We start from the raw sequence: 57,533 nt of genomic DNA on the forward strand, positions 1-57,533 counted from the left end.
CGCCGCGCCCGCCCCCGCGGCGAGCGCCCCGTCGCCCGCCGCCGCGCCGCGGCAGGTGCCGCGGCCCGCTGCGGGTGCCCCCGAGCCGGGCACCACCGTGAAGATGCCGCGGCTGCGGCAGCTCATCGCGCAGCGGATGACGGAGTCGCTGCGGGTCTCGGCGCAGCTCACCACCGTGCAGGAGGTCGACGTCACGCGGATCGCCGCGCTGCGGGCCCGCGCCAAGGCCGAGTTCGAGCGGCGCGAGGGCGTCAAGCTCACCTTCCTGCCGTTCTTCGCGAAGGCCACGGTAGAGGCGCTGAAGGCGTTCCCTCAGGTCAACGCCTCGATCAACGAGGAGACGAAGGAGGTGACCTACCACGGGGCCGTGCACCTGGCCGTCGCGGTGGACACCCCGCGCGGCCTGCTCGTGCCGGTGATCAAGAACGCTGAGGATCTGAACATCGCCGGGCTCGCCCGGCGCATCGCCGACGTGGCCCAGCGCACCCGGGACAACAAGATCGGTCCCGACGAGCTGTCCGGCGGCACGTTCACGATCACCAACATCGGCAGCGCCGGTGCGCTCTTCGACACACCGATCATCAACCAGCCGCAGGTCGCGATCCTCGGCACGGGCAAGATCACGAAGCAGCCCACGGTCGTCACCGGCCCGGACGGCGACGACTCCATCGCCATCCGGTCGGTCTGCTACCTGCCGCTGACCTACGACCACCGCATCGTCGACGGCGCCGACGCCGGCCGGTTCGTCAGCGCGATCAAGGCGCGTCTCGAGGAAGGTGCCTTCGAGGCCGACCTGGGTCTCTGACCGCTCGTTCCACGCGGCCCGCCCGATTCGGCACCTGCCCGAGTCGCGCGGGCCGTCGTGTTCCGGGAGGATCATCGGGTGCGCGTCCTCGTCGCCGGATCGTCCGGCATGATCGGAACGGCGCTCGTCGCCCACCTGCGGCACGCGGGCAACGAGGTGCTGCGGCTCGTCCGACGGGCGCCTGCAGCCCCGGACGAGCGGGGCTGGGACCCACCCGCCGGCCGGATCGACGCCGGCACCTTCGACGGGGTCGACGCTGTGATCAATCTCAACGGCGCGGGCATCGGTGACCGGCCGTGGAGCGGAGCGCGGAAGCAACTGCTGCGCGACAGCCGCAACGTCCCCACCGAGGTGCTCGCCACGGCCGTCGCCGAGCACGGGGTCGGCACCATGCTCAGCGCGTCGGGCATCAACTACTACGGCGACACCGGCTCCCAGGTCGTCGACGAGTCGGCGCCGGCGGGCGCGGGGTTCCTCGCCGAGGTCTGCCGCGACTGGGAGGCCGCCACGGCTCCGGCGGCGGCCGCGGGTGCCCGAGTCGTGCTGATGCGGTCGTCGCTGGTGCTATCCCCCGCAGGCGGCCTGCTCGGCCGCCTGCGCCCGCTCTTCCGACTCATGCTCGGTGGGCGTCTCGGCACGGGGAGGCAGGCGTTCCCGTGGATCTCCCTGGACGACGAGGTGGGCGCGATGCGGTTCCTGCTGGAACGCCAAGAGGTGTCCGGACCGGTCAACTTCGCAGGTCCGGAGCCCGCCACCAACGCCGATTTCACCGCCGCGCTCGCCGAGGTGCTGGGCCGCCCGGCCCCGTTCGTCGTGCCGGGCTTCGTCCTGACCGCCGCGCTCGGGCAGATGGCAGAGGAACTCGTGCTCACGGGGCCGCTCGCGGTGCCCGCGGTGCTGCAGAAGCACGGCTACCAGTTCCGGCACCAGAGCATCCGGGAAGCGCTCCAGGCCGCGGTCGAACGCTGAGCGCAGGGCGTAGCGTGCAGACCATGGGGAACCAGGCCTGCCGCCGCAGCACCGAACCGCTCCGGATCGACAGCCTCGGGCTCGTGGACTACGTCACGGCGTGGGACCTCCAGCGCGCCAACGCCGACGCCCGCCGCGACGGCACCGGGCCGGACGTGCTGATGCTTCTCGAACACCCCCCGGTCTTCACGGCGGGCAAGCGCACCCAGCCGGAGGACCGCCCCACCGACGGCACCCCGGTCGTCGACGTGGACCGCGGCGGCCGGATCACCTGGCACGGGCCCGGTCAGCTCGTCGGCTACCCGATCGTCGGGCTGGCCGAGCCGCTCGACGTCGTCGACTTCGTGCGGCGGCTGGAGGAGGCGCTCATCCGCGTCGCGCACGACCTCGGCGTCACCGCCGCCGGCCGCATCGAGGGCCGCAGCGGCGTGTGGCTCCCGGCCGACGACCGCCGCCCGGAGCGCAAGATCGGCGCGATCGGCATCCGCGTACAGGGCGGAGTGACGCTGCACGGCTTCGCCCTGAACTGTGACAACGACCTCGACGCCTACAACCGGATCGTCCCCTGCGGGATCGCCGACGCCGGCGTCAGCACGCTGAGCGCCGAGCTCGGCCGTCCGGTGCCGGTGGCCGAGGTGCTCGACGCGACGGCCGGCGCCGTCACCGCGGCGCTGGCAGGCCACCTTCCCGTCACCGAGCACGTGGTGCCGCGGGCCGCCGCGCCGGCCGGGCTCGACCTGCAGCTGCACCCCGCGCTGCACTGAGCCGGTAGCGAGGGCTCACTCACGCCCTTGTGTTCCTCCGCGCCCGCGCCGCCGTGACACGACCGCGCGCGAGCTCGACATGGCGATGCCGAGCACCAGGCCGATGGGTATGCCCATTGCCAAGTTGTCCATCACGAGCCCGATCGGCAGCCCCAGCACAGTCCCGATGACGACACCCGTCATCAGGCTGGGCTTGTGCGTGCGCTCGCTGTCCTCGTCCGCCATCCCCGGCTCCTCTCGCTGCAACGTTTCCTGCGCTGCTATCGTACTCCGTAATTCCGCTATTACGGAGGATTGGAGGACCGTGAGCCGTCGCCGACTCCTCGGCGCCACCGCCCTGCTCGCGCTCGGCACGGCGTGCGCCCCGGCGCTACCACCACCCACGTCCCCGCCACCCACGTCCCCGCCACCGGCGCCGCCCCGGCCGATCGACGGCGCCGACGCCCTGGTCGACTGGATCGCCGCGCATCCCGAGGCCGCCTCCGTGCTGGTGGACGACGGGCGCGGCCGGCTCATCACGCACCTGGCCGACCGGTCCCGGCCGCTGGCGTCGGCGGGCAAGGTCGTGCACCTCACCGCTTACGCACAGGCGGTGGTGGCCGGGCGGCTCAACCCGGACACCCGGGTGCCCGTGGCCGAGTGGGAGCGCTGGTACGTGCCGGGCACCGACGGCTTCGCGCACCGGCAGGCGCTGCAGGCGCTGGGCGTCGGCGCGGACGATGCCGTGCGCTGGGACGACCTGGCCGCGGTGATGATCGCGGTGAGCGACAGCGCGGCACCCGACCTGCTCCGCGAGACCCTCGGCGATAATGCCCTCGTCGCGGCCGCGGCGGCGGGCGGCTGGACCGCCCCGGACCTGCCGAGCTTCGGCGGGGAGGGCCTGCTCGCCCCCGGTGTCTTCACCACCGACCCGCCGCCGGATCCGGCGAACCGGCGGGCCGCGACGGTCGCGTCGCTGCGCCGCTTCGCGGGCGATCCCGGCTGGCGGGCCGCCGTGGCGCAGCAGGCCGCAGCCTTCGAGGCCGCAGCGCAGGGCGCCGCGACCCAAGACCCGGCGACCCAAGACCCGGCGACCCAAGACCCGGCGACCCAAGACCCGGCGACCCAGCACCCGGCGGTGGACCGACTCATCGAGTGGAGCGACGGAGGGCCCGCAGGCACGGTCACGCAGCTCGCCGGCATGCACCGCGCGGCGGCGACGGACGGGTTCGGGCCGGAGACATCCGCGATCGTGCGCGCGCACCTGGAGCGCCCGCTCGCGGACCGGCTCCCGCCGGGCGTGCTGGGCGCAGGACAGAAGGGCGGGAGCCTGCCGGGGATCCTCACCAACGCGGTGACGCTCCGCCGCGCCGACGGCACCCTCGGCGTGGCCGTGGTCGCGCTGTCAGGGATGCCGATGCCCGCCTACCTCGAGGCGCTCACCTCCGGTGCGCCGGTGCTGCTGACCCAGCAGGCGCTGCTCGACGACGACCTGCTGGGACGTCTGGGCGCGGCCGTCGGAGTCCGGTGACCGGCAGCGGGCATGCTGACCGGGTGGACGTGGACGACGACCTCCCGCAGCGGCTCGCAGACCTGGAACAACGGGTGGCGGCGCTCGAGGCACGCGGGGACGCCGCCCCGACAGCGGAGGAGCAGGCACCGAGCGGGGCAGGTGTCGTCCGCTACTCGGGAGAGGTGCACCTCCACGGAGACATCACGTGGGAGATCGCGCTCGACGCCCGCGCGGTGCTCGACCTCGACGACGATCTGCGCGTCGCGGTGCTCGCGGCGCTCGGGCACCCGGCGCGCGCCCGGATCGTCCGGAGCCTGCTCACCGACGGCCCGCTCGGCACGGCGGCGCTCCAGGAGGCCGCCGGTCTCGCGTCGACCGGGCAGCTCTACCACCACCTGCGGTCACTCACCCACTGCGGCCTCGTCGAACAGGACGGACGGGGCTCCTACCGGGTGGCGACCCGGGCGGTGGTGCCGGCGCTGGTGCTACTGACAGCGGCAGCGGACATAGCGGGCCAATTCCGGTAAGACCCCGCCCGCGCACGAACGCCTGGAAAGCCACATCAGGGCAGTAGCCGACTGCAATGTGGCTTCCCAGGCATTCGGGGTGAGCGCTCAGTCGAGCTGCGGGGCCACCTCGGCGGCGATGAGCTCGACCTGGTCGAGATCTGCCATGTCGAGCAGCTGCAGGTAGGCGCGCGTGATCCCGGTCTTCTCGCGCCACTCCCCCAGCTTGTCGACCACCTGGGCCGGCGTGCCGAAGAGCGGGTTCTGGCGCATCTCCGCCACGTCCCTGCCGATCGTGACGGCGCGGCGCTCGGCCTCGGCGTCGTCGCGGCCGACGGCGATCGTGTGCGCGACCGAGCGCACGATCCCCTCCGGGTCGCGCCCGATCGCCCTGCAGGCGGCGTCGACGCGCTCGAACTGCGCCGCCACCGCATCGATCGGCGAGAACGCGACGTTGAACTCGGTGGCGTAGCGGGCCGCCAGCTCGGGCGTGCGCTTCTTGCCGTTGCCGCCGATGATCACCGGCGGGTGCGGCTGCTGCACAGGCTTGGGCAGCGCGGGCGAGTCCGTCAGGGTGTAGTGCTCGCCGCTGAAGGAGTAGCGCTCACCCGGCAGCGTGCGCCACAGCCCGGTGACGATCTCCAGCTGCTCGGCGAGCCGGTCGAACCGCTCGCGCACCGGATGGAACGGGATGCCGTAGGCGGCGTGCTCGGCGTCGAACCACCCGGCGCCCAGGCCCAGCTCGACGCGCCCGCCCGACATCTGGTCGACCTGGGCCACGCTGATCGCGAGCGGCCCCGGCAGCCGGAACGTCGCCGAGTTCACCAGAGTGCCGAGCCGGATCGTCGAGGTCTCCCTGGCGAGCGCCGCCAGGGTCAGCCACGCGTCCGTCGGCCCTGGCTCGCCCGACACCTCGCCCATCGAGAGGTAGTGGTCGGACCGGAAGAAGGCGTCGTAGCCCGCTGCCTCGGCGGTACGGGCGACGGCCAGCTGGTCGTCGTAGGTGGCCCCCTGCTGGGGCTCGGTAAAGATGCGCAGATCCACGGGGAAAACGCTAATCCCCTTCGCGCCCGGCCGTGGGAGTAGGAGGGCGACCGGTGGGAGGGATGTGAAGAGGGTCCCCTTCGTCCACGGAGGTGGCGATCGCGCCGCGGCGTAGTCTGACCTCCGTGACGATCGCACCCGAGGGTCGCAAGCTGCTCCGGCTGGAGGTTCGCAACAGCGAGACCCCCATCGAGCGCAAACCGCCGTGGATCCGCACGAAGGCCCGCACGGGCCCGCAGTACACCGAGCTCAAGTCGCTCGTGCGAAGCGGCGGCCTGCACACGGTGTGCGAGGAGGCGGGCTGCCCCAACATCTACGAGTGCTGGGAAGACCGCGAGGCCACCTTCCTCATCGGCGGCGAGCAGTGCACGCGGCGGTGCGACTTCTGCCAGATCGACACCGGCAAGCCCGCCGACCTGGACCGGGACGAGCCGCGGCGCGTCGCCGAGTCGGTGCGGACGATGGGCCTGCGCTACTCGACCGTCACGGGCGTGGCCCGCGACGACCTCCCGGACGGCGGAGCGTGGCTCTACGCCGAGACGGTCCGTCAGATCCACGCGCTCAACCCTGGCACCGGCGTCGAGCTGCTGATCCCCGACTTCAACTCGCGCGACGACCAGCTCGGCGAGGTGTTCGGCTCCCGGCCCGAGGTGCTGGCACACAACCTGGAGACGGTCCCGCGGATCTTCAAGCGGATCCGGCCGGCGTTCCGCTACGACCGCTCGCTCGAGGTGATCGCCAAGGCCCGCGCCGCCGGACTCGTCACGAAGTCGAACCTCATCCTCGGCATGGGCGAGACGCCGGAGGAGGTCGTCTCCGCACTCCGTGACCTGCACGAGGCCGGCTGCGAGATCATCACGATCACCCAGTACCTGCGCCCCTCGGCCCGCCACCATCCCGTGGAGCGGTGGGTCAAGCCCGAGGAGTTCGTGGAGCACGCGAAAGCCGCGGAGGCGATGGGCTTCGCCGGTGTCATGGCTGGCCCGCTCGTGCGCTCCAGCTACCGCGCGGGCCGGCTGTACGCCCAGACTGTCGCCCACCGCGGCGAGGAGCTCTCTCCCGAGCTCGCGCACCTTGCGGCGGAGGGCGCCGCAGCTCAGGAAGCGCGATCCCTGCTGGCCCGGTAGCCGCGCGTTGCCCGTATCCTGGTCATATGGCCGGTGGGAAGCCCGACAAGGCAGCGACGCAGGAAGCCAAGCGCGCGAAGCGCGCTGAGTCGAGGGCTCGCCGCAAGCAGAACTTCAAGCAGATCTTCGAGGCGTTCAAGATGCAGCGCCGCGACGACAAGGCGCTCGTCCCGCTGATGGTCGGCGCCTTCCTGGTGTCGGTCGGCGTCGTCTTCGGCGTTGGCTGGATCTTCGGGATGCAATGGTTCGCGCTGCCGCTCGGCATCGCGGTAGGCGCCCTCGCCGCCGTCACGATCTTCGGTCGGCGCGTGCAGAGCAGCGTCTACTCGAAGGCCGACGGGCAGGCGGGGGCCGCGGGCTGGGCTCTGGACAACATGCGCGGCCAGTGGCGCGTCACGCCCGGCGTCGCCGGCACCACCCACCTCGACGCCGTGCACCGCGTGATCGGCCGGCCGGGCATCATCCTCGTCGCCGAGGGCGCCCCGCACCGCGTCAAGAACCTGCTCGCGCAGGAGAAGAAGCGCACCGCGCGGGTCGCCGGGTCGATGCCGATCTACGACATCGTCGTCGGCAACGACGAGGGCCAGGTGCCGCTCAAGAAGCTGCAGCGCCACCTCATGAAGCTGCCCCGCAACATCGACAAGAACCAGATGGAGTCGATGGAGGCCCGGCTCGCCGCGCTCGGCACCCGCGCCGCGGCGCTGCCGAAGGGCCCGATTCCCGGCGGGGCGCGGATGCGCGGCAGCATGCAGCGCATGGCCCGGCGCCGCTGAACCCCAGCCGCTGAATACCGGCCGCTGAACCCGGCCGGGGCACCTCAGCTCTGGAGCGCCACGGCCAGCCGCGTCACCAACTCGTCCGGCGCCGCCGTGCCCGGGTCGGTCAGGTAGGTCTCGGTCACGGGCCCGATCACTGCGCGGCCGAGCATGCGCACGTGCTCCAGGAGCGCCGTGTAGGCCAACGGCAGCTCCGCGTACGGGCCGACGTGCAACGTGGTCGCCCACGCGCCGCCCGGCAGCACCGTGCCTCCCGACGCCGCGGGCACGCCCACCGTCACGGAGAACTCGTCCACCAGGTCCAGCGGGAAGACCGCCACGAGCGGCTCCCGCCCCTTGACGGCGCCTGATTCGAGGGCGGCCCGGCAGAGCGCGCCAGTGTCCTCGTCCAGCGCGTCGGCCCGGACGCGGCCGGACACCCCGTCCAGGCGCACGGGCGGCCGCTCCGCCACCGCGACGTCGTACTGCACCCGCTCCGGCGCGAGCAGGAGCGCGTCGAGCGAGCGCAGCACCTGCTCACGCCGGGCCAGCTCGGCGGCCAGGCGCTCCCGCTGACGAGCGAGCGCGGCGGCCACGGCGGCGCCGTCGGTGGCCTCCAGCACCTCGCGCACGACGGGGAGCGGCACGTCGAGGCCGCGCAGCAGCGCGATCGTCGTTGCCGTGCGGACCTGCTCGGCCCGGTAGAACCGGTACCCGGAGTGCGCGTCCACCGATGCCGGGACGAGCAGTCCCTCGGCGTCGTAGTGGCGCACGGCCTTCACCGTGAGCCGCGCCAGGCGGGCGAACTCGCCGATCGGCATCAGCGTCATATGCCCATCCCATCAACGCGGGCCCATCAATGCAGCCCCGCCGGCCAATGCAGCCCCGTCAGCGCACCGGCACCTGCAGCCACGTCCGCAGCTCGGCCGGCGGGGTGGTGGACGGGTCGGTCACGTAGACCTCGGTGTGCGGACCGGCGGCGGTGCGGCCGGCGCTCGCGACGTAGGTGTACAGCGCGTCGAGCGACGGCTGCTCGTCGGCGTAGGGGCCGTGGTGGACGAGCCGCGCCACCTGCTCCTCCGGCTGCCGGACCAGCCGGATGCGGGGGTCGATCCCGGCGGCGGCGACGGTCTCGGCGGTGGCGCCCGCAGGCGCGGGCACGAGGAGCTGCCACCGCCAGCCGTCCGGGTCGTGCAGGTCGAAGCGAAGCGGGTCGCCGTCCTGGTTGTAGGTGCCCTCGAGCGGGACGTCGGCGGCCGCACCGAGCACGCCGCGCAGCGCGAACAGCGCTCCGATGGCAGAGGTGAAGGCGGGAGACTCGGGTGCGCCGGTGCCGTCGACGGCGAGGACGTCGCGTGCGGGCACGGTGACGAGCCGGGGTTCGGTGCACCGGCTGCCGGTGGTTCGGGCGTGGGTGTCTGCGTTCATGCCGGCGACGCTCCGGTCTCCCCCACGGGGAGGGTCAAGCCCGGGTGCGCACGACCACGGTGCGGGCGGCGCGGTCGTGCCAGCCGCGGCCGTCCTCGTCGCGGAAGATCGGCGGGAGCACCAACGCGATCAGCGCGGTGCGCAGCAGCGCCCGCGGCACACCCACCACCGCCGACGAGTCGATCGACGCCACCCGGATGCCCAGCGCCGTCATGCCGGCGGTGGCGCCGAACACCGCGACCGGCACCGCAGTGAGGAGGAACCAGACACCGAGCACGTTCCAGCCGAAGCTCGGGTTGCTCAGCGCATCCGGCCCGGTGAGCAACGCCGCGATCCCGTACGCGAGCAGCCAGTCGACGAGCAGCGCGGCCGCACGGCTACCGAATCGGGCCACCGAGCTGACGCCCTGCGCGGGCAGCCCGAGCCGTTGCCCCGGATGTCCGCCCGTGCTGCCATCGGCCGTCCCACCAGCGGCTCCGGGTATGAAGGACTCGATCCACCGGGCCATGCGCACCAGCGTATGCGACGGAGGATGGAAGCCGCCGGAGCCGGCCCGGGGGTCGGGTGAAAAGCTGTGACGAGGGACAGCCCCGCGCGCGGGTCCGTTAACCTCTGCGAAACGGCCGAGTGACCAACGGGCAACATCGCGGCCATAGCGTCGCGGCCGACGTAAGCAGTCCTACCGGCCAATGTGTCGTTCGAAGGAGTCAGTGGGTGTTCAGCAACTCCGAAGAGGTCTTGAGCTACATCTCGGACGAGAAGGTCGAGTACGTCGACATCAGGTTCTGCGACCTCCCCGGCGTGATGCAGCACCTCACCGTCCCTGCGTCCACCTTCACGCAGGACCTGATCGACGACGGCATCGCCTTCGACGGTTCGTCCGTCCGCGGTTTCCAGGCGATCAACGAGTCCGACATGGCGCTCTTCCCCGACGCCGCCACGGCCCGGCTCGACCCGTTCCGGAAGCACAAGACCCTCAACATCAACTTCTTCGTGCACGACCCGATCACCGGCGAGCCCTACAGCCGCGACCCCCGCAACGTCGCGCGCAAGGCGGAGGAATACCTGCGGGCCACGGGCGTGGCCGACACCGCCTTCTTCGGCGCCGAGGCCGAGTTCTACATCTTCGACTCGGTGCGCTTCGGGTCCGACCCGCACCAGCAGTACCACCACATCGACTCCGTCGAGGGTTGGTGGAACACCGGCCGCGAGGAGGCCGGGGGCAACCAGGGCTACAAGGTCGCCTACAAGGGTGGCTACTTCCCGGTGCCGCCGGTGGACCACTACGCCGACCTGCGCGACGACATCGTCGCCAACATGATCTCGAGCGGCTTCGAGGTGGAGCGGGGCCACCACGAGGTGGGCACCGCCGGCCAGGCCGAGATCAACTACAGGTTCAACACGCTGCTGCATGCCGCCGACGACGTGATGCTGTTCAAGTACCTCGTCAAGAACACCGCGTGGCACGCCGGCAAGACCGCCACCTTCATGCCCAAGCCGCTCTTCGGTGACAACGGCTCGGGCATGCACGCCCACCAGTCGCTGTGGAAGGACGGCCAGCCGCTGTTCCACGACGAGTCCGGCTACGGCGGCCTGTCCGACACCGCCCGCTACTACATCGGCGGCCTCCTGCACCACGCCCCGAGCCTGCTGGCGTTCACCAACCCCACGGTGAACTCCTACCACCGGCTCGTGCCGGGCTTCGAGGCGCCGGTCAACCTGGTCTACTCGGCCCGCAACCGCTCCGCCTGCATCCGCATCCCGCTCACCGGCAACAACCCCAAGGCCAAGCGCCTGGAGTTCCGCTGTCCCGACTCCTCCGGCAACCCGTACCTGGCCTTCTCGGCGATGATGATGGCCGGCATGGACGGCATCAAGAACAAGATCGAGCCAGCCGCGCCGATCGACAAGGACCTCTACGAGCTCCCGCCCGAGGAGGCCAAGGACATCGCGCAGGTGCCGGGCAGCCTGGCCGAGGTGATCGACCGGCTCGAGGCCGACCACGAGTACCTGCTCGAGGGCGGCGTCTTCACACCCGACCTGATCGAGACCTGGATCTCCTACAAGCGGGACAACGAGATCGACCCGCTGCGGCTGCGCCCGCACCCCTACGAGTTCGCCCTGTACTACGACGTCTGATCCGGAGGTCGCACTGACCTGCTAGTCGGCCCCGGAAACGGCGGTTGACCTGCGAGAACGTCTCTCGACGTTTCGCAGCGTCAACCGCCGTTTTTTGTGCTCGTGTGCACCAGATGTGCACCAGGAAGATCAACAGTGGTCCACAATGGACGGCCGAGCGGCACTGTTCCGCCGCTGCGCACCGTCCCCTCACTCGCCGGCGAGACAACGTCACCGCCGTCCGCGGGAATCGCCGACCCTCGAGTACACCGACGCATCGCGTCGAACGAAAGCCACGGCTTGGTCGACTGATTCCCCGGGCGATCTGTTCTCTGCGCGCCGTGGCCCAGGCCACCCGGGCTCGCCCCCAGTGCCGGGTACGGCTAGCGGGGTCGCGCCGCGTCGCGGTCTCATGAATAGTCGTTTTCGCCCTCAGGCGGGTGTAGGCACGGTATGAGCTGTTGCGACCGGTGCGTGGAGGTGTCGGATGGCGGCAGACGGCGTGCTGCCGGGACGAGATCCCCCCATTCGGGCCGAACTACTGCACGAGAGCGAACGCACGCGTGTGACCCGGCTGTTCTTGCCTGGGTGCACAGTCATCCACAAGGAGCCGCTGGGGCCGGACGCGGAACGCCGGCTGCGGCACGAGCTGGCGATGCTGGAGCGACTGCTCGGTGTCGTGGGGGTCGGGCAGCTGGTGGAGGCGCCGCGGTACTCGGGGTCGATCCTGCTGGCCGACGTCCGTGGCACCAGCCTGGCCGAGCTGGCCAAGCCGCTGGCGGTTGATGACCTGATCGGGCTCGGGTTGGAGCTGGCCCGGGCGGTGGCGGGGATGCACCGCCGAGGGGTGATGCACCGGGACATCACCCCGGCGAACATCGTGATCTCCCGCGACGGCGCCCCGTGCCTGGTGGACTTCGCGTTGGCGACCTCGTTCGCCGAGATCCGCCCCGAGTTCACCCACCACACCGAGATCGTAGGGACGCTCGCGTACCTCGCCCCCGAGCAGACCGGACGCACCGGCCGGTCGGTGGATCAGCGAGCCGACCTCTACGCGCTGGGCGCGACGCTGTACGAGCTGGCCACGGGCGGGCCGCCGTTCGGTTCCGGCGACCCGCTGCGGCTCACCCATGATCATTTGGCGCGAGTGCCGGTGCCGCCGGCGCAGGTGAACCCGGCAGTGCCGGCGCCGCTGTCCGAGATCATCATGCATCTGCTGGAGAAGGAACCGGACAACCGGTACCAGACGGCCGAGGGCGTGATCTACGACCTGGAGCGGTTGCGGGACGCCCAGACACGTCCGGCAGCGGCTGCGCTGCGGGTCGGCGAGCGCGATGTGCCGCTGCGGTTGCTGCCGCCGTCGCGGCTGGTGGGCCGCGACGACGAGGTGGCGACGCTGGAGGCGGCGCTGGCGAGCCGGTGTCGTGGGGTGCTGGTCGGCGGGGCGCCGGGGGTGGGCAAGACGGCGTTGGTCGATGAGCTGCGGCCGGTGGTCACGAGCGGGGATGGCTGGTTCGTGGCCGGCAAGTTCGATCAGTACCGGCGGGATCTGGAGTTCGACGCGGTCTATCAGGCGTTTCGCGCGTTGGGTCGGCTGTTGCTGGCCGAGCGGGAGGAGGAGCTGGCGCATGTCCGCGGGCGGATACTGCGGGCGGTCGGGCCGAACGCGGGTCTGCTGACTGCGGTGCTGCCGGAGTTCGCGGCGCTGCTGGCGGTGCCGCCGGATGCGGGAGATCCGTTGACCGCGCAGGTGCGGTTGCAGCGAGCGGGTGTGGCGGGGCTGCGGGCAGTCGCCTCGCGGAAACGGCCGGTGGTGGTGTTCCTCGATGACCTGCAGTGGGCGGGGCGCACACCACTCGGCTTTATCGACCTGGTGCTGGGTGAGGAGCCGGTCGAGGGCCTGCTGCTGGTGGGTGCCTATCGCGAAGGCGACGTGGACGCGGCCCATCCGCTGGCGGCGCCGCTGTCGCGGTGGCGGGACCAGGCCGGCGTGCGGCACCTGCGGCTGGCCAACCTGCCGGTACCCAGCCTGGTCACGATGGTTGCGGAGATGCTGCACGCGGACCCGGCCGCGGCGGCGGGCCTGGTCGAGGTGATCAACCCGCCTACGTCCGGTAACCCGTACGAGACCGTGGAGTTGGTCAAGGCGCTGCGACGCGCCGGCGTGTTGGCGGCGACGGCGGCCGGGTGGCGGTGGGACGCGGCGGCGGTGCGCGCTCACCTGGGCCGGTCCGAGGTGGCCGGGCTGTTGGCGGCGCGGGTTGAGGCGATGCCGGCGCAGTCGCGGCAGCTGGTGGAGGCGATGGCGTGTCTGGGTGGGCGCGCCGAGCTGAGCGTGCTGCAGGCCGCCACCGGCGAGCCGGCGGGCGTGGTGGAGCAACGGCTGGCACCCGCCCTCGACGAGGGCCTTCTGGTGGCGGCACCTGGGGCGCATGAGGCGGTGCGGTTTCGCCACGACCGCAACCGCGAGGTGATCCTGCGCGGGCTGGACCCGCCGCGGCGAGGCGCGCTGCGGCTGGCGATGGCGCGGCGGCTGGCCGGGGTGCCGGAGTTGTTCGCGGTCGCGGCGGAGCAGTACCTGCCGGTGGTCGACGCGGTCGACGACCCCGCCGAGCGACGCCAGGTGGGGGCGCTGCTGCGGCGCGCCGCCGACCAGGCCAGTTTGATCGGGGACTACGTGCTGGTGAACGCGCTGCTGACCGGCGCGCTGCGGCTGATCGACCCGGGCGAGACCGCCACGCTGATCGAGGTGCACACCGGCCGCCACGCCGCCCTGTGCTGCATCGGGCGCCTGGACGAGGCGGACGAGGAGTACCGCACGATCGCCCGGCTGTGCACCACCGCCTTGCAGCGTGCGGACGCGACGGTGGTGCAGGTGAAGAGCCTTACCCACCGGAACCGTTCCGCGGAGGCGATCGGCCTTGGCCTGGAGTCGCTGCGCGAGCTGGGCATCGCCGTCCCGGCGGCGGACCGGCTCCCCGCCGAGCTCGACCGCCAGTTCGACGATCTGTACCGGTGGCTGGACCACACCCAAGCAGCCGACGATCTGGCTCGGCCGGAGATCACCGACCCGACGCTGCTCGCCGCGACCCGTCTGCTCAACGCGATCATGCCGGCGGTCTACTTTGTCCCCGACCACGCCACGTACGGCTGGCTGAGCCTGGAGGCGCTGCGGATCTGGGGCGAGCACGGCCCGGGCCGTACCCTGGTCGGCCCCGCCAGCCAAACTCCCTTCGCCGCTATAGCGCTGCGCGAGGACTACGCCGCCGGGTACCGGGCGGTGCGGCGGATCCTCCCGCTGAGCGAGGCCCGCGGCTACGAGCCCGACACCTCACAGGCACGCTTCCTGTCCGCTCTTCTGAGCTGCTGGTTCGAGCCGATCGAAAACGGTGTCCGAGAAGCTCAGCGGGCCCGGGAGGGGCTGATCGCGGGGGGTGACCTGGCCAACGCCGGATACGCGTACGAGCCGGCGGTGTATCACCTGGTGGACTGCGCGCCATCGCTGGCCAGCTTCGTCGCCGAAGTGGAGGCGGCGCTGGCGTTCGTGCGCCGTACCGGCAGCGAGCAGACTGCCCAGTGGTTCGACCCCTATTGGTGGCTGGCCGGTGTGCTGCGCGGCGACAGCTCCGCCGCGGCCGGTGAGGCGGTCCCCCTCGACCGGTACGCCGACAACCGGATGGCGCTTTTCTTCGCGCATCTCACCCGCGCGATCGCCGCCGCCATCTTCGGTGATCCGGACGAACTGGCGCGGCACACCGCGGCGGCGATGCCGCTGCTACCGGCTGCCCCGGGCCTCTACCCGACCGCCGTGGCCCGCCTGCTGCGCGGGCTGGCCATGGCCGGGCAGGCCCGCGCCGGCCACGGTGACCAGCGCGGCGAGCTTTTGTCCGAGCTGGACGAGGTGACGCGGTGGTTGGCCGCCCGCGCCGCGGACGCGCCGGACAACTTCCGGCACCTGCTGCGGTTGCTCGAGGCCGAGCGGGCCTGGACGGTCGGCGACTTCCGCGCCGCCGCTCTCGCCTTCGACACCGCGCGGCGCGAGGCCGCCCAGCGGCAAAGGCCCTGGCATCGGGCCCTGATCACCGAACGCGCGGCCCGCTTCTTTCTGGCTCACGGCCTCGAGCAAGTCGGCTACGACCTGCTCGCCCAGGCCCGCCAGGACTACGCCGCCTGGGGCGCGACCGCGAAAGTCGCCCAACTGGACTGGGCTTACCCGACCCTGCGACCACACGGCGACCCGACCGCCGTACACAGCCCCGATCAGTCCGGCGGTGTTCCCCATCGACGCTCCACCGTCCCGGCCGGAACGATCGACCTGCTCGGCATCCTGTCCGCGTCCCAGGCGCTCAGCTCGCAGACCAGCATCGAACGGCTGCACTCCCGCGTCGCTCAGGTGCTCAGCGCGATGACCGGCGCCACCGGCGTCCACCTGTTGCTGTGGAGCGACGACCGGCAAGACTGGCTGCTACCCGCACCAGACAGCAGCGGCGCCGTCGCGGTCAGCGGCACCGGCCACAAACACGCGGTGCCGATGTCCGTGCTGCGATACGCCCAACGGATGGGCGAGCCGCTGGTCGTGGGCGACGCCACCCGCGACGACCGCTTCGCCCGCGACCCGTACTTCACCGATGTCGACTGCTGCTCGCTGCTGGCCCTACCCATCCTCAACCGGGGCACGCTGCGGGCGGTGCTGCTGCTCGAGAATCGCCTCATCCGCGGCGCGTTCACCACCGAACGGCTCGACGGTGTCAAGCTCATCGCCGGTCAACTCGCCGTCTCCCTCGACAACGCCCAGCTCTACGCCGAATTTCGCCGGATCGCCGACGAGCAGGCGGCTTTGCGACGGGTGGCGACGCTGGTCGCCCGCGGGGTGCGGCCGGATCTCGTGTTCGCCGCGGTGGCCGAGGAAGTCGGCGCGCTCTTCGGCGCCGACGCCGCGGCGATCGTGCGGTTCGAGCCGGACGGCGAGACGACGGCGATGGGAGGCTACGGGTTCGAGCACCGCGAACCGGGTTCGCGCGGCACGCCCGACCCCCACTTGGCCATGGCGTCGGTCCAGGCGACCGGCCGCGCGGCTCGCCGCGACCTGGACGCCCCGACGTCGGCGAGCCTGCACGAGGCCACCCCCGAGGCAGTCCGCTCCGCGGTCGCTAGCCCGATCGCGGTCGAGGGTCGGCTCTGGGGCGCAATGGTCGTCGGGTCGCGGCGCGACCGGCTCCCCCCGGACACCGAGCAGCGGCTGGCCGAGTTCACGGAGCTCGTCGCGACCGCCATCGCCAACACCGAAAGTCGGGCCGAGCTCACCACGTCGCGCGCGCGGATCGTCGCCGCCGCCGACCAGACGCGCCGGCGGACCGAGCGGGACCTGCACGACGGCGCCCAGCAGCGGCTGGTCTCGCTGGCGCTGCAGCTCCGCGCGGCGCGGGCGGCGGTGCCGCCCGAGCTCGACGCGCTCGCCGCCAAGCTCGACGAGCTCGCCGCCGAGGCGACCGGCGCGCTGGACGAGCTGCGCGAGATCGCCCGCGGCATCCACCCCGCGATCCTGGCCGAGGGCGGCCTCCGCCCCGCCCTCAGGACGCTCGCCCGCCGTTCGCCAATCCCGGTCGACCTCGACATGCGCGCGGAGGGGCGGCTGAACGAGCATGTCGAGGTCAGCGCGTACTACGTCGTCGCCGAGGCGCTGACCAACGCGGCCAAGCACGCGCGCGCCTCGGCCGTCACGGTCACCGTCGAAGCCGACGCCGCAGACGCCGCCCTGCACGTCGTGGTCCGCGACAACGGCGACGGCGGCGCCGACTTCACCCGCGGCACCGGCCTGGTCGGCCTCAAGGACCGCGTTGAGGCGCTCGGCGGCCGAATCCTGCTCGACAGCCCGCGCGGGGCGGGGACCAGCCTGCGCGTGGATCTCCCGCTCACCGCCACGAACGGCGGCGTCACCTCCCGCTAGCCCGAGGCCCGAGACTGCCAAGCCCGGACCCGGGCTAGACGCCCGCCGTGACGACACGGGCGGCCGCGTCTTGGGTTCGCCCAGTGCACCAAACGCGTCGTTCGGTGCACTGAGCGAAGCGTGCTACGGCTCGGCCACGACGGAGTTGGAAAGCGCGCCAAGGCCCTCGACCTCCACCGTGACGGTGTTGCCCGGCTGGACCTGCCGGACCCCTTCCGGCGTTCCGGACAGCACGATGTCGCCCGGCTCCAAGGTCGTGAACCGGGTGATGTAGCCGATGAGGAACGGGATCGAGAAGATCAGGTCCTTCGTGTTGCCGTTCTGGCGGCGCTCGCCGTCGACGGTGCAGGTGACCGTGACGCTGGTGGGATCGAACTCGGTCTCGACCCAGGGCCCGACCGGGCAGAACGTGTCGAAGCCCTTGCCGCGCGTCCACTGGCCGTCGGACTTCTGGATGTCGCGAGCGGTGAAGTCGTTGCCACAGGTGTAGCCGCCGATGTAGTCCCACGCGTCGGCCTCCGCGACATTCCGCGCCTGCCGGCCGATGACCAGCACCAGCTCGGCTTCGGGGTCGAGGCGGCCGGCGATCCTGGGGTAAACGACCTCGGCATGCGGACCGACGATCGATGCCGGTGGCTTGAGGAACAGCAGCGGCTCGTCGGGAACCTTGTTGCCGAACTCCTCGGCGTGCGACCGGTAGTTGCGTCCGACACACATCACGGTACGGGGTGCGATCGGGGCAAGGAGCGTCACGTCGTCCAGGGGGCCGACTGCCTGCCCGGTGTCCCGCAGATCAACGAACGGGGCACCTTCGGCCGACCGCACGATGCCGTCCTCGAGAATTCCCCAGGAGGGCGAGCCATTTGCCTGGTAGCGAACAATCTTCAAGAGAGGTTTCCTTCCCCCGTGCCGTGTTGCGCCTGCTGGTATTACATCTGGTACGGACCAGACCTAGTGCACCACTAGGCGGTCTCCTCGACGCCGGGCTGAAGATGCTCTGCGACTTCGGATCGGGACACGACTTACCTCCCGGCTGTATCGGCAACGAGAAATGTATCTGATATTAAATTGGCCCCCTCGCGGCTCTCGTTTTCGCCGCCGATGACTTCCCGGAGAACGCGCACGAAGTTCCCGCCGAGCAGCTTGCCGATTTCGACCTCGGCGAAACCGCGCCGCATCAACGCGGTGGTCAGCACGCGCAGCTCGTCGATCTCCGAGAACCCGTCGAGCTGCTCCTTGTCACGCGGGAACCGCTGCTCGCGCGCAGGGCGCGGACCGTCGCTGGTCGGGAAGTCGGCGCCGATGCCGACGTGGTCGATCCCGGCCACCTCGACCATGTGCGCGATGTGGTCGACCAGCCGGTCGACGACGGCGTTGTCCGGATCGACGTAGGCGGGCAGGCAGTGCGCGCCGATCACACCCCGGGCCCCGGCTATCGCCCGAAGCTGCCCGTCACTGACGTTGCGAGGGTGATCAAGCACCGCCCGCGCGTTGGCGTGCGTCACCACGAGGGGCGCCCGGGCGACCTCCAGCGCGTGCCAGAAGCCCGCCTCGGCGATGTGAGAGAGGTCGACGAGCATCCCGAGCCGGTTCATCTCCTCGACCACCTCGACGCCGAACCTGCTCAGCCCTCCCCCGGACCGACGTTCGTGCACGCCGTCGCCCAGCTCGTTGCGGACGTTCCAGGTGAGCTGGGCCGAGCGCACCCCGAGGCGGTACAGGGAGCGCAGCGATGACAGGTCCCCTTCCAGCGGGCGCCCGCCCTCCAGGTGCAGGACGAACCGGACGGTGCCGTCCGGCGCTGTGGCCAGGTCCGCAGCGTCGCGCACTATGCCGGCATCGGTACTCGGATCGTCCAGCATCCGCACTAGGGCGTCGATGTTCTGCAGGGTCGCGAACAGCGGCCGGTCGGTCCCGTTGGAGTGGGCAATCGTGTCGCCGCCGATGGCGTAGAACGAAATGTCCACTCCGCCCCGGCGCAGCCTCGGGACCAGCCGGTCTCGTACCGGATTCTCCTCCCCCTGATTGAGCCGGTAGATCTGCTCGTAGCAGTCGCGGTGTCCCTCCACAATGGGCGTCTCCCGGTGGATCCGGTCGACCGTCGCCGCGATGTCGGCGTTCTGCCCCATCACACGAGCTCCTTCGCCGGCGCCGACTCGGATGTCGTGCTTGCCGGGAACACGCTGGCCCGTCGTGGGTCGATGTCGAAGCAAACCCGGTCACCACGATCGAGATCGACGTGGTTGTCGGTCTGCACCCGAAGCTCTACCTCGCCGATGCGGAGCACGCAGTAGCACAGGTGTCCCAACATCATCACCCGGCTGACCTCGGCGAAGGGATCCTCATCGACCGCCGACGCCGGACGGATAGTGATGCTTTCCGGCCGCACCGCGACAGTGACCTGCTCGCCCGCCGCCGGCTCGAATCCGTCCGCCGCGGGCACCCCGAGCCGGGCGCCGAAGTCCAGTTCGACCTCCGCGGTCGCAGTGGGCCTGTCGTAGGACTCGACCCTGGCCGGAATCAGGTTGATCAGGCCCATGAAGTCCGCCACCGCGACACTGGCCGGCCGGAAGTAGACCTGCCGGGGCGGCGCGTACTGCTCGAGCACACCTGCCCGCAGCACCGCGATCCGGTCGGACATGCTCATCGCCTCGGTCTGGTCATGGGTGACGTAGACGAACGTGATGTTCGTGCGGCGCTGGATCTCCTGAAGCTCGTCGCGCATCTTGTCTCGCAGCTTCGCGTCCAAATTAGACAGCGGCTCGTCCAGGAGCAGGATCGACGGCTCGGTGACCAACGAGCGGGCCAGCGCCACCCGCTGCTGCTGGCCACCGCTGAGCTGACCGGGGAAGCGGTCTCCGTAGCCGGCCAGGCCCACCGTGTCGAGGATCGCCGCGACCCTGTCTCGCATATCCTCGCGCCTGAGCTTAGGCCGCTGCATGCGCAACCCGTATACCACGTTCTGGAAGACGGACTTGTGCGGCCAGAGCGCGTAGTTCTGGAACACCATCCCCATACCGCGGTTCTCCGGCGAAACCACGTGGTCCGGAGAGGACAGCACCGCGCCGTCGACAGTGATGGTGCCCTCGTCCGGGGTGATGAACCCGGCGATCATGCGCAGTGTCGTCGTCTTGCCGCAGCCGCTCGGCCCGAGCAGGGTGACAAACTGACCGTCCGCTATCGACAGTCCGAGCGCGTCCACGACGCGGAGGTCGCCATAGTTCTTCGACAACCCCTTGATTTCGATGGTGCCCAATTTGTTTCCTCCAGGTGGGCAGGCTAGAACCGGGTGACCGACGCTCGGGTCAGCCGGCGGGTCAGCCCGAGGATGAGTGCCGTAGCGATCAGAACGAGCATTGAAAGCGCGGCCACCTCCTCGAAGTGGCCCTCCTCCGACCGTTGATAGATGGCCACGGCGATGGTCTCCGTGCCCACTGTGAACAGCATGATGGCGACGGCAAGCTCGCCGATGGCCTGCACGAAGATGAGCGACCAGCCGGCGACGAGACCGCCCTTCATCAGCGGCAGCGTGATCTCGGCCATGCTGCGCAGCCACGATCCGCCGCTGATCCGACCGGCTTCCTCGAGAGACGGGTCGATCTGGCGCAACGCGCTGTCGGCCGACCGGACCCCGAGCGGGATGTACCGGGTCAGATAGGCGATCAGCAGAATCGCAAGCGTGCCGTATACGGCCACCGGCAGACGGATCCACGCCAGCACGAGGCCGACCGCGAGCACGATTCCCGGCAGCCCGAGTGGAATCGTGGCCAGATAGTCGAGGACCTTAGCGCCCCGCGGTTTCAGCCGGAAATTGATATAGGCGATGAGCGCGCCGAGCAGAACACCGAGCGTCGCCGCCGAGCCGGCCACGATCAGCGAGTTGATGGCCGCGCGCCGGGTCAGCGAAGACTCAAACAACACGGCGAAGTAGTTGTCAAAGGTGAAGTTGTCGAGCGTGAGTCCGGAGCCCTGGGCGGTCATCAGCGAAGTCAGGAGAAGCACGCCGACCGGAAAGTAGACGGCGAGCGCGAAGAACGCATGGCAGCCGATCACCGCGGGCCACTTGAGCCGGCCGAGGTCGTGGGTCTCATGGACGCCCGCCTTGCCGCCCGTGGTGATGTAGGAGCGGCGGGCCAGTACCCACCGCTGCAAGTAGAGGCAGCCAACGGTGAGCAGCACCAGCATCATCGACAGCGCAGTGGCCGCGCCGTAGTCCGGCGGGAACGCGAACAGCGAGTAGATCCGGGTCGGCAGCGTGTAGATCTGCACCGGCAGCCCGAGAATCGCATGTGAGCCGAACAGCGCGAGGCTCTGCACGAATACCAGCAGCGCCGATGCCAGCAGCGCAGGCGTAACTAGCGGCAGCGTGATTCCCATGAGAATCTTCCAGCGGGACGCGCCGAGAATGCGGGCGGACTGCTCCACCCCGGAGTCCACCGAGTCGAGCGCGGCCGAGGTCAGCATCACCACGTAGGCCATGACACCGAACGAGGTGACCATGGTGATGCCGGGCAGGCTGTAGATGTTGAACGGCCCCTTCTCGGCGCCGGTCACGCTCACCACCAGGCGGTTGAGCCACCCGTTGTTCGGCGCCATGAGCATGACGTAGGCGAGCGCGCTGAGGAAGCCGGGGATCATGAACGACACCGACGTCAGCATGCGCAGCAGGCCTTTGCCGGGAATATTGGTCCGGCTGATCAGCCAGGCGATCGGCACCCCGGTCACCAGGCTGATCACGCACGCGCCGGTCGCGATCAGCAGGGTGTTGATCAGCGCGTCGTACAGCCCCGGATCGGACACCACCCGTAGGTAGTTCGAGAACGTAAATTTGTCGGTGCCACCTAGACTGCCGAGCACCAGCCAGAACAGCGGGTACACGACGAGCACCACCAGCGCCGCCGCGGCGGCACCGAGGACGAGCTTGGCGCTCACCGAGCCGCGCCTGTGGCGCGCGCGCCGCTCCGCGGGCGGTTTCGATGTCTGATCGTCAATCATTACCGCGTTCATCGCATCACCCAATGTGTTGTGCTGGTCAGTTGGCCGACCCGATGAGCGAGTTGAACTGGTCGCGGACGGACTCGCCGTCCGTGGCGATCTTGTTGTAGTCGATGTCCAGGACGTTCATGTCCTCGATCGCCGGCTGCCCCTCCGGCGGGGCCATGCCGTCCACCGCGGCATAGTTGCCGTCCTCGATCATGAGCTGCTGCACCGCCTCGGTCAGCAGGAAGTCGGCCAGCAGCTTGCCGGCGGCCGGGTTGGGCGCGCCGGACACCACCGCGCTCGGCGCCGCGACCAAATAGACGCCGTCCTCGGGGAACACCCATTCGACCGGCTGCCCCTTCGCCTTCGCCTCGGCAACGTAGGTGCTGTTGACGAACGCGGCGACGCTGCGCTCACCGAGCACGACCGTCTCCATCAGCTGGTTGTTGCTCTTGACTATGAACGGCTGCTCCGCCTTGAGCTTGTCGAACCATTCCCAGCCCAGGTCGTTCGCCAGCCCGGCCGTGACGATCAGGGAGCCGGAGCTGAAGTTCGGGTCGACATAGGCCAGGTCGCCGGAGAACCGCGGGTTCACGATGTCGCCCCATCCGGCCGGCGGCTCGGTGACCTGCTCGGTGTTATACGCCATCACCATCGCGTTGGTGCGTGTGGAGATCCAGCAGCCGCCGGCGTCCTTCGCGTAGGTCGGCACGTCCGCGAAATTGCGCGGCTTGAAGCAGGTGAGGTCGTTCTCCTTCTGGAGATTGATGAAGGCGGCCGGATCGGAGATCGTCAGCACGTCGTTCTGGACGCGCTTGGCCTCCTTCTCCAGCAGATAGCGCTGCAGAATGTCGTTGCCACCGGAGCGCTGCACCACCACTTCGATGTCGTATTCCTTGGTGAACATGTCGGCGATCTGCTGAGCGCGTTCACTCGGCACCGACGTGTACCAGACCACCCGGCCTTCCTCATGGGCGGCCTCGACGAGTGTGTCCAGCGTCGCCTGGTCGGTGATCTCGGTGATCGACGCGGACGGTCCGTCCGGGCCATCCGGCGTTGACATACACGCGGTGAGCACCAGGGCGGCTGAGGTGAGCAGAACCGGGATTCGGGATCGCATCGTTGCGCCTCGGATCGAGTAGCGGCAGGGAGGGTGATCCGCGACGACACGAGGCCGACCTTGGCGGACCACCACCCGACCGTGGCCGGTGATGGGGATCACACAGATCATATCTGATATGATCCTTTGGAGTCAATGCTCTGCCGCTCGCCGCCCTCGCCGGGAGGCAGCGTGGGGGCCTGGTGCTCGGCGCAACGGTCGACGAGCAGGCCCGACCACAGCCGGTGCGCGAGTCGCCGGCGGGTTCAGGAGGTCGTCAGCTCTCCTCGTCGCCCGCGGTCCAGACGACGGCTACCGAACAGTGCGCCTTGTGCAGCCTCGCGTGGCTGACCGAGCCCGCCATCGCCATCGCGACCGACCCGACCAGCAGCCCGCTGACCCCGCCGTGCCCGCGGTCGCCAAGCCCGAGCGTCTCGCCGACAGTGGGGGACGCCGGGAGCGTCACGATCTCGTCGGCCCCGCGGCGACCCACCATGCGGAACTGCGAGGCAGCGGCGAAAGGCCGAGGTTGTCACGCAGGGTGGTGCCCGCGGAGCGGTTCGACGATGCGCGCCGGGGCCGATCGCTGGGTGACCTTGGCCTCCATCGACGCCCGGTCCAGGTCGCCAGCATGAGGCATCAGTAAGGTGCAAGTGAGATGCAAGTTGTCTACTAGTTGGGCGGCGCCGGGAGCGTGCGGCTCCTGAGTCGTAGGAGGACTGGTCCAGTGAGCGCGATCCGGAAGCAGGTTCGGTCCAGCGGTTGGAAGCTCGTCGCTCTGGCGATGCTCTGCTGTGGCTGGGCCGGCAACGAGTTCACGCCTCTGTTGACCCTGTATCGCGAGGTCGGCTACTCCGCCGCCACGGTCGACGCCTTCTTCGGCGCCTACGTCGTCGGAGTGGTCCCGGGCCTCCTGGTGGGTGGCCCGCTCTCGGATCGGCACGGTCGCAAGCCGCTGCTAGTGGCGGGTACCGCCCTGTCCGGGCTCGCCAGTGCCGTCCTGGCTGCGGGTCCGGATGAACCGACCCTGTACATCGGCCGGTTCCTCGCCGGCGTCGCCGTAGGCATCGCCATGGCCGTGGGCAGCAGCTGGATCAAGGAGCTGTCCGGCCCGCCGTACGAGCGGTCCGCGGATTCCGGGGCAAGTGCGCGCCGCGCCTCCGTGGCGGTGACGGCCGGGTTTGCAGCAGGCGCGGCCGTCGCCGGCGTGCTGGCGCAGTGGGGACCGTGGCCGATGGTGTTGCCGTACCTGGTGCAGGTGGTGGTGGCGGTGCCGTGCGTGATCGCGGTGAGCCGCGCCCCGCAGCCGCGCCCTGCCGGGGTCGCCGGACCGCTGTGGGCGGACCTCAAGGTGCCCGCCGCCGGGCACCGGCGCTTCCTGAGTGTCGCGCTTCCGCTGGCACCGTGGATCTTCGGCGCGATCGGCCTCGCCTACGCGGTCACGCCTCAGCTCGAAGCGGGCATGACCGGGCACTGGCAGCTCGCGTACGCGACGTTGCTCAGCGTCGTGACCCTGGGCACGGGTGTCGCCGTCCAACCCGTGGCCAAGCGTCTCGACAAGCTCAGCAGCGCACGTGCCAGCGTGGTCGCGCTGGCGCTGGTCCTCGTCGGCGTCCTGGCGATGGCCGCGAACGCCGCCCCGCGGTCTCCCTGGGCCGCCGTCGCGATCGCCGCGGTGCTCGGCGCGGGCTACAGCATCGCCCTCGTCTCCGGCCTGCGGGAGGTCCAGCGCATCGCGACCGCCAGGGACCTTGCAGGGCTGACCGGCATCTACTACGCGACCTCCTACACCGGCTTCCTGCTGCCCACCGCGCTCGCGCTGGCGTCGGCAGCCGTGTCCTACACCGTGCTCTTCCTGGCGGTGGCCGGACTCGTCGGCTGCAGCCTGGTGGTCGTCCTGTTCAACTCGACGCGGAACCTTCCCACCGACGCACGGCCGGGACGGCCGGACGAGGCGCGTCGCAGAGGAGCCCGCCGCGATGCGGCGATGAACACACCCGCCTCCGCGGCAGCCATTGAGATACAAGATGTATCCTAAGGATGTCTCATAGGGTTGCCGCGGCGAGCGGCACCAGAAAGTGGAGGTGTTTCGTGAACTGCTACATCTGTGAGTTCGAGGCCCGTCGTCGCCCGATCGGCCTCTCCGGGCTCCCGGAGCGCGCAGCCGTGGCCGTGTGCCACGAGTGCGGCGCGGGGGCGTGCTTCGACCACGCCGTCGTCCTCGAGGAGCCGCCGCACCACCTGCCGGCGGCTCGCCTCTTCGCCTGCGCGACCTGCGCTTTGGCTGACGTCCCGGCCGAGGTGGGGAGGGCGGCCTGACCACGCCCACGGGCCAGGAGAGCTCGATTCGAATACCGCGGTCTCAGTGCTGAGACCGCGGTTTTTGCCATCTCGGCGCCCAATGCGGCCGGCCCTCAGGGTGCGAGCCCGAGCGCGCACTGACCGCGGCGCGTCGACTAGCGCGGTACCGGCACGTCGGCGCCTGCGGCAGAGCTCAGCCCGGTCGTGCTCGGTGAGCGGTCGCGGATCGGGAAGGCCGACCGCATGCGCCTCGCAGACGAACAGCCGGACAGTGTGTGGCCGCGGATGCCCGATCCTGAGCTTGACTGGAGCCGTAAGCCGACACGACACGCTGCAATGTTACGGGTGTAACATTGCAGCGTGACGCTCGCTACATCGCGGACGGAGTGGTTGGTCGTGAGCGTGTCCACTGCGGGCGCTCCGGACTCGTTGCGGGTGCACGTGTGGCGGAAGTTGCGATCGTTGGGCGCCCTCTACCTGCAGCAGTCCGTGTGTCTGCTGCCAGCGCAGGAGAGGCCTAACCGGGATGTGCGGCGGCTGGCCGATCGAGTCCAGCGCGAGGGCGGCACAGTGCGGGTGCTGCGGATGACGTTCGCCGACCCGCAGGAAGAATCGGATGTGATCGCCGAGCTCAACACGGCCCGCGACGGCGAGTACGCCGACGTGCTGGAACGGATCCCCGCGTTGCGCCAGGAGTTGGCACAGGAACGGGCCCGCGGGCGGCTCACCTACGTCGAGGTGGAGGAATCCGAAGCTGACCTGAGCCGGTTCCGCAGCTGGTTGACCAAGATTCGCGAACGCGACTACTTCGGGGCGCCGCTGGGTGCCTCGGCCCGTGCCGCTGTAGAGGACGCGGCCGCTGAACTAGCCGCATTCGAGGCCGCCGCGTTGGAGTCCGAGGCTCCGCCCTCCGGCACCAGTCCGGCTGATGTTCGGCCCCAGCTGCGGATGGTAGATCCGTCATGACCGGCGCCTGGTGGTCGGACCTGCTGATCAGCGTCGGCGCCGCCTTGCTACTGGCCTGGCTCGCCCTGCTAGCCGTGCTCGTGATCGCCCGCCCTCGCGGCGGGCTGCTCCCTGAAGCACTGCGAATCCTGCCAGACGTGTTGCGCTTGATCCGCCGCCTCGCCGCCGATCGGTCCCTGCCCACGGGCGTGCGGGTCAGGCTTGCCCTCCTCCTCGTTTATCTGGGGCTCCCCATCGATCTGGTCCCCGACTTCATCCCGGTTCTCGGCTACGCCGACGACGCAATCATCGCCACCGCCGTCCTGCGCAGTGTTGTCCGCCGAGCCGGCCTCGAAGCTGTACGCGCACGTTGGCCTGGTACCGACGACGGGTTCGCCGCACTCACCCGCCTCGCCGGACTCAGCAGACGAGCCAATGGGGAACGGGGCCATGTCACGTGATATCCCCCAGTGCGGTGCAAGGTCAGTCCCGTCGGTCTTCGCGGCGCGCCTTGCGGCGCCGATGACGGCGCATCACGCCGAGTCCGAACCACACCAACGCTCCGACCAGCGCCGTCACGAGCGCCAAGAGCCAAAGCGGCCAGGTGAAACTCCAGAACAGGAACGTGAGAGTGACGCGCTCGGTGTTCTGGATCATGAAGATGACCAGCAGCACGACGCCGGTGAGCGACGCGATCGCTCCTCCGCTGAGCCGGAGCTTCTGGCGTTCCGCGACGTCGCCGGCGCTACCACCAGGACTCTGCCGGACCATGAACGCTTCCTCTCTGTCGTGCCTCCGCCGCCGCGATGTCAGACGCGGGTCGCGTCGCCGTGCACGACGACCGTCCAGATCACGACCGCGGCGACCACCATGATCAGAATTGCGCCGACGGGGTAGGCGGCGAGAAACGCCAGCTGGACTATTCCGTTCAAGCCTGCGACCAGCACCGCGACCACCCGGGCCCACCCGGCCCCGATGAAGAGCGCGATTCCGGCGATCACCTCTACGACGCCGATTGCCAGCAGCACCCAGCCCCACGCGGCCACGTCGAGCGCGACGACGCGCTCGGCGTCGGCCACGACGAAGCCGCCCGCGAACAACGCGGTCAGCCCGTCGAGCGCGTTCCACACCCCGAGAACGATCAGGAGCACACCCACCCCGACGACCATCCCGAACCAGCCCGACGCGCGGCGCGCGCGACCCTCCTGGAGACCCTCACCCACCGTGCTCATCCCTCTGGCCCGAACGCGCTCTCCCTGCGTGCTGCCCGCTGGGTACGGACATCCGAAGCCTCCTGGGCGAAGCCGGCCCTACAATCGCCGACGATCGTCGCGCCGCCACGTCACGATCTCCTCATCCGCGGGGGGTGAGCCGGCGACCGCTCGGGACTCGAGCGATCACCCCGAGGCTCCGGTGCACGCGCCCGGCGTGGCACCTGCCGCGGTCGGGTGTTCGCCGGACACCCGCGCCGACGGTCCGGGTCACCCCGGCAGCGGTCCGACGGGACCACAGGCCACAAGCAGGTAGGCACCGAGCGCACCGAAGAACACCACGGTTATCGCCCGCCTGTGCCGGCGCGCCCACGAGGTCATCCGGGTGAGGAGGTCCCTCATCTCCGACGGTCGGTGAACCGACACCACCAGAGCGACGACGGGCATGCTGAACCAGATGGCGTTGTAGACCACCACCTGCACGATGCTGTCCAGCGTCGACGTCGCGTCGCCGACGATCGCGTTCAGTGCGGTCAGGTAGACCAGCCCGGGCAGGTGGGTGAGCACCCCTGCCGCCGCGGCGTTCGACGGCGACAGGTCCTGCATGTGGCGACGCATCCACGTCGTGGCCGGATGGGCGGTCTCGGCGCGGGGCCGAGGCAGCCAGCCGACCCATACGGCGCCGGCGTAGCAGAGTGCGACGACGCCGAGCGCCGTGCCGATCAGCCGACGTCCAGCTTCGTGTGAGCCGGCCGGACCGAAGCCGTGCAGGAGAACGACGACCAGCGTTCCGATCGCGATACTGAACGCAAGACCCGCGAGGACGTAGGCCACCAGCAGTTGCTGCGGCCGCCGTGTGGAGAGCATCGCGACCACGGCCGCTGTGCTCGTCGGGCGGACGATGGCAGATACGGCCAGTATCAGCGCCTCGGGGCTCATGACGTGCGGACCCGGCGATCAGGAGCCGCGGATCCGACCCTTTCGGTCCTGGAACTCGACCTCATCGAGCACCGTGGCTCACGAGCTCGGTCGGGCTGCCGAAGTCGTCACGCGGCGAACGCTAGACCTGAAGACGGTTTCCGAGGTCACCCGCGGCGAGCGAAATTGCCGTCCATCCGCGGCGGCTCGCCCGCTCCCCCCTCCCAGGAGATCAGCGGCGCGCAGTCCGACCGTCGTCCGGCGTTCAGGGCGCTGACCGCGGGGGCCGGTCGGCGAGGAACGCGTCGATCCACCGGGTCCGCGGATCGATGTCCACCAGCAGTGACTTGACCAGCAGCGTGAGCGGAACAGCGAGCAGGGCGCCGAGTGCCCCGAGCACCCAGCCCCAGAACACAAGTGACAGGAAGGTGGCCGTGATCGACAGCCCCACCGCCCCTCCGACGAACCGGGGCTGCAGGAAGGTCTGCAGCACCACGTTGATGACCGAGAAGCACACGATGACCGCCAGCATGAGCTGGGGCCCTCCGTGGAGCAGCGCCAGCAGCGCCGGCGGCACCATCGCGATCAGGAAACCCACGCTGGGGATGTAGTTGGCGATGAGCGACACCAAGCCGAACACGAGCGCCAGCGGCACCCCGAGAACCCACAGCACGGCGACGTCGAGCACGGCGATGATCAGCCCGAAGACCGTGGACACCTGGATGAAACGGCGGGTGCCCACTGCGAAGGATCGCAGCCCGACCACAACGTCGGGGCGGGTCTCCGCGATCGCCCGCAGCCGCTCGGGGAACGTCGCGGAGTCGACGGCCATGAACAGCAGCACCGTCAGGATCAGTGCGAGGACAGAGAACGTACCGGCCAGCTGACCGAGCAGGCCCTGCAGGAAGCCGGCGACGCTACCGAGGTCGATCTGGCTCAGCGCCCTCCCGATCTGCGTCGGATCGACGCCTACGGTCGCCAAGGCCGCAGAAGCACCAGAGAGCAGCGCATCGAGCCGGTCCGCGTATGTCGGCAGCAGCCCCGCGAGCTCGGCGACCGCATATGCCAACGCGCCCGCGAAGCCGAGCAGGATCGCGTAGACGGCGGCCACCGTGACGACCACCCCCAGCCCAGCGGGCAGCCCGCGCCGGCGCAACGCCGACACCATTGGCGTGACGGTCAGGATCAGCACCAGGCCGAGGAACACCGGGCCCGCCACACCACCGAATGCGCGCAGCCCGGCCACGACCACGACGGCCGACGCCAAGCCGAGGAGCGGGGGCGCCCGCAGACCGGTCGGGGGCGGGAGTTCGTCTGTCCCGGTGGCCTCCGGCGCGGTTGCCGAACTCGACGGTGGCGAAGGTGGTGGTCCGGGCTTCGGCTCGGCGGAACGCGACTCAGGAACATCCACGGCGAAATCCTCCCAGCCGGAGCCCGCGGTAACGGGTGTCGCCATGGTGGTCCCGGGCGCGAAATAGGCGGAGTTCACCCCCAGAACGACCGACTTGATCGAGAGAACCGTGAAGCGCGCCCGCCCGCCCGGCCGGCACACATCTCCCCGCGGTCATTCCGGCGGTGCGCAGACCGACCGAAGGGCGACCTTGAGCGCCGTGCGGTGGAGGGCGTCGAGGTCGGTACGACCCGCCGCGAGATCACAGCTGGCGGCCGGGATCCGCACCCCCGCGGCGTCCCGCAGCCCGCCGAGCAGCGCGGTGGTGAGGCGATCGAGCCGCGGCCGCACCTCGGCGGCGAGGTCGGGGGCCTGGGCCGGGCGCAGATCGGGCTCCGCGGTCCAGCGCTGGTACAGGCCGCGCTGGACGACCTTGTTCGCCTCGATCTGGTCGCGGAAGAACCGGGTCGCCTCCGCCGGCTCGACGCCTGCCCCCGGCGCGGCGGCCGCCACCTCGTCGAGGACCTGCTGTTCCCTGGCGGGGTCGTCGATGGGATCGGGTGTGCCGAACTTCGCCGCGGCCACGACGTCGGCGAGCGTGATGCGCTCCACGACGAGGTCGGTCAGCCGGCCCATCGTTTCGGCCTCCGGTGGGGCGGGGGCTGGGGAGGCCGGGGCCGGGGAGGCGGGGGCCGGCGGGGCGGCGGCCGCCGGGGCACCACACCCGGCCGAGATCACGACGACCGATGCGCCCAGCAGCCGGGCCAGCATCCTGCGGAGAGTCATCCAACAGCCTTCCTGCGGCGCACCAGGTGCCCCGCCAGCGCGTTGATCCAGGCGACGCGGACGGCGAGGGCGAAAGCTGAGCGAGCCCAGGCTCGACAGTGCGAACGCGGCGACGAACGCCACACCCGTGCCCGCCGAGTAGGCGGCGGCGCACCGACCGAACCACGCACGAGCAGCGACGTCAGGGCCTGATCAGCTTCCGTCCCGGTCCTGTGCGGGTAGGGGCGGAGGCCCGGATCGGCCCTCGTGGTGCTGTCGAGTGTCGAGCAGTGTTATCGCACGGTTCGTCATCACATCTGCCTCCCGACTCGACTGTCACGTTCGGCCCAGTGAACCCACGCAGGATGTTGTCCTGGCCGGCATCGGACGCCTGCAGATCTTCTCCGGTGATCATGGCCGCGGCGCGTTCGGCGATGGCCAGCACCGTGGCGTTGGTGTTGGCTCCGGGGATCGAGGGCATCACAGATGCATCCACGACGCGCAGCCCGTGGATCCCGTGGACCCGAAGTTGTGTGTCGACCACCGCGTCCTGTCCGGTGCCTATCCGGCATGTGCCGATCCCGTGGAAATAGGTCCCGACGTCACGGTTCAGGAATGCGCGGGTCGCGGCGTCGCTGGTGACCTGAGCGCCAGGCAGTACTTCGTCCTTGCGCCATGGGGCCAGGGCCTGTGAGCCGCCGATCTCGCGTGCCATCGACAGGCCGGTGAGCATGCCGGCCATGTCGCGCTCGTCGGTCAGGACGCGTGGATCGATCGATGGCGGCACCAGAGGATCGTTCGATACCAGTCGTACCGATCCCCGACTGTGCGGCTGCAGGAGAGCGAACGCGATCGAGAAGCCGCTCTCGGGTCCTGGCAAGCCTGGTGGGGTCATCGGGAGGTCGACCAACAACAGGTGCATGTCCGGCGCGCTGAGCTCAGGATCAGAGCGCAGCGCGGCAAGAAGGTCGCCGTGGTTGTTCGTCCCTTCCGGCATCGGCTGGGCCGCCGAGTACACCACCACTCCCATTGGGTGGTCGGAGAAGTTCTCTCCCACACCACGCAGGTCGAGCTCCACCTCGATACCCAGCGAGCGCAGCCTGTCGGCCGGGCCGATCCCGGACAGCTGCAGCAGTTGCGGCGAGCCGACGGCACCGGCACACAGCACCACCTCCCTTGCAGCCCGTGCCGTGCGCAGCCTGCCGCCATGTGCCTATCTCACACCGGTGCAGTGGCCTTCGGACATCACCAGGCTCTGGACCAGCGCGCCGGTGAGCACTGTCAGGTTCTCCCGGTCCAGGACCGGATGCAGGTAGGCATCCGCGGCGGACTGGCGGGCACCGTCGACGACGTTCGTCTCGTACCATGCCGCGCCCTCCTGCTGGGCTCCGTTCAGGTCAGCCGTGACCGGGTAGCCCAACTCCTGAAACGCTTCCATGCAGGCGATGGCGGTCGGGTGGCGCTGGGAGGTCGGCCTCGGCTTCATCGGACCATCTACGCCGCGATAGCACTCGTCGAGGCCCTCGGTTTGCTCACTGCGCCGGTAGTAGGGCAGCAGATCGTCATACCCCCAGCCCTTTGCCCCGGCCGGGTCCCACGCGTCGATGGCCGAGCGGTGGCCGCGCAGGTGTGCCATTGCGTTGATGCTGCTCGAGCCACCCAGCACCTTGCCTCTCGGATACGGCAGAACAGCCCCGCCCAACCCGCGCTGCGGCACGGTCGCATAGCCCCAGTCGACCTCGCTGCCGATGAGCGCCGGCCATGCCGGAGGAACCGACATCATCGCCGGGCCATCAGCAGGCCCCGCCTCCAGCAGGAGTACCTGCACATCCCGCTGCTCGGACAAGCGCGCCGCCAGGACCGAACCCGCCGTACCGCCACCAACCACCACGAAGTCATAGGAAATCACGTCGGAACAACCACCTGTCTGCGCCATGGTTCGAAGCTGAAGTATTTCCCTTGGCTGTGCTGCCCAACCGCCGTCATTGCAGCTGTGCAACGGTGACCTGCAGTTTGGTGAAGCCGCGCAGGATGTTGTGCAGCGCGCGCTCGCTGTCGCCCAGCTCGAAGCGGCGCACTCGGCGAGCGAGCGCGCTACACACGGGCCTGCTGCACAGCCGCGTCGGGCTGATGTGGCACGGTTCGGGTCACGTTCACTCCCTGCTCGTGGCGCTTCGCGGTCACGGCGTCAGGTGAAGGAAAGGTTCAGTTGCCGGCCCACAGGCGGTCACGTCCGCCCGATTGTCCATTTCCTACCGTTTCCGCTGACCGAACGCCGTCCCCCGACGATGCCATTGCGCAAGTAGCGATCACGAGATCGACGGATTCTGTGCACTGCTTGGCGAGAGCCGGTGCCGACCGTGGAGAGTCGGCAACCGCCGAGCCCTAGCCTAGTGTCCCGCGCCGCAAGTCCAACACATATCTCCACGGCCCAGCTCCCCGCTGGGCGCACCGGCGCACGGCCCGAGTACGCCCGGTACGAGGACCGCGCCCCGGCACACCCAGCGGAAACCTGGATCCGCCGATATACGCACCGGACTTCCGGCGCGGGACACGAGAATCTGTTTACGGTGCGCGAATCCGGATCGTCTGCACATTCGTCACGGTCGGGCGACGCACTCGGCTCGGGACAAGACCGGCCGGCTTTTCGCCGTTGTGGTCGGTGCCGGGCGCCGTGGCAGCCGTCACCCGCCGGTCGGGTCGATGGGCACCGCTCGCCGGATGTCAGCGGCTGTGCAACCGAACTCGGCCTTGAGCGCCCGGCTCAGGTGCGACGCGCTCAGTACGCCCCAGCGGGCCGAGATCGACGCGACGGTGCGCCCAGCGAGCGCGGGATCGGCCAGGTCTCGCCTGATGCCAAGCAGCCGCTGGTGCCGGATCCACGCTGCAAGGGAGAGCCCTCGTGCCTGGAAGAGCTTGTGCAGATACCGGACGGAGATCCGATGCGCCTGGGCGACGGAGGCCACGCAGAGCGCCGGATCCGAGAGTCGGGTCATGCAGTAGGCCAGGATCTGGTCCGCCAGGTCACTCTCGGTCGGCGGGGCCGACGCACCGACCAGTTCCGAGATGATCAGCGAGGTCACCGCGTCGCCCAGGTGTCGACCCGCGCTGCCGGAGAACTCGGCGTCACCGGCTCTCAGGGTGTCGGTCATGGCGCGGAAGAGCCCGCTGATCACGCGACGCAACGCAGTGTCCGTCGTGAGTCGCACGGCCGACTGCCGTTGCAGCACGTCGGCGTGGGCGCCGAGATGACCACGAGGAACTCCGATGGCGATGATCTCGTAGGGCTCGGTGAAGGCGAGCTCGTAGGGCCGGTCGCTCGTGTAGACCGACAGATCACCCGGCGTGAGTAGGCACTGCCGGCCGTCCTGCTCGATGCCGCTCCGGCCTCGTGTCTGCAATGTGATCTTGACGAGCTCGGGATCGCCGGAGGTGATCAGATCTGGGGTGCGTCGAACCATGCAGGACGTGGTGGCGATGCGCGCCAGCCCTACGTCGCTCGCCTGCGCGCCGTCGAACTCGAAGCGGAACGGCCTCGGACCGACAGGCGTGATCCGCAGCGGCACGAACGCCGCCGAACCCATCTCCTGGAGCTTCTCGGCCTGCCCACCGTCGTTCATCTGCCCTCCGTGACATGCTCGCTCGTGGGTACACACCGACGCTGGACACGAGGTGGACCCGGGTATCGCAACCCGCAATGACGCGACACGCTGAGCTACCGGCCCTCGGCAGGCAGCGCCTGTTCTCCTTGCCCGTCAACCGCCCTTGCGTGGCCAAAAATTGTGGCCGAAGGTCTCGTGGACTCTCTGGCGCCACTGCCGACTTCTGCGCCCCGGTCGATCACCGGCCACACGCCAGGAGAACGCCTGGCGCGGCGCCTCCCATTCAGCCTCCGCTGTCGACGATGGGGACAGCGACAACTCCTCGGCGTCCAGCCTCGCCAGCTCCCGCTGCAGCACGACGTTGTCGATCAGGCCGGAGTTGCGCAGCCGGATGATCGCGGCGCGCTGGTGGGGCAGCAGCGCGCGACGCAGCCGATGGTCGTGATGGTGGTGCCGCGCGTTCGAGCCCGCAGCCGCCGTGTCGTGCCCGGCGGTTCCGGGGTCGGCCAGGGTGTGCATGTGCTCCTCGTGGTCGGCGTGCACCCGGTCGGCGACCGCGGGGGGGACCCCGAGCCGGGCCGCCGTCGGAGGCAGCGCCGCCAGCCCGGCCGCGGCAGCGGTGCGCTCCGCCAGCCGCTGTTCGCGGGCCTCGGCGCCGTCATCGGGCAGCCGCGCCCAGCGCAGCACCGCGGGCAGGGTGAGGCCCTGGACCAGCAGCGTCACCAGGATCACCCCGAACGCGACGACCACGATCAGGCCCCTGCCCGGGAACGGGGATCCGTTGTCCATGGTCGTCGGCACGGCCAGCGCTGCAGCCAGCGTCACCCCGCCGCGGAACCCGGCCCAGGCCAGCGGTACCCGGTGGCGGGCGCCGATGCGACGCGCCCGCTGCTGCGGGCGGCGATCCAGCGCCCGGACGAGGTAGGGCACGGTGTAGAACCAGACCAGCCGGGTGCCGATCACCGCGGCGCTGACCAGCAGGGCGTCGCGCAGGCCCTGCCCCATCGAGTACGAGCTGAGGGCCAGGTCGTGCAGCGCGTCCGGCAACTGCAGGCCGACCAGGACGAACAGCGCGCCGTTGAGCAGGAAGGTTGTCAGTTGCCAGAACCCGTCGGTCTGCAACCGGCTCCGGCCACAGCCAAGGTGGGGACCGACGTGACTGAGTGCCAGTCCGCACACGAGCACTGCGAGCACACCGGAGGCCTGGATCTGCTCCGCGAGCAGGAACGCCACGAACGGGGTCAACACATAGATCCCGTTCTCCGGGAGCCTCTCGTGGGAGCTCCGGCGAGCCAAGAAAGCCAGACCGGCCACCACTAGGCCCACCACGGTGCCGCCCAGGTAGGAGATCGTGAGGCTGCCAAGCGCATTGCCCCAGCTGACCGCCTGAGCGCCGGTGGCCACCGCGACGGCGACCGCGAACAGCACCAACGCGACGCCGTCGTTGATCACGCTCTCCGCGCGCAGGCTGGTCAGCATGCGCCGCGGCATCTGGTCGGCCACCGTGGCCAGCGCCGTCGCGTCGGTCGGCGCGACCACCGCGCCCAAGACCCAGGCCACCGGCCAGCTCAGGCCGAGCGCGCGTCCGACCATGGCCACAGCGGCGGCAGTCGCCAGCACCAGCAGGATCGAGGAGAGCAGGACCATTCGTAGGTTGGCCCGGATCTCGCGCAGCGAGGTGCTCAGCGCCTCGGGGAACAGCAGTGCCGGCAGGAACAGCAACAGGACCACGCCCGGCGACAAGAGCACGGCCCCCATCCACGGCAGGAAGGCCAACAGCACCCCGCCCAGCAGCAACACGACCGGCGGGGCGACCCGCATTCGCCGAGCCAGCCAGGTCAGGACCAGCACCGCCGCCAGCACCGACACCAGGACCTGCAGCCCGTGTGGGTTCTCCATCAGCGCCGCGCCCCCAACCCGACCGGAGCGCCGTGGGCCCGGCGACATACTCGATGCCGACCGCAGCGGACGGGTCCGGCGACACCCGCAAGGTGAGGCCAGGCGGATCGCTGATCAGGTTCCGGACCTGCCCGGCCCCCACCGGGCCCCGCGACCCGCGCAGTGCTGGATCGATGTCCTCGACCAGGAACGCCACCCCGGCACCGTCCGCAGCGTTGCGAACCGGGTCGTCCCGCTCGGGGACGAAGCAGACCGGGCAGGTGGTGGGAACGGCGCCCCCGGTAGAGCTCACCGGCCGGCCGATTGGGTGCGAAGCAACCGTAGGAATTGCTCACACTGTGCTCCTTCGATTCACACTGTGCTCCTTCGATTCGTCGGGTCCGGCACGCAAGGTTTCGGCCATCCGCGAAGTCGGCGGATCAGCTCACCCCGGCCCGCTTCTCGGTTTCTGCGGCGCAGCGCCTTCTGAATTTCTGCGGCGCAGCGCGTCGACAGATTTCTCGGCGAATTTCTCGGCAATCGACCGTGACCCGCCCACGGAGGCGCTGCCGGCGCTGCACGAGCACAGACGCCCGATGGCGCAGCGGGATCTCCCCAGGTTTCGCCGTGCGGACCACGCTACGTCACCTCGCTGGTCGATGTGCTCGAGCAGCAGGACCGGGGCCGCGAGGTAAGTACCTACTCACCGCCGGGATTTACCAGCCAGATCGCTGATCGCCCAGATCCACTCCGCGAGCGCGCAAGGCTCCCCAGCGGCCCTTTACCGTCCCGGTGACGGATGTCTCATCAGATCAGAGTGACGGTGGCTTGTTCGCTTTGTGCATAATCGTCTACGGCTTCCGGATTCCGCAATCCGTGAAGCGTCTATCGTCCGTGCCGGCCACAGGAGTGGGGACGGCGGCAGGGGCTCACCCGCAAGCCGGGTGCTGGCGTCATCTCACTCACCTCGGTTCGCGGGCTCGGTACCGCCAGGGAGCGGGACCTCGCGGATGAAGACCGCCGCCGTGAGCGCGGCGACGGCGGCGATGATGCAGAGCAGGAACACCAGGACGCTTCCGGAGGCGACGGCGTGCTCGTAGGCGACGCGCACCGGTTCCGTGACGGCCTGCAAGCTCGCGGCGTCGAGTTGCACGGAGCCGGCCTCGGCCCCACCCGCCGGGCCGATGCGTTCGGTGACCACGGCCTGCACCCGGTCGGCGAAGACCGCGCCCATCATGGCGACACCGACCGCGCCTCCGATGGAGCGGAACAGCGTGGCCGAGGCGGACGCGACGCCGATGTGCTGTGGATCGACGCTGGTCAGCGAGATGAGGACGGTGGTCTGCATCATCGAACCCATCCCGACGCCGAAGATCGCCAGGTACACCGCGGAGAGCCAGAATCCGGTGCCGACGCCCATCGTGGCGAGCAGCGCCAGCCCGGCCAGGATGAGCACGGTCCCGAGCACCACCACGGGCCGGTATCGCCCGGTCCGGCTCATGTACCGGCCCACCACCACGTTCGTGACGACCAGCGCCCCGAACACGGGCAGCAGCAGGAAGCCGGAGCTTGTCGGCGAGGCGCCCTGCACCGCCTGCTGGAACAGCGGCACGAACGTCAGGACGCTCGTCATCCCGAAGCCGAACGCGAAGCCGACCACGGTGATCAGCGAGAAGTTGCGGTTGCGGAACACGCTCAGCGGGATCACGGGCTCGGCCGCCCTCCGCTCGACCAGCACGAACGCCACCGTGCCCGCCACGGCCAGCCCGATCAGACCCAGCGCTTCCGGCGAGGTCCACGGAATCTCCCGCCCGCCCCACGTCGTCACCAGCACCACCGCGCTGATGGCCACGGACAGCGTCACGGCGCCGAGGTAGTCGATGCGCGCCAGCGCGGGCCGCCGCTTCTGCAGATCGAGCATGGTGAACGTCAGTACCAGCGCCACCAACCCGAGCGGGATGTTCACGAAGAACGCCCAGCGCCAGCCGAGCACGTCGGTGACGAACCCGCCCGCGATCGGGCCGCCGATCATGGCGACGCCCATCACCATCGACATCATGCCCTGGTAGCGGCCCCGTTCCCGCGGCGGAACGATGTCCGCGATGATCGCCAGCGCGCCCACCATCAGGCCTCCCGCGCCGACCCCCTGCACGGCACGGAAGACGACCAGTTGCTCCATCGAACCGGCGGCGCCCGCGAGGGCCGAGCCGACCAGGAACACGACGATGGAGAGCGCGAACACGCCCTTCCGGCCGTACATGTCGCCGAACTTGCCCCACAGCGGCGTGGTGACGGCCATCGCCAGCGTGTATGAGGTGACAACCCACGCGAGCAGCGCGAGCCCGTCCAGCTCGCTGATCACGGTCGGCATCGCCGCGCTCAGGATCAGGTTGTCGAGAGTGGCGAGCAGCATCGCCAGCAGCAGCGCGACGAGCGCGGGCCGCACCCCGTACGGCTGCTCACGGACCTCGACCCCGGCCGGGGCGGTCATGCCGAGTAGGGGCGGGCCGCCCTGGCCTCGCGCAGCGCCCGGCCGAACCAGACGAGCTGATCGAGCATGGTCTTGGCCGCACCGTCGGCGGCCGGGTCGGCCATGCGCCCGTCCGCGTCGAACTTCCCCCACACGCCCGCGAACGTGACGGTGTCGCGCACCGTCACGGCGTGCAGCTCGGCGAGCACGAGCCGCAGGTGCTCGACCGCGCGCAGCCCGCCGGAGATCCCGCCGTAGGAGACGAACCCGACCGGCTTGGCGTGCCATTGGCTGTTGTGCCAGTCGATCGCGTTCTTCAGCGACGCCGGGAAGCTGCGGTTGTACTCGGGCGTGACCAGCACGAAGGCGTCCGCCGCCGCCAGCCGCGGCGTCACCGCCGCGAGCTGCTCCATCGCCTCGGGCTCGGGCGTCTGCCCGAACGCCGGCAGCACCGTCGGCAGCGGGGTCTCGACCAGGTCGACCACGTCGATGGTCACGTCGTCGTGCTCGGCGGCCCGCTCGGCGAACCAGCGCACCACCACGGGCGCGATCCTCCCCTCCCGCGTGCTCCCCACGATCACCGTGATCGCGATCTTGTCGTGCTCAGCCATGGCGCTCCCTCGACTCGCTGCGTACGTTGTATCTGAATAGATACAACGTACGCGCCGCTGCGTACGTTGCACAAGCCCCGTACCCTGTACTCGACCGACAGCGCACGGAGAGGTGGTCGCATGGCGGAGCAGACCGGGCGACGGGAAGCAGGCCCGGCAGCGGGCCCGGACGGCGAGCCCGTCTCGCTGTGGGAGCGCCTGGAGCGCCCGCCCGTCGCGCGCACCGTGCTGACGCACGAGCAGATCGCGGCCGCCGCGATCGAGATCGCCGACGCCGATGGGCTGGCGGCGGTCACGATCCGCGGCCTCGCGGCCCGGCTGGATGCGGCGCCGATGGCGCTCTACCGCTACGTCAAGGGCAAGGACGAGGTCTTCGAGCTGATGGTGGACGCGGTCGTCGGCGCGGAGCCCGACCTCCCGCCGGCCGCGACCTGGCGGGAGGCCATGCGGGCGCAGGCGCACCGCACCCGGGACACCACCCTCGCTCACCGGTGGCTGATCCAGGTGCCACCCCAGGCCCGGGCCGCGCTCACCCCGCGCCGGTTCGCCGCGATCGAACGCTCGCTGGCCGCCCTCGACGGCCTCGGGCTCGACGCCGACCACCGGATGGCTGTGTTCGATACCGTCACCGCGTACGCCACCGGGGCGGCCGCCACCGAGACGACGATGCTGCAGCTGATGGAGGGTGCGGGCTGGAGCTCGGGCCATGAGCTCCGCACCGCGCTCGGTCCGCAGATGCGGTGGCTCATGAGCACCGGCCGCTACCCCGCCTACCAGCGCACCCTGACCGAGTCCCGCCACATCGACGACGCGTCGTGGCGGTTCGAGCTGGGACTGGAGTGCGTGCTCGACGGCATCGCCTGCCGGTTGGGCATCTGAGCGCTCCCAGGGCTCAGCCCTTCCTGAAGTGCTCCACCAGGCGCGAGTAGCTGTCCTCGGCGTGCCCCGCTTCGACGGCCGCCGCCACGAGGGCGCGCGTGTAGCCGGGGAACTCGGCGTCGATGCCACGCGCGCGGCTCTCCGCCACCAGGTCCTCGACGGACGGTAGGTGGTGCTGGAGCGCCCCGAACTGCACCGCGTGCTCGCCGCGGTCGATCTCGTCGGCCAGCGACGGCAGGGAGGACAGCAGCGCCGCGACCGACGGCGCGGCGTCCGACAGGAACCGCTCGATGCTCAGGCCCTCGTCGGAGAGCAGCGCGGCCGCGTGCAGGAACCCGTTGAGAACACCCCACATGGTGCCGTGCACAGCCATCCCGTAGAGCGTGGGCACTCCGGCGTCACCCGAGATCAGGCTCCCCCTGCCGCCGACCAGCTCCAGCACGGGGCGGAAGCGGTTGTACACCGACGCGGCGCCGCCGTAGAACACCACGGCGTCCGGGTGCCCGATGGCCGGGCGATCGTCATGATCTGGCCGTGCAGGTACTCGGCACCCCGGTCGGTGAACCAGTCGGCCGTTGTCCTTGCCTCCGCGGACGTGCCGTCTGTCAGGTTCAGCACGGCTCTCCCCGCGAGCGCGGCGCCAGCCGGTTCGAGTACCTCGCGGACGGCGGTGTTGCCCTTCACGCTCACCACCAGCAGCGGGCCGGCGGCGACGGCGTCGGCCACTGTGGAAACCTGCCGTGCTCCCTTGGCGACGAGGGCGGCCGCCTTGCGCGGCGTGCGGTTCCACACCGTCGTCGGGTGGCCGCCGTCCAGGAAGGCGGCGGCGAGCGCCGAGCCCATCTCCCCCAGGCCGATCACGGTGAGCGCGTGCGGAACGTCGGTGCTGGTCATCGTTCGTGTCCTCTCTCGGGTCCTGTCCGCACTGTGGCCGTCCCCGCTTTCGGACTTCGCTCGATCGGCACTCGTTACGATGCGGCATGCGCTTCGGGGTCCTCGGCCCGCTCGAGGTGTGGACGGCGGACGGCGCCCCGGTGCACGTGCCCGAGTCGAAGGTCCGGGCACTTCTTGCCGCATTGCTGGTGCCAGCGGGCCGGCCGTTGCCCGTCGAGGCGCTGATCCGGGAGTGATGGGGCACGAACCTGCCGGAGAACCCCGGTGCGGCGTTGCAGCGCAAGGTGTGGCAGCTGCGACGGACGCTGGAGGACGCGGAGCCGGGAGGCCGTGAGCTGGTCGCCCGTCGCGGGCTGGGCTATGTGCTGCTCACTGCGGCGGACGCGGTGGACGCCGGCACGTTCGCCGGCCTCGTCGAACAGGCCCGCGCGACCGAGGACCCACGGCAACGGGCCGCGCTGCTCGCCGACGCGCTGGCACTCTGGCGCGGCCCCGCGTTCGCGGGCTTCCGGGACGAGGAGTTCGCCCGCCCCGCCGTCGCCCGGCTGGACGAGCAGTGGCTGACCGCGGTGGAGGAGCAGGCCGAGGCGCGGCTGGCCCTCGGCGAGCACAGCCCGGTCGCCGCCGAGCTGACGGATCTGGTTCGGCGGCATCCGCTGCGCGAACGGCTCCGCGCGGCGCACATGCGCGCCCTCTACGGCGCCGGGCGGCAGGGCGACGCGCTGGCGGGCTACGACGAGCTGCGCCGCAGGCTCGCCGATGAACAAGGCCTGGACCCCGGCCCCGAGCTGGTCGCGCTGCAACAGGCCATCCTGGCCCATGACCCGGCGCTCGCGCCCACAGCAGGCAACCGGCCGACCAACCTGCCTGCCGAGGTCACCGAGCTGATCGGCCGGACGGAGGCGCTCGCCGAGACCCGGGCCATGCTGGCCGCCTGGCGGCTGGTCACCCTCACCGGCCCCGGCGGCGTCGGCAAGACCAGGCTCGCGCTGGCTACGGCCGCGCAGCTGACCGGGTTGTTCCCGGACGGGGTGTGGCTGGCCGAGCTGGCCGGGCTGGAGCCGCCCGGCAGGGAGCGGCGGTCCGCGCAGGCGGAGGTGGCCGAGACGGTCGCCGCGGTGCTCGGGCTGCGCGACCAGGGCACCGCAGGGCCGGGCGAGGATCGCCCCGGCGCGCTCACCGAGTGGCTGGCCGCGGCGCTGCGGGACAAGCGGCTGCTGCTCGTGCTGGACAACTGCGAGCACGTCGTCGAACCGGTCGCCGAGCTGATCGGGCTGCTGCTCCGCAGCGCCCCGGGGCTCCGCGTGCTGGCCACCAGCCAGGAGCCGCTCGGCATCGCCGGTGAGCAGATGCTGTCCGTGCCGCCGCTGGAGCTGCCCACCACCGGCCAGGCACCACACGAGTCCGCCGCCGTGCGACTGTTCGTGACGCGCGCAGCCGCCGCCGCGCCGGGCTTCACCCTCGATGACGGCAACGCCCACGCCGTCGCGGCGATCTGCCGCAGGCTCGACGGCATTCCACTGGCGCTGGAGATGGCCGCAACGAGGGTGCGCGCCCTTGGCGTCGCCGAGCTGGCCACCAGGCTGGACGACCGCTTCCATGTGCTGGGCAGCGGCGCGCGCGATGCACCCCCGAGGCAACGGACCCTGCGTGCGGTGATCGACTGGAGCTGGGCGCTGCTCGCCGAGCCGGAGCGCACGGTGCTGCGCCGCCTCGCCGTGCACAGCGACGGCTGCACGCTCGCCGCGGCCGAAGACGTCTGCAGCGGCGACGCCATCGCCCGCGCCGACGTGGTGGAGCTGCTGGCGCGGCTGGTGGACTGCTCGCTGGTGGTCATGGCCGAGACCGCCGACGGCCCGCGCTACCGGCTACTGGAGTCCGTGCTCGCCTACTGCCTCGAACGGCTCGAGGACGCCGCTGAATTCGGCCGGGTGCGTTCACAGCATCTCGACCACTACATGAGGCTCGCCGAGCAGGCCGATCCGCAGCTGCGTGGCCCCGGCCAACGGACCTGGCTGCGACGGCTGGATGCCGAGACAGCCAACATGCGCGGCGCCTTCGACACCGCTGTGCGCATCGGCGACGCCGAGCGGGCGCTGCGCCTGGCGAACGCCCTCACCTGGTACTGGTTCCTGCGCGGCAGACGCGGGCCGGCCCGCCGCACGCTGACCATCGCGCTGGAGGTGCCCGGCCCGGCACCGGCCGCGGCCCGGGCGCGGGCCACCGCCTGGCGGGCCGCGATCACCCTGCAGTCCGGTGCCTTCGCCGGCACCATCGCCGAACACCTCGCCGCGCTCGCGCCCTACGCCGACGTCGACGACCCCGCCGGCCGAGCGCGCGCCGAGTGGTTCCTCGGCACAAGCCTCTACGGCATCGGCGACCTCACGCCGAGCGAGGACCTGGTGGACCGGGCACTGACCAGCTCCCGCCTGCTCGGCGACCGCTGGCTCACCGCGGCGGCGCTGAGCAGCAGGGCATTCCAGGCGAAACTGCACGGTGACTTCGCCGCGTTGCGGCGCGACGGTGAACAGAGCCTCGCGGTGTTCACCGAACTCGGCGACCAGTGGGGGCGGCTGCAGGCCATGGTTCCGCTGGCGACCCTCGCCGAGATCGAGGGGAACTACGAGACGGCGACCGGGCTGTACCAGGCTGGGCTACGCGTCGCCGAAGAGCTGCAGCTCTGGCCCGAGGTGTCCTTCCAGCTCACCGGAGCAGGCCGGATCGCGATCCTCACCGGCGACCTCGAACGCGCGCACGACCTCCACGAGCGCGCGCGGAAGGTCTCGATCCAACAGTCCGACAGGTTCGGCGAGCAGTTCGCTGTTGTCGGGCTGGCCCTCATCGCCCGCAGGAAAGGCGAGCTGGACACCGCCGAATCCCACATCGAGCACGTGCTGGAGCTCCATCGGCAGAGGGGGTACGAATCCGCACTCCCCGCCCTACTACTCGCCGAGCTGGGATTCATTGCCGAACAGCGCGGCGACGCGGAATCGGCGTGGCGGCTGCACGTCCAGGGACTGACCACGGCACAGGCCACGGGCGACCCGCGGGCGATCGCATTGGCCCTCGAAGGGATGGCCGGAGCGCAGACCCTCGCAGGCCATCCCCAGCGGGCGGCCCGGTTACTCGGCGCCGCCGTGGCAGCCAGAGCATCAGCGGGGGCGCCGCTGCCGCCCGCCGAACGCGGCGACGTCACCCGCATCACCACCCGCCTGCGCGCCGAACTCGGAAACGAGGACTTCGCCGCGGAACACCTCCGCGGAACGGAGCTGCTGCCGGACGGATACCTGGCGTCCTCCCCCGATGAGCTGCGGCTGCCGACCTGAAGCACCGGCTTATCGGCGCGGGGGGATGGCCGCCGGCCGCGGAAGATCGGATTTCGGGCGTCAGCGCGTGCTGGCTACGGGCTCGAGGCGCAGGATCGGGATCTCCCGTCCGGCTCGCGCTCGGTAGTCCGGGAAGTACGGCCACCGCGAATCGGCCAGTTTCCAGGCTTCCGCTTTTTCTTGTCCGAACACCTCGCGGGCGCGCAGGGTGCGCACCCAGGCCCCGTCTTGTACGCGGACATCGGGGTGGGCGATCAGGTTGTGGTACCAGGCGGGGTGGCTCGGCGCGCCACCGTTGGACGCAACGGCGAGGTAGCTGCCGTCATGCTCGATCCGCATGATCGGCGTTTTACGGATTTTGCCGCTCGCGGCTCCGGTCATGGTGAGGATGACGACGGGGCGTCCTTCGAGCGTGCCACCTTCTCGTCCGCCGGTGGCTTCGTAGAGGGCTACTTGATCTCGCGCACGTTCGCTGGAGCTGGGAACATACGGCGCATCCACTAGGTCCTGGTCTTGGCGTTGCATCCTGCGGGGTCCTCCCCTGGTGGTTTTGACGTGCGTTGTCACCGACGGCTCAGGTTGAGCCTGCGACCAGGTCGAACTCGTTGCCCTCGGGGTCGAGGAACGTGGTCCAGCGCGCCGCCCTGTTCGACGTCGTTCACTCGGGTCGCGCCCAGAGACAGCAGCCGGTCGGTTTCGACGGCGAACTCGGTGCTGATCAGGTCCAGGTGCAGCCGATTCTTGACGGTCTTGGCCTCGGGGACCTGGTGGAACACCAGTCGGGGACCCTGTGCCGATTCGTTCGCGTCGATGGCTGCGAACTCGACGGTTGGCTGAGGGTTCACCTGTCGGCCGAGGACGTCGGCCCAGAACCGGGCCAGCTTGGCCGCGTCCGCGCAGTCAATGCTCAGGCCGATCACGGAGTTGCTCATGGTCGGAGTCCTTCCAGGATCGTCGGGAGTGGCTAGACCTGGGCCATGCCGCCGTCGACGGCGAGGTCGACGCCTGCAACGAAGCTGCTTTCGTCGGACGCCAGGAAGTAGGCAGCGGCGGCCACTTCCTCGGGTCGTCCCATTCGGGCGAGCGGGATCACTGAGGCGAAGGCGGCCCTGATGGCGTCGGCGCCTTCCTTGGTGTCGGCCTGGCCGTCCATGATCGGGGTGTCGATCGGCCCCGGGCTCAGGGTGTTGATCCGGATGCCGCGATCCTTGAACTCGTGCGTCCAGGTGCGGGCGTAGGAGCGCAACGCCGCCTTGGTTGCGCTGTAGGTGGTGTAGCCGTTGATTCCCTTGTATGCGGCGATCGAGCCGACCAGGATGATCGACCCGCCGTCGCGCATGAGGGGTAGCGCCTTCTGGGCGGTGAACAGCGTTGCCCTGGCGTTCAGGTCGAAGGTCTTGTCGAAGTTGCTCTCGGTGATCTTCCCGAACTCCTCCGGCTCGACGCGACCCGAATTGGCGACCAGGATGTCCAGCTTGCCCCTCTCCTGTGCGATCGTCTCGAACAGGCGGTCGAGGTCGGCGGTGCTGGTCGCGTCACCCCGCACTGGTCTCACATCTTCGCCGATCAGGGCCTTGGCATTGTCCAATTCGGCTTGCCGCCGGCCCGTGACGAAGACGTAGGCGCCTTCCTTGACGAACCGCTGCGCGATGGCGAGGCCGATACCGCTGCTTCCGCCGGTGACGACGGCAATCTTTCCGTTCAATCCAGACATGCTGTGTGACCTTCTTGTCGCTGTTGCCGGTCGGATGGCCTGTACTCAGGCTGCGCCGGGCCGCCGGGGGCGACATCGCACGGCTGTGCGATTCCTAGTCAGGTCGCCGCCGACAGGCCCCGGACGGCCCGCCAGGGGCCGTCTGGCATCGGTCCCGCCGACCCAACTTCCCGCCCGCTGGGTCAAGCGAGGCGGCCCCGCGCCGGCGACTCCGGTCCGGCGCCCCGCCTGGCGGGCGGTCGACGCCCTGGGATTGAGCCGGACCGGCACCGAGATCGTCCGCCCTGCCGCGGCGCTGCTTCCCACCAGCTCGACGAGGGCGGCCGCTGCGGCGTTCCCGACCTTTCGCGGGTGCACGAACATCCCCGTGACCTGCAGCGAGGTCAGCTGCAACGACCCGCTGTCCACGGCGCTGGAGATGCTCAGACTGGCTCAGGGAATGGTTTCGATGCGCTCCATGTGTTCCTCGCCCCACTCTCCGAGCGGCATGAGCGCGGTGTTGAGTGAGTGGCCGAACTCGGTCAGCGAGTACTCCACCTTCGGTGGGACCTGGTGATAGACCTCGCGGTGCACCAGGCCACTGGCCTCCATCTCCCGGAGCTGAAGGATCAGCATGCTTTCGCTGATACCGGGTACTGCTCGCCTCAACTCTCCAAAGCGTAGGGGCCGTTCGTGGAGCGAGAACAGGATCAGCCCCTTCCACTTGCCTCCCATGACGTCGATGGCGGCGTCGAGTCCGCACGTACATGTCCGCTTCTTCATCAGCACTCCTGACAAGAATGTGCGTACCCAACAAATTGTAGGTACTTGAGGGAATGTCTGTGAGGGCCCAGCATGGGGCATGCGTCGCGCCGAGATCACCGCGGACCGGTGTGGACGCGCTCACTCGAGGTTTCGAAGATGCCGAACGATCTGATGTGAACTGGAGCGAAACATGGCTGGGGACAACCGCACACTGGTGACCGTCATCGGGCTGGGCCCGATGGGCCGGGCGCTGGCCGAGGCGTTCATCGACGCCGGGCACCCGACGACGGTGTGGAACCGCACGCCCGGCAAGGCTGCGCCGCTGGTGGCTAAGGGAGCGGTCCACGCCGAGGCGGTGGAGGCCGCGGTCGCGGCGAGCCCGCTGGTCATCGCCTGCCTGACCACCTTCGAGGACGCCCGCCGGCCCTGGAGCCGGCCGCCGCGGCACGGGCGCGCCCTCGTCACCTTGAACAGTGGATCCCCGGCCGGCGCCCGCGAGACGGCCGCCTGGGCCACCGGCCACGGTGCCCGATTCCTCGACGGCGCGGTCAAGAACGCGCCTTCGGCTGTGGGTGCGCCGGACACCCTGCTGTACTACAGCGGCGACAAGACCGTCTTCGACGAGTACGAGACGACCCTGAAGGTGCTTGGCGGAGACACCGTCCATCTCGGCGATGAGTCGGACCTTGCCGCCCTGTACGAGATGGCGGTGGGCGCCATCCTGCTACCCGCACTCGTCGGCTTCTTCCAGGGCGCCGCCGCCGTCCAGGCGCGCGGATTGGAGGCGAGCACCATGGTGCGGTTCGCCGGCAAGTGGCTGGACATGATCAAGTCCCTGCTGCCGATCTACGCCAAGGAGATCGACAGCGGCGACTACACCGACGCAGCCTCCTCCGTGAACCTCCTCCTCGCGGGAGCGGCCCACGACGAGGACCTGGCCAAGGAGACGAACGTCGACACGGCCTGGCTCGCCCCCTGCACGACCTGGTGAAGGGGGCCGCGGAGGCGGGCCACAGCGACCACAGCATCTCGGCCCTGACCGAGGTGCTCAGGAAGCCGGAAGAAGCGCGTAACTCCTGGAGGCTGTCCTGTGGATCATGGGACCGGCTCGCGGAGACAGATCCTGATGGGGGCGACGTCAATGGTGCCGCGGAACATGTAGTCGCGTTTGTCGTAACGGGTCGCGACAAGGTCCGCCGCCTCCTCACGGCCCTCGCCTGACCCCCGTCACCCGCGTCGAACACGTCCTTCACTGGTCGGACTGGCGCGTCACCGACACCTCGAGACCGAACCAGCCACTACCGACGCCGAGACCACCTACGATCGCCCTGACCGAGCCGGAGTGCCGTTTCAGTATTAGGCGCAGAGCACCACCCGGGGCTCGCGTACTGTTCGGGTGGTCATCCGCGACCGGCAGTGGACAGGTTGATCACGGCCAGCGCGAGTATCCAACTGAGAACCGGTGCGCAGATGTACGCATCGCGCCGGACGAGTACGGACGTCGCCACCAGCAACAGCGCCGAGGATAGACAGAGTGATCCGGCCGTGCGCGTGCCTGGAAGTCAAGGGGTCAGGGGTTTCGAATCCCCTCAGCTCCACCAGATCAGACTCATGACCACCAACCTCCGCAGCTCTCGCCGAGCGACTGAGTGACTATCCCGCGTCATTGAGCGGGAACAGCTCATCCATCACGGTGGCGCCCTCCTGGAAGACGGCGTGCAGCTGGTGCCGGTAGGCCCGTTCTGTCACGCCCGAGGCGCTGTGCCCCACGAGATGGGAGATGTCCTCGATGCGGACGCCGTTGGCGGAGAGCAACGAGACGAAGCTGTGCCGGAGCTCGCGCGGGGTCCATGCCTTCTGATCGAGACCGGCGGCGGCCACCACCTTGCGGAAGGACCGTCGGACGTTGTGGGCGTCGAGCTGGGTTCCATTAGCGGGTGCCCGAACGACGTCAACCCCGCTGCGTCCGATCCCGCCGGTGGTCACGACAAGCAGGCAAGCGCGAGCGGCGTCCGTGGCCAGGTAGCGGGACCGGGGTTCCGGGTTGACATCGCCCGGTCCCGCCAAGAGCCGGCCAGGATCGCGGGGATGGGCGGGGCTGGGCGCTCCCATCAGGGTGGACTGTCAAGCTGCGGTTGACACCCGACAGCCGATCCCGGACGGTCGTTGGAGTGAGCCCTGATTGCCTTCTGCGGAAGCGCAGCGGAAGCACCAGGGGCACCGTCATTTGCGGTACAACACGGTTCCATGACCGAAGCGCAACCCCTCGACCAGCGCGAATAGCACTCGGCCTTCATCAGCAGCTCTCCGAATCATTGTTCGGGACGAAGAGGTCGCAGGTTCAAATCCTGTCGCCCCGACGCAGTTCAGGGGCCCTGTCCGAGACGATCGGACAGGGCCCCTGTCGTTGGTACCGAACCCGGCCACCCCACGGCATCGATGCACTGGCCGCGCTGGTCACGACCCGCCCCACCGGGAGGCTCTACCGTCCCAGCACCGTCCCAACCTCATCCAGGGCTCCCTCGACCACTTCTTGGAGCCGTTCACGCGCCGACGGTCTTGCGACAATCTCCCACGGGCGCATCTTGTCATTGTCTTCGTGTTCCAGGATGTGACAGTGGTGCATGTACCGCGCCGGCAACGTGGTCCCGCTATCGGGGATCCCCTCAATCCCGCCTGGCACGTCGAACCTCTGGATAATCCTGGTCACCAGTCCCACATGGGCCTGGACGGTGTCCTTGGGGCCGGCCTCATCCGGGCGGGGAGGAATCGGGTCGCCGACGAGATACTCGGCCAACACCGGCTTGGCTGCTGGTTCGCGGCCGCCGTCAACCCATTCCAGGTAGGCTGCCAGGTAGGCGTCCCTGTTGAATCTCTGCCGGTTGTACACCTGGAACTGGACGAGGTGGTTGTGCATCGGGTGGGCATCATGCGTCAGGTTGATGTACTCCCAGATCTCGGTTGTTCCCACCTGGATGAAATCTTCGTTCGGCGCCGCGAAGGGCAGTGCATTGATCAGGTAAGGATTCTCCGGATCGTACATTTCGCCGTGTTCCTCGGGGAATTGCTGAATAATGGTGAACTCTCGCCGGGGTATCCCGGGTGTTGGTTTGAGCCGCTTCCTCGGCGGCAGGACGAGCGCAGTGGGCGGCGTCGTCCGGTCCTTGCTGGACAGCGGTTCGGTCACCTGGAACTGCATCAGCTCGGGGATCTCCGGGCCACCACCATTGGGGAAGTGGACTGGAGCGTCGTTCGCGAGGGTGACCTTCGTGCCCATTGGCAGCCGGCTGAAGTCGATGATCACATCGGCCCGTTCGGCCGGTGCCAGCAAGATGCTGGTCAGCTGCAACGGAGCAGGCATTCGGCCGTCGTCGGTGCTGATCAACCAGAACGGCAGTTTCCCCCGACCATCAACGTCGAAGCACAGGCGCCAGAAGCGCGAGTTGGATGCATCGAGGATGCGCAACCGGTAGCGCCTCGGCTCGACGGCCAGGAACGGGTACGCCTTCCCATTCACGACCGCGGTCTCACCACCGTCCTGCTCCTGCAAGGTGTAGAGCAGCGTGCCATCTCGACTGAAGGTCTTGTCCTGCAAGATAAGGGGAACCTCGAACTCGTCCTGGGGCAGGTTGAGGCCCTTTTCGACGTTGTCACGGAGTAAGTAGACAGCGGCTAGCCCCGCGTAGACGTTGAGCCTGGTGACCGCCATCGCGTGGTCGTGGTACCAGGACCCGAACGCCTCGTGGTCGTTACCATAGCCGTAGATCGCCTCATTAGATTGGACTTCGTCCAATGTGGCGTAGTCGGGGCCGTGGATGCCGTCCGGCGTGTACCACTGTGGGGCCATTCCGTCAGAGTGAGGTGGGGTGAAGCCACCGTGATAGTGCACGGTGGTCGGCACGTTGACACCGTCTGGCAGCCCATGCGCAATCCCCTGCCTACGCATCTCGTCGACCTTGTCCTGGAACAGGTGGGTGGTCGGCAGGTGGTTGCGGTAGTTGACGACCACGGGATTGTTCCTGTGGGCGATGATGGTCGGCCCGAGGTAGCCCAGACCAATCGGCTTCGCGCGGTTCGACGGGTCCGTAGCCCAGTAACCCCAGGTGGTCGTCCTCCCCAGGTCCCGGTGGAACTGCCACGAGCGTTCCAGCATCGTGATCTCGTAAAATTCGGAGCCTGGGTACTCGTCCCGGCTCGGGATGGCCACGGGTGGGCGCACTAGGGGATCAACAAACCTCGTCAGCCCCCGAGGGGTGGTCCTCGTCAGCGCCACAGGGGCGGCGGTCGCACTCGATATTCCTGCCAACCCTGAAAGGCCTAATGCACCTGTCGTCGCGGCAAGAAGACCGAAATCTCTTCTCGTAAGCTGCGGGCGGCCGTGGCCAGTGGTGCCCGGGCGCACATTCCGGCCACCCCTCGAATTCAAACTACGTTCGCTCATCTCCATGCTCCACTCCCGACCCGGGCACCGCTAGGGCCACCCCCTGAGTCCACCATTTCCGCGCCGGCTCAAGCGGGCGGGTCCGAAATGAGAAACGAGCCGAGGTGCGCCAGGTCGCGCACCCCATCCCACGTCGCCACCATCGTGGAACGGCATTGGGCACAGAGAGTCGTCAACAGTGTGGTCGCGCCCGATGTGGCCCCTTCCGGGGTAATCCAGCCGAGGACTGTGGCGTTTCGGCCGGTAGCGGACGAGTTCGAGCGGGCATGTACTTGACGACGACGCTCGTACCCGACGAGCGAACCTGATCTTGACCCAGCAAATGCTCGGGGTCTCAGTCGTCTCGACGGTGTTGGTAGTCGTCCTGGTCTTCCTCATCAGCGGCCCGCTCTGGGGCCCATTGGCAGGAGGTGGGGCGGCAACAGCACTCGCCATTCGTGCGTGGCTGGTAGCCCGGCATGGCCCTCCCCCGGACGGCGGGACAGAAGGTGGAAACGCCGAGTGAACGCAGCACGCGCCAGGAGCCTGCGCGCTGGCGGCTGTCGAGCGACATACCACATGCCCGGCCGCCCAGGGGGTTGCTTCGCGGAAGCGTGTCTACGCGGGCTTGGGGGCGTTCATCGGCACAGCCTCAGCCCACACGCGCTCGAAGCTGTCGGCATAAGTCGCGAACATGCCGCCCGGCTCGACGCGGCGCAGGTGGAGCACCGGGGCGTACGCGGCGGCGATCCCGTGCACCTGCGGGTTGATCAGCATCTCGTCATCGGCTCGGAAGATCGAGTTGTACAGCACTGTCTCGTGCTGTCGGGCCTCCACGCCGGACGTCACCAGCAGGGGACGGAACTGGGCCACAGCGTTGTGCACGCGGGCCGTGAAGGCCGGGCCGACGCCTTCCTCGGCGGCCCGCTCGGCCATCCGTGGCGAGTCCGGATCGCCCAGCAGCAACCGGACGGCCAGGCCGGCTCGCGCCCTCTCGATCAGTATCCGGACCATCTCGACGTCCTCGGCAAGGAACAGGGCGGCGTAGACCAGGATGCCGATCTCCTGCTCGGCGCAGGTGAACAACCCGTCGTCACTCGTCGCGAGGCACGGCGCTCCGGCGGCGGGGTAATCGCGGCTCCGGCCGCAGAGGTGCCGCCGTGGCTCGATCGGGCGGAGGCCGACTGGTCCGCCCGACGCCCAGGCGCCGCTCGCTACGGGCGGAGTTGTCCAGGATCCCTAGCCTCTCGGGCCGGCGCCGCGGAGAAGATCCCTGGGACCGGAGCGACCGCACCGGCCGGTGGCGCCGCGGCTAATCTAGTCGTCGAGGGCCTGCCCCTCTGGCATGCGCGCCGACCACGCGAGCGAGCTCGACCCGGGAGTTCACGCCCAGCTTGGTGAAGGCGTGGCGGAGGTGGCTGTTGACGGTGTGCGGGGAGACGAACAGCCGCACCGCCGTCTCACGGTTCGTGAGCCCCTCAGCGATGAGCTGAACCACGGCCAGTTCGGACTCGGTGAGCGCGGCCCAGCCGGCGTTCGGACGCCTGCTGCTCACGAGCCGACGGCGGACACCGCCTGCCCGCAGGCGTCCTCGCACCCGTCCCGCGTCCCAGGTTGCGCCGGCCTCGGTGTACAGCACGAGCGCGCGACCGAGCGCGTCCACGCCTGCCGCCTGCGCGCCCGTGCGCAGCTGCGCGACCCCCAGGTCCTCGAGCGCCGAGGCGAGGGCCAGGGGGCGCGGGACGTCGTCGAAGAGGAGGCAGGCCTCGGCCAGCGATGCGGTGTCCGCGTCGAGCAGACCGCGGGCGTGCGCGGCCGCCGCCCGCACCGAGCTGATCCGCGGGTTGCGCCGCGCCCGCTCCTCCGCCGCGGCGACCGTGTCCGCGGCGAGTCGCGAATCGCCGGCGGCGAGCGCGATGCGGACGAGCTGTGGGTCGTCGGTGACGTCCATCGGATAGAGCGGGGTGATCCTCCCGGCCGAACCGGCTCGGGCGACATCGAGCACCGCGCGGGCATCCGCAGGCCGGCCGTCCGCCATCGCCTGGAGTGCGAGGAGCCAGCCGCCGTGTGCGCGGTTGGCGGGGGTACCGTCCGCCACCATCGCGCCTGCCAGCGCCGCCGTCCGGCGCATCTGCCGCTCGTCGCCGGTGTGGATCGCGACCCGCCCGAGAGCGACGAGGCCGGCCGCATACAGAGCGCCGGCCACCGGCGTTCCGTCCGCCGCATCGAAGCGGCCTTCGAGCGCGGCCGCGGCGTCGGACAGGTGACCGGTCTGGAACAGCTGCCGCCCCCGCCAGGTCTCGAAGAAGTCGAGCACGAACGCCTGCCGCTCCCGGTTCGCCGCAGCGATACCCGCCGAGATCAGCCCGAGCGACTCCTCGTAGCGATCGAGCACGGCGAGCAGCTCGCTCCGCCACTGCCGCGCGACCCACTCGCGGGTTTCCTCACCGAGCCCGAACCCGTCGCGCATTGCCTGCTCGTGCGTCGCGAGCGCACGGTCGAATTGGCCGTCGACGTACAGCAGCGCCCCCTCGGCCTGCCCGAGGATTGAGCGCGCCGCCAGGTCTCCCGCGCGTTCGATCGTCGCTCGAGCGTCCTGGAGCAGCTCGATTGCCTCGTGCGGGCGTCCGGCCTGGACCAGGTTGTAGGCCAGGCGCGCCTGGTGCTGGGCGCGGTCTTCATCGGACAGGTCACGGAGCGCGAGGGCTCGCCGCCCTGCCTCCGCGCGCACGTCGGGTGACAGGGCGAACATGCTTGCCAGGCTGAGGCACACCGCCCCCTCCACCACCGCCGGAACGACATTCCGCAGGCGTTCCCGCGCGAACGCCTGGGCGTCGTTCACCTGCCCGGCGGCGTGCAGGAGGATCGTGGTGGTCGCAACGAGTGCACCGGCGGCCGGGTGACCAGCGGGAACCAGGTCGACGGCACGGCGGCCCAGTTCGGCCGCCGCCGCGGGATCACGCGGGCCCAGCGCATCGGCTGCGTCCTTCAGCAGGCCGACCGCTACCTCGTCACCAGGCTCTGCGCTCGCGGCGAGCTGCACCGCGACCTCGACCGGAATCGCCCCGGCGGCAAGCAGGACATCGACGGCCTGCCGGTCGAGCGCCCGGCGCGCTGAAACCGTCGTACCTCCGCGAACGGCCTCACGGATGATGTCGTGGCGAAAGGCGAGCCGGTCGGCAGTCTCAGCGAACACGCCGGCCTCGATCAGCTGCTCGACCGGGGTGAGCAGGGACGTCGGCGGAGCCCCCAGCATCGACGTCAGCTCCCCGACGGTGAAGCTGCGGCCGAGCGAGGCGGCCACGACGGCGAGCTGGCGGGCGGACTCCGACAGGCGCGCGAGCCGGTGGCGCATGCCGGCGGCAACGCGCGCGGGAAGGCGCGTTTCCACCAGCCTCGCCTCCCCCTCCTCGATCCGCACGAGTCGCTCGTCGCGCAGTCCCTGCAGCAGCTCGACGAGGAAGAACGGGTTACCCGCCGCGTCCGCCGCGAGCTCGAGGAGCGCCTGGTCAGGCTTCGCCTCCATGACCTCCGAGGCGAGTTCGGCGACCGCATCGGGCCCGAGCGGCCCTAGGACGATCCGCCGTGCGCCTCGCGATGCCAGTTGCTCGACCAGATCGTCCACGATGCTGCCAGGCTGGATCGGGCGGGTGGCAAGGACCCACGCGACCGGGACCGATTCGAGCCGGGGTGGGAGGGCGCGCAGCGCTGCCAGGGTGCCGCTGTCAGCCCATTGGAGGTCGTCGAGGCACAACAGCACCGGCGCCTCAGCCGCCGCGCCCTCCAGCAACGATTCCAGATCTTGCAGCAGCCAATAGCGCTGCTCGGAACCGCTCCGTTCCGTCGGCAGGGCGGAGCGCTCGAGCAGCGGCGCCGCGCCGTCGAACAAAGCCCGCAGCAGCGGCGCGAGCTCGACGACGGCCTCGGACGGGTCGGCCTCGCCCACGCCGACCCGTACGGACATCCGACCCGCCATCCGCACCGCCTCCGCGAGCAGTCGGGTCTTCCCGATACCCGGCATGCCCTCGATCACGACGACCACGCCCGCCCCGAAGCGCAAGTCGCCGAGCGCCTCGCGCAGAACGGCCGACTCGGGATCGCGCCCGTGCAGCGCCGCGGTCGTTGTCCTTGCCATGCCCGAAAGCCTGGCACTCCCGCAACACGCCCACTGAGAGCTCACATCTTCGTGCGATGCGCCCCAGGCCGGTGCGGCGAGACGCTGAGGCCAGCTGGACACCGCCAGCGAAAGCCGCGAGGAGCACTCCCATGACCACCACTCATCAGAGCTTGCAGGGACGGACCGCCCTCGTCACCGGCGCCACGTCCGGCATCGGGCGTGCGGCGGCGAACCAGCTGGCCCGGGAAGGTGCTGAGGTGATCGTGCACGGGCGCGATCCGCAGCGGGGTGAGGATGTCGTCGCCGAGATCGTGCAGGCAGGCGGACAGGCGCACTTCGTCGCTGCCGACCTGTCCGACCCGACCGACGTCCGCCGTCTCGCCGACGAGGCCGGCGCGGTCGACGTGCTCGTCAACAACGCCGGCTTCTCCTGGTTCGGCCCCACCGCCGACCTCGACGTCGCCACCTACGACGCGCTGTTCGACAGCAACGTGCGGGCGCCGTACTTCCTCGTCGCGGCGCTCGCGCCCAGGATGGCGGCCAACGGCGGCGGCAGCATCATCAACGTCGCCAGCATGGCGGGCTCCGTAGGTCTTGCCGGCGCCGCCGCCTACGGCGGCACGAAGGCGACGCTCGCCGCCATGACACGCTCGTGGGCAGCCGAGTTCAGCCCTCGCGGGGTGCGGGTCAACGCGGTCGCTCCAGGCCCGGTGTACACCGCCGCCGATCCGGAACGAATCGAGGCGCTCGGGGCGACCACGCCGCTCGGTCGAGCAGCACAGGCCGAGGAGATCGCCCAGGTGATCACGTTCTTGGCCACCCCCGCCGCGGGCTACATCACCGGCGCCACCATCGCCGCGGACGGCGGCCGGACCGCCGTCTGAACCGACGCCGGCACGACCGAAGGCGCCCTGGCCGCCGTTCCGCGGGTCCCACCGAGCTCGAGGAGCGCCTGGTCAGGCTTCGCCTCCATGACCTCCGAGGCGAGTTCGGCGACCGCATCGGGCCCGAGCGGCCCGAGGACGATCCGCCGTGCGCCCCGGGATGCCAGCTGCTCGACCAGACCGTCCACGATGCTGCCGGGCTGGATCGGGCGGGTGGCAAGGATCCACGCGACCGGGACCGACTCGAGCCGGGGCGGGAGGGCACACGCAGCGCTGCCAGGGTGCCGCTGTCAGCCCATTGGAGATCGTCGAGACACACCAGCACCGGGGCCTCAGCCGCCGCGCCCTCGCGCAAGCCACCGAGCGCGGCGCGCAGGAGGGCCAACTCCGGATCCCGCCCGCGCAGCGCCGCGGTCGTTGTCCTTGCCATCCCGAAAGCCTGACACTCCCGCAACCCGCCCACCGGAGAGCTCACATATTCATGCGGTGCACCCCAGGCCGGTGCGGCGGGACGCTCAGATCAGCTGGACACCGCCAGCGAAAGCCGCGAGGAGCATTCCCATGACCACCACCCACCAGAGCTTGCAGGGACGGACGGGCCGCGACAGCGGGTCCCGAGTGTGATCCCGGCGTTCCTGGAGTATCTGCAGACTGGAAGGCGAGCGCGTCTGCGCGGGAGGGTTGCGTTGGCTGAATGACCGAGTGCGTGGCTGGGCGGGCGGCCGTACCCGACGTGGGGGCACGCCGGTCGCGACGGGATGTCCTGCAGGGTGCCTCTCACCTTGCCGTGGTCCCGCCTGGTTGGCGCGGGGTGACCGCAGGAAGTCCCGTCGAGGCCAACTCAAAGATTCTGCGACCAGGCCCGGGAGGCGAGTCGAGTATCTCGCACAGCGACCACGTCCTCGATAACATCCCCAGCCGACCGGACGTTAACGATCGCAAATGTTGCGAACGCCACCATTCACAATCGCAAACGCAAAGATCACTCGAATAGACCGGTCGATCGAACGCATGTTCGAGTACGCTTGAAGGCGTGTCCGAGAACCCGGTCGCCCTCGCGTGCCGCCGCCTGCAGGCGGCGGTCGATGAGCTGCGTGCGGCCGCGGAATCACCCCTGGCCACCGATGACGAACTGCTGTCGGTGCTGACCGTGGCCGAAGGACTATCCCGCCAACTCGACCACGTCGTGGTGTCCACGGTCGCGACAGTGCAGCGGCGCGGTGCGTTTTCGGCGCGTGGCTACAAGAAACCTGCCGGAGCGCTGTCGGATCTGCTCGGCTGGGACGGATTCGAGGCCCGCCGCCACGTGATCGCCGCCGAACAGACCTGCGAACGGATCGGGCTGGACGGCACCGTGCTGGCGGCGCGGCTGCCGGCGACGGGGAAGGCGTTCGCCGCCGGGCAGGCCGGCCTGCGCCACGTCGAGATCA

The 57,533-nt window shown here is 70.1% G+C and carries 51 protein-coding genes and 1 pseudogene (1 of these 52 running past the window's edge); 19 read left to right on the forward strand and 33 right to left on the reverse strand.

Annotated features, from left to right (window positions below; all coding sequences use genetic code 11):
* The 3 genes from sucB to lipB form a co-directional block, all read left to right on the forward strand.
* Positions 1–805 (forward strand): 2-oxoglutarate dehydrogenase, E2 component, dihydrolipoamide succinyltransferase (gene sucB / locus ABD143_RS14825; RefSeq protein ID WP_343977462.1); only part of this gene is annotated, 805 nt, incomplete at its 5' end.
* A gap of 78 nt (positions 806–883) precedes the next feature.
* Positions 884–1,774 carry a TIGR01777 family oxidoreductase gene (locus tag ABD143_RS14830; protein ID WP_343977466.1) on the forward strand — a complete coding sequence of 297 codons (891 nt, stop codon included), beginning with the start codon at positions 884–886 and terminating at the stop codon, positions 1,772–1,774.
* Positions 1,775–1,797: 23 nt separating this feature from the next.
* On the forward strand, positions 1,798–2,538 hold the full coding sequence (gene lipB, locus ABD143_RS14835; protein ID WP_343977469.1) for a lipoyl(octanoyl) transferase LipB: 741 nt from the start codon (positions 1,798–1,800) through the stop codon (positions 2,536–2,538).
* 15 nt (positions 2,539–2,553) lie between these two features.
* Here lipB and ABD143_RS14840 read toward each other — a convergent pair whose 3' ends face one another.
* Entirely contained in the window at positions 2,554–2,763 is a 210-nt protein-coding gene (locus tag ABD143_RS14840) for a hypothetical protein (protein WP_343977472.1), read from the reverse strand.
* A 79-nt stretch (positions 2,764–2,842) separates the two neighbouring features.
* Between ABD143_RS14840 and ABD143_RS14845 the strand changes: the two genes are divergently transcribed.
* Entirely contained in the window at positions 2,843–4,048 is a 1,206-nt protein-coding gene (locus ABD143_RS14845; protein ID WP_343977475.1) for a serine hydrolase, read from the forward strand.
* A gap of 23 nt (positions 4,049–4,071) precedes the next feature.
* Positions 4,072–4,557 carry an ArsR/SmtB family transcription factor gene (locus tag ABD143_RS14850; protein ID WP_343977478.1) on the forward strand — a complete coding sequence of 162 codons (486 nt, stop codon included), beginning with the start codon at positions 4,072–4,074 and terminating at the stop codon, positions 4,555–4,557.
* 87 nt (positions 4,558–4,644) lie between these two features.
* On the opposite strand, the gene ABD143_RS14855 is transcribed toward ABD143_RS14850, so the two are convergent.
* Positions 4,645–5,580: an LLM class F420-dependent oxidoreductase gene (locus ABD143_RS14855; protein WP_343977481.1), complete on the reverse strand. Its 936-nt coding sequence runs from the start codon at positions 5,578–5,580 to the stop codon at positions 4,645–4,647.
* A 125-nt stretch (positions 5,581–5,705) separates the two neighbouring features.
* Here ABD143_RS14855 and lipA point away from each other — a divergent pair, with 125 nt between their 5' ends.
* Together lipA and ABD143_RS14865 are read left to right on the forward strand one after the other, a co-directional pair.
* Complete coding sequence (gene lipA, locus ABD143_RS14860) at positions 5,706–6,707, forward strand: lipoyl synthase (RefSeq protein ID WP_343977484.1); 1,002 nt, start codon at positions 5,706–5,708, stop codon at positions 6,705–6,707.
* Positions 6,708–6,733: 26 nt separating this feature from the next.
* Positions 6,734–7,480: a DUF4191 domain-containing protein gene (locus ABD143_RS14865; RefSeq protein ID WP_343977487.1), complete on the forward strand. Its 747-nt coding sequence runs from the start codon at positions 6,734–6,736 to the stop codon at positions 7,478–7,480.
* A 44-nt stretch (positions 7,481–7,524) separates the two neighbouring features.
* Here the strand turns inward: ABD143_RS14865 and ABD143_RS14870 are convergent, their stop codons facing one another.
* Genes ABD143_RS14870 through ABD143_RS14880 form a run of 3 tightly spaced genes read right to left on the reverse strand, consistent with a single transcriptional unit; the run spans position 7,525 to position 9,398 of the window.
* Entirely contained in the window at positions 7,525–8,292 is a 768-nt protein-coding gene (locus ABD143_RS14870) for a MerR family transcriptional regulator (protein ID WP_343977490.1), read from the reverse strand.
* 58 nt (positions 8,293–8,350) lie between these two features.
* Positions 8,351–8,890 carry a GyrI-like domain-containing protein gene (locus ABD143_RS14875; protein ID WP_343977493.1) on the reverse strand — a complete coding sequence of 180 codons (540 nt, stop codon included), beginning with the start codon at positions 8,888–8,890 and terminating at the stop codon, positions 8,351–8,353.
* A gap of 34 nt (positions 8,891–8,924) precedes the next feature.
* Positions 8,925–9,398, reverse strand: a complete 474-nt coding sequence (locus ABD143_RS14880) for an RDD family protein (protein ID WP_343977495.1) — start codon at positions 9,396–9,398, stop codon at positions 8,925–8,927.
* A 206-nt stretch (positions 9,399–9,604) separates the two neighbouring features.
* Here ABD143_RS14880 and glnA point away from each other — a divergent pair, with 206 nt between their 5' ends.
* Together glnA and ABD143_RS14890 are read left to right on the forward strand one after the other, a co-directional pair.
* Positions 9,605–11,029 (forward strand): type I glutamate--ammonia ligase, encoded by a 1,425-nt coding sequence (glnA, locus tag ABD143_RS14885; protein ID WP_343977498.1) that lies wholly within the window; start codon positions 9,605–9,607, stop codon positions 11,027–11,029.
* Positions 11,030–11,573: 544 nt separating this feature from the next.
* Positions 11,574–16,955 (forward strand): AAA family ATPase, encoded by a 5,382-nt coding sequence (locus tag ABD143_RS14890; RefSeq protein WP_343977501.1) that lies wholly within the window; start codon positions 11,574–11,576, stop codon positions 16,953–16,955.
* Between the two features lie 123 nt (positions 16,956–17,078).
* Here ABD143_RS14890 and ABD143_RS14895 read toward each other — a convergent pair whose 3' ends face one another.
* The 6 genes from ABD143_RS14895 to ABD143_RS14920 form a co-directional block, all read right to left on the reverse strand.
* Entirely contained in the window at positions 17,079–17,843 is a 765-nt protein-coding gene (locus tag ABD143_RS14895; protein WP_343977504.1) for a fumarylacetoacetate hydrolase family protein, read from the reverse strand.
* A gap of 134 nt (positions 17,844–17,977) precedes the next feature.
* Positions 17,978–19,084 carry a dipeptidase gene (locus tag ABD143_RS14900; protein WP_343977507.1) on the reverse strand — a complete coding sequence of 369 codons (1,107 nt, stop codon included), beginning with the start codon at positions 19,082–19,084 and terminating at the stop codon, positions 17,978–17,980.
* Positions 19,084–20,211, reverse strand: coding sequence for an ABC transporter ATP-binding protein (locus ABD143_RS14905; RefSeq protein WP_343977509.1), 1,128 nt, complete (start codon positions 20,209–20,211; stop codon positions 19,084–19,086). The genes ABD143_RS14900 and ABD143_RS14905 overlap by 1 nt, the downstream gene beginning before the upstream one ends.
* A 23-nt stretch (positions 20,212–20,234) precedes the next feature.
* Positions 20,235–21,950: an ABC transporter permease gene (locus ABD143_RS14910; protein ID WP_343977512.1), complete on the reverse strand. Its 1,716-nt coding sequence runs from the start codon at positions 21,948–21,950 to the stop codon at positions 20,235–20,237.
* A gap of 37 nt (positions 21,951–21,987) precedes the next feature.
* A complete protein-coding gene (locus tag ABD143_RS14915; RefSeq protein WP_343977515.1) occupies positions 21,988–23,055 on the reverse strand; it encodes an ABC transporter substrate-binding protein in 1,068 nt (355 codons plus the stop codon).
* Positions 23,056–23,311: 256 nt separating this feature from the next.
* Positions 23,312–23,530, reverse strand: coding sequence for a hypothetical protein (locus tag ABD143_RS14920; protein ID WP_343977518.1), 219 nt, complete (start codon positions 23,528–23,530; stop codon positions 23,312–23,314).
* A gap of 231 nt (positions 23,531–23,761) precedes the next feature.
* On the opposite strand from ABD143_RS14920, the gene ABD143_RS14925 reads away from it, so the two are divergent.
* The 4 genes from ABD143_RS14925 (at position 23,762) to ABD143_RS14940 (ending at position 26,741) form a co-directional block, all read left to right on the forward strand.
* A complete protein-coding gene (locus ABD143_RS14925) occupies positions 23,762–25,072 on the forward strand; it encodes an MFS transporter (protein WP_343977521.1) in 1,311 nt (436 codons plus the stop codon).
* Positions 25,073–25,125: 53 nt separating this feature from the next.
* Entirely contained in the window at positions 25,126–25,353 is a 228-nt protein-coding gene (locus ABD143_RS14930) for a hypothetical protein (RefSeq protein ID WP_343977524.1), read from the forward strand.
* A gap of 384 nt (positions 25,354–25,737) precedes the next feature.
* Complete coding sequence (locus ABD143_RS14935; protein WP_343977966.1) at positions 25,738–26,301, forward strand: Chromate resistance protein ChrB; 564 nt, start codon at positions 25,738–25,740, stop codon at positions 26,299–26,301.
* Positions 26,298–26,741: a YkvA family protein gene (locus tag ABD143_RS14940; RefSeq protein WP_343977527.1), complete on the forward strand. Its 444-nt coding sequence runs from the start codon at positions 26,298–26,300 to the stop codon at positions 26,739–26,741. The genes ABD143_RS14935 and ABD143_RS14940 overlap by 4 nt, the downstream gene beginning before the upstream one ends.
* Positions 26,742–26,763: 22 nt before the next feature.
* Here ABD143_RS14940 and ABD143_RS14945 read toward each other — a convergent pair whose 3' ends face one another.
* The 11 genes and pseudogenes from ABD143_RS14945 to ABD143_RS14995 all read right to left on the reverse strand — a co-directional run bounded on the left by ABD143_RS14945 (position 26,764) and on the right by ABD143_RS14995 (position 39,125).
* Entirely contained in the window at positions 26,764–27,051 is a 288-nt protein-coding gene (locus ABD143_RS14945) for a lipopolysaccharide assembly protein LapA domain-containing protein (RefSeq protein ID WP_343977530.1), read from the reverse strand.
* Positions 27,052–27,089: 38 nt separating this feature from the next.
* The gene (locus ABD143_RS14950) at positions 27,090–27,503 is read right to left on the reverse strand and encodes a DUF7144 family membrane protein (RefSeq protein ID WP_343977533.1); all 414 of its coding nucleotides are present in this window, start codon (positions 27,501–27,503) and stop codon (positions 27,090–27,092) included.
* Positions 27,504–27,761: 258 nt separating this feature from the next.
* Complete coding sequence (locus tag ABD143_RS14955) at positions 27,762–28,430, reverse strand: GAP family protein (RefSeq protein ID WP_343977536.1); 669 nt, start codon at positions 28,428–28,430, stop codon at positions 27,762–27,764.
* Between the two features lie 244 nt (positions 28,431–28,674).
* Entirely contained in the window at positions 28,675–29,676 is a 1,002-nt protein-coding gene (locus tag ABD143_RS14960; RefSeq protein WP_343977538.1) for an AI-2E family transporter, read from the reverse strand.
* A 297-nt stretch (positions 29,677–29,973) separates the two neighbouring features.
* Positions 29,974–30,585, reverse strand: a complete 612-nt coding sequence (aroQ, locus tag ABD143_RS14965; RefSeq protein WP_343977541.1) for a gamma subclass chorismate mutase AroQ — start codon at positions 30,583–30,585, stop codon at positions 29,974–29,976.
* A gap of 181 nt (positions 30,586–30,766) precedes the next feature.
* Entirely contained in the window at positions 30,767–31,594 is an 828-nt protein-coding gene (locus ABD143_RS14970) for a GMC family oxidoreductase (protein WP_343977969.1), read from the reverse strand.
* A 12-nt stretch (positions 31,595–31,606) separates the two neighbouring features.
* Positions 31,607–32,500 (reverse strand): annotated as a pseudogene (locus tag ABD143_RS14975) (GMC family oxidoreductase); the annotation flags it as partial.
* A 748-nt stretch (positions 32,501–33,248) separates the two neighbouring features.
* Positions 33,249–34,184, reverse strand: a complete 936-nt coding sequence (locus ABD143_RS14980) for an AraC-like ligand-binding domain-containing protein (RefSeq protein ID WP_343977544.1) — start codon at positions 34,182–34,184, stop codon at positions 33,249–33,251.
* A 135-nt stretch (positions 34,185–34,319) separates the two neighbouring features.
* Positions 34,320–36,065: a Na+/H+ antiporter gene (locus ABD143_RS14985; protein ID WP_343977548.1), complete on the reverse strand. Its 1,746-nt coding sequence runs from the start codon at positions 36,063–36,065 to the stop codon at positions 34,320–34,322.
* Between the two features lie 937 nt (positions 36,066–37,002).
* Entirely contained in the window at positions 37,003–38,535 is a 1,533-nt protein-coding gene (locus ABD143_RS14990) for an MDR family MFS transporter (protein WP_343977551.1), read from the reverse strand.
* Positions 38,532–39,125 carry an NADPH-dependent FMN reductase gene (locus ABD143_RS14995; protein WP_343977554.1) on the reverse strand — a complete coding sequence of 198 codons (594 nt, stop codon included), beginning with the start codon at positions 39,123–39,125 and terminating at the stop codon, positions 38,532–38,534. Before ABD143_RS14995 ends, ABD143_RS14990 begins: the two co-directional genes overlap by 4 nt.
* A 120-nt stretch (positions 39,126–39,245) precedes the next feature.
* On the opposite strand from ABD143_RS14995, the gene ABD143_RS15000 reads away from it, so the two are divergent.
* Positions 39,246–40,004 carry a TetR/AcrR family transcriptional regulator C-terminal domain-containing protein gene (locus tag ABD143_RS15000; protein WP_343977557.1) on the forward strand — a complete coding sequence of 253 codons (759 nt, stop codon included), beginning with the start codon at positions 39,246–39,248 and terminating at the stop codon, positions 40,002–40,004.
* Positions 40,005–40,017: 13 nt separating this feature from the next.
* On the opposite strand, the gene ABD143_RS15005 is transcribed toward ABD143_RS15000, so the two are convergent.
* Entirely contained in the window at positions 40,018–40,446 is a 429-nt protein-coding gene (locus tag ABD143_RS15005; RefSeq protein WP_343977560.1) for an imine reductase family protein, read from the reverse strand.
* On the reverse strand, positions 40,413–40,898 hold the full coding sequence (locus ABD143_RS15010; RefSeq protein ID WP_343977562.1) for an NAD(P)-binding domain-containing protein: 486 nt from the start codon (positions 40,896–40,898) through the stop codon (positions 40,413–40,415). The genes ABD143_RS15005 and ABD143_RS15010 overlap by 34 nt, the downstream gene beginning before the upstream one ends.
* Before the next feature lie 86 nt (positions 40,899–40,984).
* On the opposite strand from ABD143_RS15010, the gene ABD143_RS15015 reads away from it, so the two are divergent.
* Positions 40,985–41,134 (forward strand): hypothetical protein, encoded by a 150-nt coding sequence (locus ABD143_RS15015; RefSeq protein WP_343977564.1) that lies wholly within the window; start codon positions 40,985–40,987, stop codon positions 41,132–41,134.
* A 36-nt stretch (positions 41,135–41,170) separates the two neighbouring features.
* Positions 41,171–44,224, forward strand: a complete 3,054-nt coding sequence (locus tag ABD143_RS15020; protein WP_343977566.1) for an ATP-binding protein — start codon at positions 41,171–41,173, stop codon at positions 44,222–44,224.
* A gap of 60 nt (positions 44,225–44,284) precedes the next feature.
* Here ABD143_RS15020 and ABD143_RS15025 read toward each other — a convergent pair whose 3' ends face one another.
* The 5 genes from ABD143_RS15025 to ABD143_RS15045 are packed head-to-tail and all read right to left on the reverse strand — an operon-like array spanning position 44,285 to position 46,700.
* Positions 44,285–44,749 (reverse strand): nitroreductase family deazaflavin-dependent oxidoreductase, encoded by a 465-nt coding sequence (locus ABD143_RS15025; protein WP_343977569.1) that lies wholly within the window; start codon positions 44,747–44,749, stop codon positions 44,285–44,287.
* Positions 44,750–44,787: 38 nt separating this feature from the next.
* Positions 44,788–45,156, reverse strand: a complete 369-nt coding sequence (locus ABD143_RS15030; RefSeq protein WP_343977572.1) for a VOC family protein — start codon at positions 45,154–45,156, stop codon at positions 44,788–44,790.
* Between the two features lie 32 nt (positions 45,157–45,188).
* Positions 45,189–45,938 carry an SDR family NAD(P)-dependent oxidoreductase gene (locus ABD143_RS15035; protein ID WP_343977582.1) on the reverse strand — a complete coding sequence of 250 codons (750 nt, stop codon included), beginning with the start codon at positions 45,936–45,938 and terminating at the stop codon, positions 45,189–45,191.
* A 45-nt stretch (positions 45,939–45,983) separates the two neighbouring features.
* A complete protein-coding gene (locus tag ABD143_RS15040) occupies positions 45,984–46,364 on the reverse strand; it encodes a substrate-binding domain-containing protein (protein WP_343977971.1) in 381 nt (126 codons plus the stop codon).
* Between the two features lie 6 nt (positions 46,365–46,370).
* The gene (locus ABD143_RS15045) at positions 46,371–46,700 is read right to left on the reverse strand and encodes a winged helix-turn-helix transcriptional regulator (RefSeq protein WP_343977585.1); all 330 of its coding nucleotides are present in this window, start codon (positions 46,698–46,700) and stop codon (positions 46,371–46,373) included.
* A 172-nt stretch (positions 46,701–46,872) separates the two neighbouring features.
* Here ABD143_RS15045 and ABD143_RS15050 point away from each other — a divergent pair, with 172 nt between their 5' ends.
* Entirely contained in the window at positions 46,873–47,673 is an 801-nt protein-coding gene (locus tag ABD143_RS15050; RefSeq protein ID WP_343977587.1) for an NAD(P)-dependent oxidoreductase, read from the forward strand.
* 662 nt (positions 47,674–48,335) lie between these two features.
* Here ABD143_RS15050 and ABD143_RS15055 read toward each other — a convergent pair.
* The 4 genes from ABD143_RS15055 to ABD143_RS15070 all read right to left on the reverse strand — a co-directional run bounded on the left by ABD143_RS15055 (position 48,336) and on the right by ABD143_RS15070 (position 55,237).
* A complete protein-coding gene (locus ABD143_RS15055) occupies positions 48,336–48,668 on the reverse strand; it encodes a tyrosine-type recombinase/integrase (protein WP_343977590.1) in 333 nt (110 codons plus the stop codon).
* A gap of 496 nt (positions 48,669–49,164) precedes the next feature.
* Entirely contained in the window at positions 49,165–50,889 is a 1,725-nt protein-coding gene (locus ABD143_RS15060) for a multicopper oxidase family protein (protein WP_343977593.1), read from the reverse strand.
* An 831-nt stretch (positions 50,890–51,720) separates the two neighbouring features.
* Positions 51,721–52,188, reverse strand: a complete 468-nt coding sequence (locus ABD143_RS15065; RefSeq protein ID WP_343977596.1) for a hypothetical protein — start codon at positions 52,186–52,188, stop codon at positions 51,721–51,723.
* Positions 52,189–52,414: 226 nt separating this feature from the next.
* Complete coding sequence (locus ABD143_RS15070; RefSeq protein ID WP_343977598.1) at positions 52,415–55,237, reverse strand: ATP-binding protein; 2,823 nt, start codon at positions 55,235–55,237, stop codon at positions 52,415–52,417.
* 131 nt (positions 55,238–55,368) lie between these two features.
* Between ABD143_RS15070 and ABD143_RS15075 the strand changes: the two genes are divergently transcribed.
* Positions 55,369–56,103 (forward strand): SDR family NAD(P)-dependent oxidoreductase, encoded by a 735-nt coding sequence (locus tag ABD143_RS15075; RefSeq protein WP_343977600.1) that lies wholly within the window; start codon positions 55,369–55,371, stop codon positions 56,101–56,103.
* 1,033 nt (positions 56,104–57,136) lie between these two features.
* Positions 57,137–57,533: the beginning of an HNH endonuclease signature motif containing protein gene (locus ABD143_RS15080; protein WP_343977603.1), read on the forward strand. It continues 899 nt past the right edge of the window; the window shows 397 of its 1,296 coding nt (coding positions 1–397); its start codon is at positions 57,137–57,139; its stop codon lies beyond the right edge, outside the window.

Origin of the sequence: Pseudonocardia aurantiaca (assembly GCF_039526725.1) — a bacterium.
In the GTDB taxonomy this organism is placed as follows: Bacteria; Actinomycetota; Actinomycetes; order Mycobacteriales; family Pseudonocardiaceae; genus Pseudonocardia; species Pseudonocardia aurantiaca.

Excerpts from the sequence above, each read along its gene's own strand:
- ABD143_RS15015 (WP_343977564.1), top strand. The coding sequence starts at position 40,985 with ATGCGCTTCGGGGTCCTCGGCCCGCTCGAGGTGTGGACGGCGGACGGC.
- aroQ (WP_343977541.1), bottom strand. The coding sequence starts at position 30,585 with ATGACTCTCCGCAGGATGCTGGCCCGGCTGCTGGGCGCATCGGTCGTC.
- ABD143_RS14945 (WP_343977530.1), bottom strand. The coding sequence starts at position 27,051 with ATGGTCCGGCAGAGTCCTGGTGGTAGCGCCGGCGACGTCGCGGAACGC.
- ABD143_RS15075 (WP_343977600.1), top strand. The coding sequence starts at position 55,369 with ATGACCACCACTCATCAGAGCTTGCAGGGACGGACCGCCCTCGTCACC.
- ABD143_RS15000 (WP_343977557.1), top strand. The coding sequence starts at position 39,246 with ATGGCGGAGCAGACCGGGCGACGGGAAGCAGGCCCGGCAGCGGGCCCG.
- ABD143_RS14900 (WP_343977507.1), bottom strand. The coding sequence starts at position 19,084 with ATGGGGCAGAACGCCGACATCGCGGCGACGGTCGACCGGATCCACCGG.
- ABD143_RS14980 (WP_343977544.1), bottom strand. The coding sequence starts at position 34,184 with ATGAACGACGGTGGGCAGGCCGAGAAGCTCCAGGAGATGGGTTCGGCG.
- ABD143_RS15030 (WP_343977572.1), bottom strand. The coding sequence starts at position 45,156 with ATGAGCAACTCCGTGATCGGCCTGAGCATTGACTGCGCGGACGCGGCC.
- ABD143_RS15050 (WP_343977587.1), top strand. The coding sequence starts at position 46,873 with ATGGCTGGGGACAACCGCACACTGGTGACCGTCATCGGGCTGGGCCCG.
- ABD143_RS14880 (WP_343977495.1), bottom strand. The coding sequence starts at position 9,398 with ATGGCCCGGTGGATCGAGTCCTTCATACCCGGAGCCGCTGGTGGGACG.
- ABD143_RS14870 (WP_343977490.1), bottom strand. The coding sequence starts at position 8,292 with ATGACGCTGATGCCGATCGGCGAGTTCGCCCGCCTGGCGCGGCTCACG.
- ABD143_RS15025 (WP_343977569.1), bottom strand. The coding sequence starts at position 44,749 with ATGCAACGCCAAGACCAGGACCTAGTGGATGCGCCGTATGTTCCCAGC.
- ABD143_RS14840 (WP_343977472.1), bottom strand. The coding sequence starts at position 2,763 with ATGGCGGACGAGGACAGCGAGCGCACGCACAAGCCCAGCCTGATGACG.
- ABD143_RS14910 (WP_343977512.1), bottom strand. The coding sequence starts at position 21,950 with ATGATTGACGATCAGACATCGAAACCGCCCGCGGAGCGGCGCGCGCGC.
- ABD143_RS15045 (WP_343977585.1), bottom strand. The coding sequence starts at position 46,700 with ATGAAGAAGCGGACATGTACGTGCGGACTCGACGCCGCCATCGACGTC.
- ABD143_RS14995 (WP_343977554.1), bottom strand. The coding sequence starts at position 39,125 with ATGGCTGAGCACGACAAGATCGCGATCACGGTGATCGTGGGGAGCACG.
- ABD143_RS14970 (WP_343977969.1), bottom strand. The coding sequence starts at position 31,594 with ATGGGAGTGGTGGTGTACTCGGCGGCCCAGCCGATGCCGGAAGGGACG.
- lipB (WP_343977469.1), top strand. The coding sequence starts at position 1,798 with ATGGGGAACCAGGCCTGCCGCCGCAGCACCGAACCGCTCCGGATCGAC.
- ABD143_RS15035 (WP_343977582.1), bottom strand. The coding sequence starts at position 45,938 with ATGTCTGGATTGAACGGAAAGATTGCCGTCGTCACCGGCGGAAGCAGC.
- ABD143_RS14875 (WP_343977493.1), bottom strand. The coding sequence starts at position 8,890 with ATGAACGCAGACACCCACGCCCGAACCACCGGCAGCCGGTGCACCGAA.
- ABD143_RS15070 (WP_343977598.1), bottom strand. The coding sequence starts at position 55,237 with ATGGCAAGGACAACGACCGCGGCGCTGCACGGGCGCGATCCCGAGTCG.
- ABD143_RS14865 (WP_343977487.1), top strand. The coding sequence starts at position 6,734 with ATGGCCGGTGGGAAGCCCGACAAGGCAGCGACGCAGGAAGCCAAGCGC.
- ABD143_RS14985 (WP_343977548.1), bottom strand. The coding sequence starts at position 36,065 with ATGGAGAACCCACACGGGCTGCAGGTCCTGGTGTCGGTGCTGGCGGCG.
- ABD143_RS14940 (WP_343977527.1), top strand. The coding sequence starts at position 26,298 with ATGACCGGCGCCTGGTGGTCGGACCTGCTGATCAGCGTCGGCGCCGCC.
- ABD143_RS14990 (WP_343977551.1), bottom strand. The coding sequence starts at position 38,535 with ATGACCGCCCCGGCCGGGGTCGAGGTCCGTGAGCAGCCGTACGGGGTG.
- ABD143_RS15010 (WP_343977562.1), bottom strand. The coding sequence starts at position 40,898 with ATGACCAGCACCGACGTTCCGCACGCGCTCACCGTGATCGGCCTGGGG.
- ABD143_RS14915 (WP_343977515.1), bottom strand. The coding sequence starts at position 23,055 with ATGCGATCCCGAATCCCGGTTCTGCTCACCTCAGCCGCCCTGGTGCTC.
- ABD143_RS14955 (WP_343977536.1), bottom strand. The coding sequence starts at position 28,430 with ATGAGCCCCGAGGCGCTGATACTGGCCGTATCTGCCATCGTCCGCCCG.
- ABD143_RS14920 (WP_343977518.1), bottom strand. The coding sequence starts at position 23,530 with ATGGTGGGTCGCCGCGGGGCCGACGAGATCGTGACGCTCCCGGCGTCC.